This is a genomic window from Methanomassiliicoccales archaeon (genome assembly GCA_029907465.1).
GTDB lineage: Archaea > Thermoplasmatota > Thermoplasmata > Methanomassiliicoccales > JACIVX01 > JACIVX01.
Map to the genome: position 1 here is coordinate 1 of JARYLV010000004.1, position 55,459 is coordinate 55,459.

72 protein-coding genes and 1 tRNA gene (1 of these 73 cut by a window edge) are annotated in these 55,459 nt (G+C 46.8%); 54 read left to right on the plus strand and 19 right to left on the minus strand.

Annotated elements, in window-relative coordinates:
- The 10 genes from QHH00_02285 to QHH00_02330 form a co-directional block, all read left to right on the plus strand.
- Positions 1-238 (plus strand): proteasome subunit alpha (locus tag QHH00_02285; GenBank protein MDH7508212.1); only part of this gene is annotated, 238 nt, incomplete at its 5' end.
- 11 nt (positions 239-249) lie between these two features.
- Positions 250-945, plus strand: a complete 696-nt coding sequence (locus tag QHH00_02290) for a ribosome assembly factor SBDS (GenBank protein ID MDH7508213.1) — start codon at positions 250-252, stop codon at positions 943-945.
- A 52-nt stretch (positions 946-997) separates the two neighbouring features.
- On the plus strand, positions 998-1,732 hold the full coding sequence (gene rrp4, locus QHH00_02295; GenBank protein ID MDH7508214.1) for an exosome complex RNA-binding protein Rrp4: 735 nt from the start codon (positions 998-1,000) through the stop codon (positions 1,730-1,732).
- Between the two features lie 21 nt (positions 1,733-1,753).
- The gene (gene rrp41, locus QHH00_02300) at positions 1,754-2,518 is read left to right on the plus strand and encodes an exosome complex exonuclease Rrp41 (protein ID MDH7508215.1); all 765 of its coding nucleotides are present in this window, start codon (positions 1,754-1,756) and stop codon (positions 2,516-2,518) included.
- 2 nt (positions 2,519-2,520) lie between these two features.
- Positions 2,521-3,294, plus strand: a complete 774-nt coding sequence (gene rrp42, locus QHH00_02305) for an exosome complex protein Rrp42 (protein MDH7508216.1) — start codon at positions 2,521-2,523, stop codon at positions 3,292-3,294.
- Between the two features lie 5 nt (positions 3,295-3,299).
- Complete coding sequence (locus tag QHH00_02310; protein MDH7508217.1) at positions 3,300-3,575, plus strand: 50S ribosomal protein L37ae; 276 nt, start codon at positions 3,300-3,302, stop codon at positions 3,573-3,575.
- Position 3,576: 1 nt separating this feature from the next.
- The gene (locus QHH00_02315) at positions 3,577-3,711 is read left to right on the plus strand and encodes a DNA-directed RNA polymerase subunit P (protein ID MDH7508218.1); all 135 of its coding nucleotides are present in this window, start codon (positions 3,577-3,579) and stop codon (positions 3,709-3,711) included.
- A gap of 13 nt (positions 3,712-3,724) precedes the next feature.
- Positions 3,725-3,967, plus strand: a complete 243-nt coding sequence (locus tag QHH00_02320) for a KEOPS complex subunit Pcc1 (GenBank protein MDH7508219.1) — start codon at positions 3,725-3,727, stop codon at positions 3,965-3,967.
- Positions 3,960-4,322 (plus strand): prefoldin subunit beta, encoded by a 363-nt coding sequence (locus QHH00_02325; GenBank protein ID MDH7508220.1) that lies wholly within the window; start codon positions 3,960-3,962, stop codon positions 4,320-4,322. Before QHH00_02320 ends, QHH00_02325 begins: the two co-directional genes overlap by 8 nt.
- A 174-nt stretch (positions 4,323-4,496) precedes the next feature.
- On the plus strand, positions 4,497-5,462 hold the full coding sequence (locus QHH00_02330; GenBank protein ID MDH7508221.1) for a DHH family phosphoesterase: 966 nt from the start codon (positions 4,497-4,499) through the stop codon (positions 5,460-5,462).
- 9 nt (positions 5,463-5,471) lie between these two features.
- Here QHH00_02330 and QHH00_02335 read toward each other — a convergent pair whose 3' ends face one another.
- The 3 genes from QHH00_02335 to QHH00_02345 form a co-directional block, all read right to left on the minus strand.
- A complete protein-coding gene (locus QHH00_02335; protein MDH7508222.1) occupies positions 5,472-6,521 on the minus strand; it encodes a tyrosine--tRNA ligase in 1,050 nt (349 codons plus the stop codon).
- A gap of 231 nt (positions 6,522-6,752) precedes the next feature.
- Complete coding sequence (locus QHH00_02340) at positions 6,753-7,037, minus strand: MoaD family protein (GenBank protein MDH7508223.1); 285 nt, start codon at positions 7,035-7,037, stop codon at positions 6,753-6,755.
- A gap of 26 nt (positions 7,038-7,063) precedes the next feature.
- On the minus strand, positions 7,064-8,413 hold the full coding sequence (locus QHH00_02345) for an FAD-dependent oxidoreductase (protein MDH7508224.1): 1,350 nt from the start codon (positions 8,411-8,413) through the stop codon (positions 7,064-7,066).
- Positions 8,414-8,759: 346 nt separating this feature from the next.
- Here QHH00_02345 and QHH00_02350 point away from each other — a divergent pair, with 346 nt between their 5' ends.
- The 31 genes from QHH00_02350 (at position 8,760) to QHH00_02500 (ending at position 26,528) form a co-directional block, all read left to right on the plus strand.
- Positions 8,760-9,752, plus strand: a complete 993-nt coding sequence (locus QHH00_02350) for an archaeosine biosynthesis radical SAM protein RaSEA (GenBank protein ID MDH7508225.1) — start codon at positions 8,760-8,762, stop codon at positions 9,750-9,752.
- Between the two features lie 90 nt (positions 9,753-9,842).
- On the plus strand, positions 9,843-10,163 hold the full coding sequence (locus QHH00_02355; protein MDH7508226.1) for a DUF5611 family protein: 321 nt from the start codon (positions 9,843-9,845) through the stop codon (positions 10,161-10,163).
- A 340-nt stretch (positions 10,164-10,503) separates the two neighbouring features.
- Positions 10,504-10,647, plus strand: coding sequence for a hypothetical protein (locus QHH00_02360; protein MDH7508227.1), 144 nt, complete (start codon positions 10,504-10,506; stop codon positions 10,645-10,647).
- A 51-nt stretch (positions 10,648-10,698) separates the two neighbouring features.
- Positions 10,699-11,700 (plus strand): 50S ribosomal protein L3, encoded by a 1,002-nt coding sequence (locus QHH00_02365; protein ID MDH7508228.1) that lies wholly within the window; start codon positions 10,699-10,701, stop codon positions 11,698-11,700.
- 2 nt (positions 11,701-11,702) lie between these two features.
- Positions 11,703-12,485 carry a 50S ribosomal protein L4 gene (rpl4p, locus tag QHH00_02370; GenBank protein MDH7508229.1) on the plus strand — a complete coding sequence of 261 codons (783 nt, stop codon included), beginning with the start codon at positions 11,703-11,705 and terminating at the stop codon, positions 12,483-12,485.
- Entirely contained in the window at positions 12,478-12,756 is a 279-nt protein-coding gene (locus QHH00_02375; GenBank protein ID MDH7508230.1) for a 50S ribosomal protein L23, read from the plus strand. Before rpl4p ends, QHH00_02375 begins: the two co-directional genes overlap by 8 nt.
- Positions 12,757-12,767: 11 nt before the next feature.
- Positions 12,768-13,469 carry a 50S ribosomal protein L2 gene (locus QHH00_02380; protein MDH7508231.1) on the plus strand — a complete coding sequence of 234 codons (702 nt, stop codon included), beginning with the start codon at positions 12,768-12,770 and terminating at the stop codon, positions 13,467-13,469.
- Between the two features lie 6 nt (positions 13,470-13,475).
- Positions 13,476-13,937 (plus strand): 30S ribosomal protein S19, encoded by a 462-nt coding sequence (locus tag QHH00_02385; GenBank protein ID MDH7508232.1) that lies wholly within the window; start codon positions 13,476-13,478, stop codon positions 13,935-13,937.
- An 8-nt stretch (positions 13,938-13,945) separates the two neighbouring features.
- A complete protein-coding gene (locus tag QHH00_02390) occupies positions 13,946-14,392 on the plus strand; it encodes a 50S ribosomal protein L22 (GenBank protein MDH7508233.1) in 447 nt (148 codons plus the stop codon).
- Entirely contained in the window at positions 14,393-15,196 is an 804-nt protein-coding gene (locus QHH00_02395; protein ID MDH7508234.1) for a 30S ribosomal protein S3, read from the plus strand.
- A gap of 6 nt (positions 15,197-15,202) precedes the next feature.
- On the plus strand, positions 15,203-15,403 hold the full coding sequence (rpmC, locus tag QHH00_02400) for a 50S ribosomal protein L29 (GenBank protein ID MDH7508235.1): 201 nt from the start codon (positions 15,203-15,205) through the stop codon (positions 15,401-15,403).
- On the plus strand, positions 15,403-15,702 hold the full coding sequence (gene yciH / locus QHH00_02405; protein MDH7508236.1) for a stress response translation initiation inhibitor YciH: 300 nt from the start codon (positions 15,403-15,405) through the stop codon (positions 15,700-15,702). Before rpmC ends, yciH begins: the two co-directional genes overlap by 1 nt.
- Before the next feature lie 7 nt (positions 15,703-15,709).
- Entirely contained in the window at positions 15,710-15,973 is a 264-nt protein-coding gene (locus tag QHH00_02410) for a ribonuclease P protein subunit (GenBank protein ID MDH7508237.1), read from the plus strand.
- Positions 15,974-15,977: 4 nt separating this feature from the next.
- Entirely contained in the window at positions 15,978-16,307 is a 330-nt protein-coding gene (locus QHH00_02415; GenBank protein MDH7508238.1) for a 30S ribosomal protein S17, read from the plus strand.
- Positions 16,304-16,711, plus strand: a complete 408-nt coding sequence (locus tag QHH00_02420; protein ID MDH7508239.1) for a 50S ribosomal protein L14 — start codon at positions 16,304-16,306, stop codon at positions 16,709-16,711. The genes QHH00_02415 and QHH00_02420 overlap by 4 nt, the downstream gene beginning before the upstream one ends.
- Before the next feature lie 11 nt (positions 16,712-16,722).
- The gene (gene rplX / locus QHH00_02425; GenBank protein ID MDH7508240.1) at positions 16,723-17,100 is read left to right on the plus strand and encodes a 50S ribosomal protein L24; all 378 of its coding nucleotides are present in this window, start codon (positions 16,723-16,725) and stop codon (positions 17,098-17,100) included.
- Positions 17,097-17,807, plus strand: coding sequence for a 30S ribosomal protein S4e (locus QHH00_02430; GenBank protein MDH7508241.1), 711 nt, complete (start codon positions 17,097-17,099; stop codon positions 17,805-17,807). The genes rplX and QHH00_02430 overlap by 4 nt, the downstream gene beginning before the upstream one ends.
- The gene (locus QHH00_02435) at positions 17,804-18,316 is read left to right on the plus strand and encodes a 50S ribosomal protein L5 (protein ID MDH7508242.1); all 513 of its coding nucleotides are present in this window, start codon (positions 17,804-17,806) and stop codon (positions 18,314-18,316) included. The genes QHH00_02430 and QHH00_02435 overlap by 4 nt, the downstream gene beginning before the upstream one ends.
- Positions 18,313-18,459: a 30S ribosomal protein S14 gene (locus tag QHH00_02440; GenBank protein MDH7508243.1), complete on the plus strand. Its 147-nt coding sequence runs from the start codon at positions 18,313-18,315 to the stop codon at positions 18,457-18,459. The genes QHH00_02435 and QHH00_02440 overlap by 4 nt, the downstream gene beginning before the upstream one ends.
- 12 nt (positions 18,460-18,471) lie before the next feature.
- Positions 18,472-18,861, plus strand: coding sequence for a 30S ribosomal protein S8 (locus tag QHH00_02445; protein MDH7508244.1), 390 nt, complete (start codon positions 18,472-18,474; stop codon positions 18,859-18,861).
- Between the two features lie 10 nt (positions 18,862-18,871).
- Positions 18,872-19,423 carry a 50S ribosomal protein L6 gene (locus QHH00_02450; GenBank protein MDH7508245.1) on the plus strand — a complete coding sequence of 184 codons (552 nt, stop codon included), beginning with the start codon at positions 18,872-18,874 and terminating at the stop codon, positions 19,421-19,423.
- The gene (locus QHH00_02455) at positions 19,420-20,232 is read left to right on the plus strand and encodes a 50S ribosomal protein L32e (GenBank protein MDH7508246.1); all 813 of its coding nucleotides are present in this window, start codon (positions 19,420-19,422) and stop codon (positions 20,230-20,232) included. The genes QHH00_02450 and QHH00_02455 overlap by 4 nt, the downstream gene beginning before the upstream one ends.
- A 1-nt stretch (position 20,233) precedes the next feature.
- Positions 20,234-20,689 carry a 50S ribosomal protein L19e gene (locus QHH00_02460; GenBank protein MDH7508247.1) on the plus strand — a complete coding sequence of 152 codons (456 nt, stop codon included), beginning with the start codon at positions 20,234-20,236 and terminating at the stop codon, positions 20,687-20,689.
- A complete protein-coding gene (locus QHH00_02465) occupies positions 20,689-21,189 on the plus strand; it encodes a 50S ribosomal protein L18 (GenBank protein MDH7508248.1) in 501 nt (166 codons plus the stop codon). Before QHH00_02460 ends, QHH00_02465 begins: the two co-directional genes overlap by 1 nt.
- The gene (locus QHH00_02470) at positions 21,190-21,891 is read left to right on the plus strand and encodes a 30S ribosomal protein S5 (GenBank protein ID MDH7508249.1); all 702 of its coding nucleotides are present in this window, start codon (positions 21,190-21,192) and stop codon (positions 21,889-21,891) included.
- Positions 21,892-21,895: 4 nt separating this feature from the next.
- Entirely contained in the window at positions 21,896-22,360 is a 465-nt protein-coding gene (locus QHH00_02475) for a 50S ribosomal protein L30 (protein ID MDH7508250.1), read from the plus strand.
- A 10-nt stretch (positions 22,361-22,370) separates the two neighbouring features.
- Positions 22,371-22,796, plus strand: a complete 426-nt coding sequence (locus tag QHH00_02480; GenBank protein MDH7508251.1) for an uL15 family ribosomal protein — start codon at positions 22,371-22,373, stop codon at positions 22,794-22,796.
- A gap of 18 nt (positions 22,797-22,814) precedes the next feature.
- Entirely contained in the window at positions 22,815-24,395 is a 1,581-nt protein-coding gene (gene secY / locus QHH00_02485; GenBank protein ID MDH7508252.1) for a preprotein translocase subunit SecY, read from the plus strand.
- Positions 24,396-24,397: 2 nt separating this feature from the next.
- Positions 24,398-25,045 carry an EMC3/TMCO1 family protein gene (locus QHH00_02490; GenBank protein ID MDH7508253.1) on the plus strand — a complete coding sequence of 216 codons (648 nt, stop codon included), beginning with the start codon at positions 24,398-24,400 and terminating at the stop codon, positions 25,043-25,045.
- A complete protein-coding gene (locus QHH00_02495) occupies positions 25,042-25,590 on the plus strand; it encodes an AAA family ATPase (protein MDH7508254.1) in 549 nt (182 codons plus the stop codon). Before QHH00_02490 ends, QHH00_02495 begins: the two co-directional genes overlap by 4 nt.
- Positions 25,581-26,528, plus strand: a complete 948-nt coding sequence (locus QHH00_02500) for an RNA-guided pseudouridylation complex pseudouridine synthase subunit Cbf5 (GenBank protein MDH7508255.1) — start codon at positions 25,581-25,583, stop codon at positions 26,526-26,528. The genes QHH00_02495 and QHH00_02500 overlap by 10 nt, the downstream gene beginning before the upstream one ends.
- Here the strand turns inward: QHH00_02500 and QHH00_02505 are convergent, their stop codons facing one another.
- The gene (locus QHH00_02505) at positions 26,529-27,494 is read right to left on the minus strand and encodes an MBL fold metallo-hydrolase (protein MDH7508256.1); all 966 of its coding nucleotides are present in this window, start codon (positions 27,492-27,494) and stop codon (positions 26,529-26,531) included.
- Between the two features lie 326 nt (positions 27,495-27,820).
- Between QHH00_02505 and trpE the strand changes: the two genes are divergently transcribed.
- Genes trpE through trpA form a run of 6 tightly spaced genes read left to right on the plus strand, consistent with a single transcriptional unit; the run spans position 27,821 to position 34,274 of the window.
- Positions 27,821-29,176, plus strand: coding sequence for an anthranilate synthase component I (gene trpE, locus QHH00_02510; protein MDH7508257.1), 1,356 nt, complete (start codon positions 27,821-27,823; stop codon positions 29,174-29,176).
- Entirely contained in the window at positions 29,173-29,748 is a 576-nt protein-coding gene (locus tag QHH00_02515; GenBank protein ID MDH7508258.1) for an aminodeoxychorismate/anthranilate synthase component II, read from the plus strand. The genes trpE and QHH00_02515 overlap by 4 nt, the downstream gene beginning before the upstream one ends.
- The gene (gene trpD, locus QHH00_02520) at positions 29,745-31,718 is read left to right on the plus strand and encodes an anthranilate phosphoribosyltransferase (GenBank protein ID MDH7508259.1); all 1,974 of its coding nucleotides are present in this window, start codon (positions 29,745-29,747) and stop codon (positions 31,716-31,718) included. The genes QHH00_02515 and trpD overlap by 4 nt, the downstream gene beginning before the upstream one ends.
- Complete coding sequence (locus tag QHH00_02525; GenBank protein MDH7508260.1) at positions 31,715-32,302, plus strand: phosphoribosylanthranilate isomerase; 588 nt, start codon at positions 31,715-31,717, stop codon at positions 32,300-32,302. The genes trpD and QHH00_02525 overlap by 4 nt, the downstream gene beginning before the upstream one ends.
- Positions 32,299-33,477 (plus strand): tryptophan synthase subunit beta, encoded by a 1,179-nt coding sequence (gene trpB / locus QHH00_02530; GenBank protein MDH7508261.1) that lies wholly within the window; start codon positions 32,299-32,301, stop codon positions 33,475-33,477. The genes QHH00_02525 and trpB overlap by 4 nt, the downstream gene beginning before the upstream one ends.
- On the plus strand, positions 33,474-34,274 hold the full coding sequence (gene trpA / locus QHH00_02535) for a tryptophan synthase subunit alpha (GenBank protein ID MDH7508262.1): 801 nt from the start codon (positions 33,474-33,476) through the stop codon (positions 34,272-34,274). The genes trpB and trpA overlap by 4 nt, the downstream gene beginning before the upstream one ends.
- A 69-nt stretch (positions 34,275-34,343) precedes the next feature.
- Here the strand turns inward: trpA and QHH00_02540 are convergent, their stop codons facing one another.
- On the minus strand, positions 34,344-35,915 hold the full coding sequence (locus tag QHH00_02540; GenBank protein ID MDH7508263.1) for a tripartite tricarboxylate transporter permease: 1,572 nt from the start codon (positions 35,913-35,915) through the stop codon (positions 34,344-34,346).
- Between the two features lie 143 nt (positions 35,916-36,058).
- Here QHH00_02540 and QHH00_02545 point away from each other — a divergent pair, with 143 nt between their 5' ends.
- Both QHH00_02545 and QHH00_02550 read left to right on the plus strand, forming a co-directional pair.
- Positions 36,059-36,970, plus strand: coding sequence for an ATP-binding cassette domain-containing protein (locus tag QHH00_02545; protein ID MDH7508264.1), 912 nt, complete (start codon positions 36,059-36,061; stop codon positions 36,968-36,970).
- A 32-nt stretch (positions 36,971-37,002) separates the two neighbouring features.
- The gene (locus QHH00_02550; GenBank protein MDH7508265.1) at positions 37,003-37,752 is read left to right on the plus strand and encodes an ABC transporter permease; all 750 of its coding nucleotides are present in this window, start codon (positions 37,003-37,005) and stop codon (positions 37,750-37,752) included.
- Here QHH00_02550 and hpt read toward each other — a convergent pair.
- From hpt to ade, 3 genes are all read right to left on the minus strand, one after another.
- The gene (gene hpt, locus QHH00_02555; protein ID MDH7508266.1) at positions 37,745-38,302 is read right to left on the minus strand and encodes a hypoxanthine/guanine phosphoribosyltransferase; all 558 of its coding nucleotides are present in this window, start codon (positions 38,300-38,302) and stop codon (positions 37,745-37,747) included. The two genes, QHH00_02550 and hpt, sit on opposite strands and share 8 nt — an antisense overlap.
- Before the next feature lie 65 nt (positions 38,303-38,367).
- Positions 38,368-39,030 carry a phosphoribosyltransferase gene (locus tag QHH00_02560; GenBank protein ID MDH7508267.1) on the minus strand — a complete coding sequence of 221 codons (663 nt, stop codon included), beginning with the start codon at positions 39,028-39,030 and terminating at the stop codon, positions 38,368-38,370.
- 75 nt (positions 39,031-39,105) lie between these two features.
- On the minus strand, positions 39,106-40,740 hold the full coding sequence (gene ade, locus QHH00_02565) for an adenine deaminase (protein MDH7508268.1): 1,635 nt from the start codon (positions 40,738-40,740) through the stop codon (positions 39,106-39,108).
- Between the two features lie 61 nt (positions 40,741-40,801).
- Between ade and QHH00_02570 the strand changes: the two genes are divergently transcribed.
- Positions 40,802-41,059, plus strand: a complete 258-nt coding sequence (locus tag QHH00_02570) for an RNA repair domain-containing protein (protein ID MDH7508269.1) — start codon at positions 40,802-40,804, stop codon at positions 41,057-41,059.
- A gap of 18 nt (positions 41,060-41,077) precedes the next feature.
- On the opposite strand, the gene QHH00_02575 is transcribed toward QHH00_02570, so the two are convergent.
- Complete coding sequence (locus QHH00_02575) at positions 41,078-41,680, minus strand: hypothetical protein (GenBank protein ID MDH7508270.1); 603 nt, start codon at positions 41,678-41,680, stop codon at positions 41,078-41,080.
- A 276-nt stretch (positions 41,681-41,956) separates the two neighbouring features.
- Between QHH00_02575 and QHH00_02580 the strand changes: the two genes are divergently transcribed.
- Positions 41,957-42,748 carry a C15orf41 family protein gene (locus QHH00_02580; GenBank protein ID MDH7508271.1) on the plus strand — a complete coding sequence of 264 codons (792 nt, stop codon included), beginning with the start codon at positions 41,957-41,959 and terminating at the stop codon, positions 42,746-42,748.
- Positions 42,749-42,775: 27 nt separating this feature from the next.
- Positions 42,776-43,753 (plus strand): CRISPR-associated protein Cas4, encoded by a 978-nt coding sequence (cas4, locus tag QHH00_02585; protein MDH7508272.1) that lies wholly within the window; start codon positions 42,776-42,778, stop codon positions 43,751-43,753.
- Here cas4 and glmS read toward each other — a convergent pair whose 3' ends face one another.
- Both glmS and QHH00_02595 read right to left on the minus strand, forming a co-directional pair.
- Entirely contained in the window at positions 43,754-45,544 is a 1,791-nt protein-coding gene (gene glmS, locus QHH00_02590) for a glutamine--fructose-6-phosphate transaminase (isomerizing) (GenBank protein ID MDH7508273.1), read from the minus strand.
- Complete coding sequence (locus tag QHH00_02595) at positions 45,545-46,735, minus strand: sugar phosphate nucleotidyltransferase (GenBank protein ID MDH7508274.1); 1,191 nt, start codon at positions 46,733-46,735, stop codon at positions 45,545-45,547.
- A gap of 139 nt (positions 46,736-46,874) precedes the next feature.
- Here QHH00_02595 and gvpD point away from each other — a divergent pair, with 139 nt between their 5' ends.
- Together gvpD and QHH00_02605 are read left to right on the plus strand one after the other, a co-directional pair.
- Entirely contained in the window at positions 46,875-48,383 is a 1,509-nt protein-coding gene (gvpD, locus tag QHH00_02600) for a gas vesicle protein GvpD (GenBank protein MDH7508275.1), read from the plus strand.
- Positions 48,380-49,081, plus strand: coding sequence for an RAD55 family ATPase (locus tag QHH00_02605; protein MDH7508276.1), 702 nt, complete (start codon positions 48,380-48,382; stop codon positions 49,079-49,081). The genes gvpD and QHH00_02605 overlap by 4 nt, the downstream gene beginning before the upstream one ends.
- Positions 49,082-49,089: 8 nt before the next feature.
- Here the strand turns inward: QHH00_02605 and QHH00_02610 are convergent, their stop codons facing one another.
- From QHH00_02610 to rnhB, 8 genes are all read right to left on the minus strand, one after another.
- Entirely contained in the window at positions 49,090-49,305 is a 216-nt protein-coding gene (locus QHH00_02610) for a hypothetical protein (GenBank protein ID MDH7508277.1), read from the minus strand.
- Between the two features lie 47 nt (positions 49,306-49,352).
- A complete protein-coding gene (locus tag QHH00_02615; GenBank protein ID MDH7508278.1) occupies positions 49,353-50,405 on the minus strand; it encodes a (Fe-S)-binding protein in 1,053 nt (350 codons plus the stop codon).
- On the minus strand, positions 50,405-51,688 hold the full coding sequence (locus QHH00_02620; GenBank protein MDH7508279.1) for an FAD-dependent monooxygenase: 1,284 nt from the start codon (positions 51,686-51,688) through the stop codon (positions 50,405-50,407). The genes QHH00_02615 and QHH00_02620 overlap by 1 nt, the downstream gene beginning before the upstream one ends.
- Entirely contained in the window at positions 51,666-53,402 is a 1,737-nt protein-coding gene (gene glpA, locus QHH00_02625; GenBank protein MDH7508280.1) for an anaerobic glycerol-3-phosphate dehydrogenase subunit GlpA, read from the minus strand. The genes QHH00_02620 and glpA overlap by 23 nt, the downstream gene beginning before the upstream one ends.
- Entirely contained in the window at positions 53,291-54,790 is a 1,500-nt protein-coding gene (gene glpK / locus QHH00_02630) for a glycerol kinase GlpK (GenBank protein ID MDH7508281.1), read from the minus strand. Before glpK ends, glpA begins: the two co-directional genes overlap by 112 nt.
- A gap of 126 nt (positions 54,791-54,916) precedes the next feature.
- A tRNA-Met gene (locus tag QHH00_02635) sits at positions 54,917-54,991 on the minus strand.
- A gap of 60 nt (positions 54,992-55,051) precedes the next feature.
- Positions 55,052-55,384 (minus strand): SCP2 sterol-binding domain-containing protein, encoded by a 333-nt coding sequence (locus QHH00_02640; GenBank protein MDH7508282.1) that lies wholly within the window; start codon positions 55,382-55,384, stop codon positions 55,052-55,054.
- A protein-coding gene (rnhB, locus tag QHH00_02645; GenBank protein ID MDH7508283.1) for a ribonuclease HII crosses the window boundary here: on the minus strand, positions 55,359-55,459 show its 3' portion. It continues 586 nt past the right edge of the window; 101 of the gene's 687 nt are visible here — the last part of the coding sequence; its start codon lies off the right edge, out of view; its stop codon occupies positions 55,359-55,361. Before rnhB ends, QHH00_02640 begins: the two co-directional genes overlap by 26 nt.

Consider the following 55,459-nt stretch of genomic DNA (forward strand, 5'->3'; position numbering starts at 1 on the left):
GGGCAGTATTGGAGCGGGAAGAAATGTCGTCATGGAAATTTTCGAGGAGGAGTATCGAGAGGGGATGGACATGGAAGCCGCTATACTGCTCGGTCTCAAGGCCCTGAAGAAAGCGACTGAAGAGGAAAAACTCAATCCAAAAGCAGTGGAGATCGGGATCGTCAGGCGCGGAGAGAAGTTCAGGCGTATGGAGGAGTCAGAAGTCGAGGCATACGTTGAAAAGGCAAACGCATTGTAACCGGGGTGCAGATGGTCGACATTGAGGAAGCGATTATCGCTCGTCTCGAATCCCACGGCGAGACCTTCGAGATTCTCATCGATCCGAAAGTTGTCAACTTAATCAGGGAAGGGAAGGAGGTCGAACTAACCGACTACATGGTAATTGACGAGATCTTTCGCAATGCTAGAAAAGGTACGCATCCCTCGGAAGAGAAGATTAAGGAAGTCTTCGGAACGACCGATCCTGTTGAAGTTGCGAAGCAGATTATTCTCAAAGGCGAAGTGCAGCTTACGACTCAGCAACGCAGGGAAATGCAAGAAAGCAAGCGGAAGAGAATTATTGCGGAGATCGCGAGAAATGCGATAAACCCGCAGACAGGAGCACCCCATCCGCCTCAGAGAATCGAACTGGCAATGGAGGAGGCAAGAGTTCATATCGATCCGTTCAAGCCGGTTGAGGTGCAGGTGAAAGCAGTTCTTGATGCATTGCGGCCAATCATTCCAATTCGATTCGACAAAGTGAGGATTGCTGTCAGACTTTCTGGCGATGAATATGGTCGGTGTTATGAGGACATAACGCAGATGGGAAAGATTACAAGGGAGGAGTGGCAACCGAATGGCAGCTGGATCGGTATTGTCGAGCTCCCTGCCGGAATGAGAGATGAGTTTTTAAATCGCCTCAATGAAAAAACAAGGGGTAATGTTGAGACGAAGATCCTCAAGTGAATTGTTTAGGATTGAAAATTATCATGATAAAATGAAAGCGAGACACGAGAATATGAAAGAAAGTGAAAGAGATTTCAATAAAGAAAAGGAGAGCTTGGCGAAGCCCATCAGGGAAATTGTCGTTCCTGGCGATTTGCTTGATTCCGGGAGGCTCAAGCCGGGTGATGGAACATACGTATCAGACGGAAAAATCTATGCCTCTCAGCTCGGGATTAAGAGTATCAAATCAAATTTTGTCAACGTCATTCCTTTGGGAGGCCCCTACATCCCGTCGCCTGGAGACACTGTTATAGGTAAGATTGTTGATATAGGCCCGTCGAATTGGCTTGTCGATATCAATTCTCCCTATCCTGCTCCCTTACACGTCACCGAGGTACCATGGAAGGTGGAATTTGGAGACACTGCACGGTATCTCAATGTCGGTGATACCATCCTCGCGAAGGTTTTGCTCGTCGATGAGACCAAGAGGGTTCAGGTTACGATGAAAGAGCAAGGTTTGAGGAAATTGCAAGGTGGTCAAGTTATCGATATATCTCACAGCAAAGTGCCACGCGTTATCGGTAAGGGCGGCTCGATGATACAGATGATTAAGAGCCTTACAAATTGCAGGATTTTTGTAGGACAGAACGGGAGGATTTGGTTGGATGGGGATATTGAGAATATCGTTTATGCTATCCGAGCAATTAAGATGATTGAAGAAGGAGCTCAAACACTTCGTTTGACTGAAAGAGTAAAGGAGTATCTTGAGTCGATGGTACGCTCTGGCATGAACGGAAAGCAACAATGATGTGTCACTGATGGTGATTTTATGGAGGCAATAAGGTTGATTGATGAAAACGGCTTGAGGGTTGACGGTAGGAAGGTAGATGAACTCAGGCCTATCAGGATAGAGGCAGGTGTTCTGAAAAGGGCCGACGGCTCTGCCTACGTGGAATGGGGAAAAAACAAGGTGATTGCGGCTGTTTATGGTCCACGGGAGTGTCATCCCAGGCATCTGCAAGATCCGTCGAAAGCACTTGTTCAATGCAGGTATAACATGATCGCATTTTCTGTGATGGAACGAAAAAGGCCGGGACCAGACCGGAGATCTGTTGAGATCTCGAAGATTATTGCAGAAGCCCTTGAATACGTGATTTTCACAGAATACTTCCCGCGTACATCGATTGACATCTACATTGAGATTTTGCAGGCAAATGCTGGCACGCGGTGCGCGGGCCTTACAGCAGCCTCTGTGGCACTTGCTGACGCCGGCGTACCGATGAAGGACTTAGTTCCTGCTGTTGCCGTCGGGAAGGTTGACAATCAGGTCGTTCTCGATCTGAGTAAGGAGGAAGATAATCACGGTCAGGCAGATCTCCCGATGGCGATCATTCCGAGGACTGGTGAGGTCTTGCTCATGCAGATGGACGGTCACATGACTATCGAAGAATTTAATAAGGCAATTGACTTGGGCTATAAAGCCTGCGAGAAGATTTATCAACTGCAGAAGGACGCGTTGAGGCGAAGGTACGCAGTAGAAGAGATCGAGGCGTTTGAAGAAGGGCAGCACGCGCAAAGTACGATGGAGGAGTAAAAATGGCACGCTCAGTGATGTCAGAGATTAAAAAGGATCATATTCATAGGCTCCTTGCGCGAGGAAAGAGGGTTGACGGGCGAAACTGGGATGAATTCAGGGAGATCACGATTCAGACGAATTTCACCGAGACCGCGGAAGGTTCTGCCAGAGTCAGGTTAGGCAATACCGACGTGCTAGTCGGTGTAAAAATGGAAACGGGGATCCCCTTCCCCGATACACCAGACAAGGGGGTTCTTGCAACAAACGCGGAGCTCATTCCATTAGCTTCACCGACTTTCGAGCCAGGTCCCCCTGATGAGAATGCGATCGAACTTGCCCGTGTTGTTGATAGGGGCATACGCGAAAGCGAAATGATTGATCTCGACGCGCTATGCATTGTGCCGAACGAAGAGGTCTGGATTTGCTTTGTTGATATCTACGTATTGGATTACGATGGAAATCTTTTCGACGCTTCATTTCTGGGAGCGGTCGCTGCACTTAAGTCAACAGTTGTACCAGCTTCGCGATACGGGAAAGGGGAGGACTTCAAGCTGCCGATCAAGTGCCTTCCCATGTCCGTAACTGCCGTTCAAATAGAAAATTCTATATTGGTTGACCCGACTCTCGATGAAGAAAAGGTCGCTGCCGCGCGTCTCACCGTGACGACGGATGAAAATGGCGACATCAGAGCCATGCAAAAGGGCCTGAAGGGATCACTCACAATCGATCAGATAAAAAAGATTATCGAGACCTCTCAGCGTCTCGGAAAGGAATTGAGAAAATTAGTTGGGTGATGAGAATGTCCAGGGGTACTGAGAAGGTAGGAACAGCTGGAAGATTCGGTGCGAGGTACGGCGTGCGTGTCAGGAAGTTGATCAGAGATATCGAGAAACTTCAGAGGAATAAGTACGAATGCCCAAATTGCCATCATATCAGCGTAAGGAGATTGGCTTCAGGTATCTGGGTCTGTCGCCATTGTGAAATGAAATTTGCCGCCAGCGCTTATTCGCCGGTCACGAGAAAGATTGTATCTGAGGAAGCCATGCTTGAAGAGAGTACAAAAGGAGGTAGTTGAGATGTACAAATGTGGGAAATGTAACAAACCGATTCATTCTAACGTCAATACCGTGGGCATTCAGTGTGAGGCATGCGGTTCCAAGATCTTCTATAAAGAAAGGCCAAACGTGAAAAAAGTGATTAAGGCAAAATAGGATCGGAATCGAAATGCACAAAGCCACACTGAGACTTTTTTCCCCGAAGGCGGATGTTGTTTACGGTGCCATTTCTCCGGAGATAGGAAGAGAAATACCGAGGACGAGGGTTCAATCGCGTTTCAATCGGAACGAACTCGTCCTTGAAATTCAGGCTACCGATCTTTCTGCCTTAAGAGCGGCCATCAATTCCTATCTTAGATGGATGAAATTGGCAGAAGATGTTTCAACGACGATAGGTGAGTCATATGGATGAATTGAGTCCGAAACTTCAAAATCAAATCGCACAGTTCCAGCAGCTGCAGCAGCAGCTACAAGCGGTTCTCACTCAGAAATTTCAGATGGAGGCACAGTTGAGGGAAATTGAACGAACGCTAGAGGAACTTGGCAAAGTGACGGATGATGTCCCGATCTATAAGAGTGTTGGCTCATTGTTAATCAGGGCGAAAGATAAGGAAAGTGTTGTCAAGGAGATTCAGGAAGACAAGGAAACACTGGAGATCAGGGTCAAGACCCTCGATCGCCAAGAAAAAGCCCTTCGAGAACGTTATCAAACACTGCAGGACCAGATTTCCAGGGCCCTTGGTGCAAAACAAGAAACAGCTGGATGATCGATCGCTGGATCACTTAATTTTTTCTTTTTTATTCATCAGTCAAGTGTTCTGTTTGAATGCAACAATCATTTAGTCAAAGCGAACAGAGGTGGAGGCTCTTATCTCTGAGGCCTTATTAGATTGTCGACCTCGAAAGATGCATATATCCCATCGACACTCCTCGGATTTTGCATGCTAAACGCGATCGTGCAGAGACTCCAGATTGGAAAGAAATTGATTCTTCTCCATGGCAATGCAGATCCTGATGCTCTCGGCTGTGCTTTTGCGATCTGTCGGTGTTTTCCGGAGGCAACCATCATAGCACCAGGTGGGCTCGATCGGATATCAAAGATCATCGCGGAAAAATTGAATATCACGGTTTTCGAGACGATCGATCTATCTGATTACGATACATTCGTTGTTGTCGATACCTCTTCTCCTGACCAGCTAGACATCTCGCTACCATCCCCGGAAAAGTGCATTGTGATCGACCATCACGCGTTCTCAGACCGATGGTCAAATTGTCTTTATTACTGTGACGATTCTAAGAGAAGTTGCGCGGAAATCGTTTTCGAAATGCTCAAAACAGCGAGGATCGAAATCACTCGAGATGTCGGTCTAGCGCTTTTATCGGGAATGTTGACGGATAGCGGGCACTTCGCATTCGCCACTCCATCTTTGCTCAGGGACTTCGCTGATATCATGGAGAAAGCAAACATCAATATGGACGAGGTTACAAGTTTCATCGACATTGAGCCCGATATATCCGAGAGAATTTCACAGCTCAAGGGCGCTCAACGCTTGAGGTTCGAGAGAACGAACGGTTATATTGTTGCGATCTCCCACGGTAGCGCCTTTGAGAGTTCAGTGTGCAAATCGCTGATTATGCTCGGCGCTGATGTGGCATTCGTTGGATCGCAAAGAAACGAGTCTTTTAGGGTCAGTGCGAGGGCGAGGCCAGAAATTGTTAGGAAGGGACTGCACCTGGGAAAAATGCTTGAGGACATTGGGACGGAGACTTCGAATGACGGAGGAGGGCATGGGGGTGCTGCTGGACTGATGGGGGTCGGTGATATAGAGGCAATTCTGAATATTTGCATGCAACGTGCTCTTGACTTTTTGAGAAGGCTTGAGCAGCCTACGCTCGCTAAACGGTAAAAACTCAAATCAACGCATCTCGGCAATGATCTTGCGCATTGCTTCGAGCTTATCAGGTTTCCTCTCAAAATATTCTCTCACAGGTCGCAGGATCTCGATGAGAGCTTCGCCCGCCCCGTTCTTCAGGTCCATTGGATGGATTTGTGAGGAGGCGTAGGCCTTTTCAAGATCATCGTAACTTGAGAAGCTAATAGGGCCGCCATACTTACTTGGTCGGTCGATCGTGACGTCCTTTTTCTGGTTAAAGATCACATATTTATAAAGAAGGAGAATCGGATTCCCTTCAACTTCAGGTGGGCAAAATGCCTTTCCGATTTTTCTTTTGATGTCTTCAGGAGGATCATGGATAAGAATGCCGCTGTCAGGATCACTTTTTGACATCTTCGACGCGATCGGATCCATCCTATTTCCACCGCGGAGGCCCGGCAGTAGTGGCGTATGTAAGGCAATCGGCTTCTTCCACCCTAGTCTTTCAGCAGCCTCGCGTGCGAGCATGTGAGCCCGACGCTGATCCATACCCGCATAGGCAACGTCGACATTGAGTTCAAAAATATCAGCTGCCTGCATTAGGGGGTACATCACCTTTGATGAATCCAGGTCAGCCTCCTCCTCCTGCCTGCCCATTATCGTCATGGCCCTTTTGATTCTTGTAAGCGTCGAGACCTTGCCGATTCTGATGACCTTCTCCCAATACGAGATATTTGACATAATCTCCGACGCCAGACGGAATTTGACTTTGTTCTTTTCAATGCCGAGCGCTTCAAAGCAGTCTTCCATGTATCGGGCACATATCCTTATTTTCTCAACGTCCCCCGTTAATTTATCGTTGATGAAAGCATGCCAGTCTGCGAAAAAAATCGTAAATTTGAACCCTGCATTAATGAAATCAATGATCTTGTTTGCGCAGATCATCCATCCGATGTGCACAAGTCCAGATGGTTCGAATCCGATATATGCATGCGGGGATGTCTCTGTTTCAAGTAAATTCCTTAATTCTTCTTTCGTCACGACTTCCTCTGCATTCTTCGTCACGATTTCGTAGCGAGTTCCTGCGTCCATGTGGTTCAATGCGAGAAATCATTCATCCTAAAAAAACATTTGTGCTAATAAATTGTGATTAAGACCAGCTATTTTGATCGAAATAGGGTTGCAGGGGGTATTAAGAGGTTGGATTCATGCTGGCTTCTATTTAACAGATTTCATTGCACTTTCCGCAGAATATAAAATGTTTCAATCCTGGATACCCAAAAATTGAATTGTAAAATGAAATGGGGGATGTCGGGATGAGGATTATCCACCCGCGGTTACTGGGAAGACTGAAATCACATCCCCGTCCTTGATCTCGGTCTGGAGGCCATTTATGTGTCTGATGTTCCGTCCGTTGACAAGGATATAAATAAGATCGGAAATCTGGGAGCCCTTAGGGTAAAGGATTTTTGAAATTTTGTCGCCGTATTTATCGACCAGCGCTCCCAAAAAGTCTTGCACTGTTGTCCCATTGGTTTCAATCCTGGCCTCAGTTGTTCCAATTGAAGACGCGATGTGTCCGAAAGTCTTGAAGATGACCTTGACCATGTCTTCCCCTTTTTGTCCCCTATTGATTATAGCTTTTTCGCCGCATCTTCAGCAGCGAGGTTGACAACGTCCATGACCATCGACGTGGGCGGGCAATACGCGTTCTCGAAGGCCGCGACAAATTCCTCGACAGTCGTCCCCTTCACAATAGCAGCTGTCAGCCAGTTGACTCGTCCAGTAATCTCTTCTCCGCCAACCATCTGCGATCCAATTATCTTATGAGTATCCTTATCAACGAGGATCTTGACTGTGAGTTTCTTTCCACCAGGGTAGTATCGAGCTCTCGTGAGACCAGTTGCCTTGCCTTCGACAACGTTGAGGCCATAATATTCCGCAAGTCCTTTCGACAGTCCCGTTCCACCTGCTTCCAGTTCGCCGATCTTGCTGATGAACGCGCTTAGTACCCCGGGATAAAAGGCATATCCTCCAGCTGCATTGATACCGGCCACACGTCCTTGTCTCACCGCACTTGATCCTAACTGGCTCATCGTCGGCCCGGGTACAACAGCGCTTTCAACCATGATCACATCACCAGCAAGGTAAACATCCTTGACGAGCCTACCTTTCTTGTATGGTTGTAATGTTGGGCTGACCCTGACGGCGCCCAGTGGGCCGATATCGAGACCGAGCATGTTGGGGATCTCTAGATTGGCCCTAACGCCAGTCGCCATTATCACGAAGTCACATGGATACTCCTTATTCCCCGCGATAACCTTTTCGACCTTACCGTTACCTTTAATCCCGCCAATTGGCGTGTTGAGTACAAACTTGATGCCCTGTTGCTCGCAATAGTCCTGAACGAGCTTTGCCATATCTGCGTCGAAAATTCTTGGAATCACCTGGGGGAACATTTCGATGACAGTCACGTCAAGCCCAGCATGTTTCAGGGCGATTGCCATTTCCAGGCCAATGACACCTGCGCCCGCGACGACGACCGATTTCGCGTTTTTCATCGCATTTTGAATCGCTTTGCCATCCGCGATGTTTCTGACGGTGAAGACACCAGGCAAATTGATGCCCTCTACGGGTGGGATGAATACTGTTCCTCCTGTGGCGATAACTAGAGCATCAAAGGCGTGTTCCTTTCCGTCCGAAGTGGTGACTATTTTCTTCTCAAGATCGACGCCGGTCACCTTTGTCTTTGTGTGAACAATAATGTTTCTTTCCTTTTTGTAAAACTCCGGCGTATGCATCACAATCGACTCGAAGTCCTTGATTTTCCCTTCCAATACAAATGGAATCGCACAGGGAGAATAGGCGATGTATTCGTCCTCTGTAAAAACGCTAATTTCAGCATCCTTGTTGTTCTCCCTCGCGGTTGAAGCCGCGGTCATCCCCGCAGCGCCACTACCTATAACAATGATCCTCCTACCCATTGAAACCAACCCTCTTGCGGGGAGATTACACCAATTCTATTAATACATTTCCAAAATCGACGTTGTATTTTTTTCGAAAAACTCAGGAAATTTTGCAATCAGAGAAGCGTTGCAAAAAGTTACCTTGTGTAATACTTAGCTTCAATGTCTTATTTTTGTTTTTTCGAAAGAACTCTCACCTGCAGTGATCTTTTCTTCAATAAGCACTCTCATTCATAGCGTCTGTTCTCATTAGCGATATTTCATTACTAATTTGCATGTTCGAGTCTCTGTAGTTTGTTAAACAAACTGATGGTATGAAAAGGCTTATTTTATCAAGGTGATATGGACAAATTCGGCAGAAGAAATGACGAAAAATCGATCTACAGCACCCGTTTCAGTTTGGAAGGAATGGGATGTACTAGATGGAAATAAAGTTCGAGCAATGGTGGTCATTTTCAGAACATCGGGTTGCTGGTGGGCAAAAAAAGAAGGATGCCTCATGTGCGGATACAACGCTGAGAGTGATCCACATATCGGATCAGCAGAAATTCACGAGCAGCTCAATGATGTTAAAGAAGCCTACTCAGGTGAGGAATTAGTGAAAATATACACCTCGGGGAGCTTCCTAGATCCGCGGGAAATTCCGCGCGAGGCCAGAAGGGAAATTTTTGATGCGTTTCACAGGGCCAAAAGAATTCTAATTGAAACGAGACCCGAGTTCGTAATTGAGGATAATGTTTGTGACTTACCGCGGGAGAAATTGGAAATAGCGATGGGGCTCGAAAGTGCCTCAGATAGGACGTTAGCCAAATGCGTCAGAAAGGGGTTTTCCGTTAAAGACTATGAAAAGGCGGCGAAATTTCTAAACCACGCGGGAATCCCAATCCGCACTTACCTTCTCTTGAAACCTCCCTTTCTAACCGAGAAAGATGCGATTGAAGACTGTTTGAAGTCGATCTCATTCGCATCACGGTTTTCTGAGAGCATTTCGATCAACCCAGTCAACGTTCAAAAGGGGACTGTGGTTGAGTTCTTGTGGAAAAAGGGTGATTATAGACCCCCGTGGTTGTGGTCGTTGGTTGAAGTCCTTAAGAGGGCCAAGGTAGAAAAGGAAACACGGGTTTTCTCATCACCAACTGGCGGCGGCTCAATGCGTGGCGCCCACAATTGTTTTAGGTGTGATGGTGAGGTGCTTAGAGCTTTAGAGCGCTACACATTCTCTCAAGATGAAAAGGAATTTGATGGTTTGAATTGCTCTTGCATGAATCGGTGGAAAGCGATCCTTGAAATACAGGAGTTCATGGGCACAAGCGTTGATATCGACAGATATATGAATGCGGATTGGGAATCAGAATGAGGTTGTGCAACAGAGGAGAAACTGATCTCCATAGCGGATATCGGATTAACACAAAATCATCCCAACAAACACGCAAAGAGAGGTGAGTGGTTGGAGTACGAATTGAAAAGGGGGAAATACAAAGATCTCGAAGGCGAGGGACTTAAGAATATCATAGAGGAAGTGTTTGGCACAGTTACGAGAGAAGGCGACCTATATGTTACATCCTATGGCGCACTTAAAAGACTTGAAGCGAAACTCGTTGGAAAATCAGCTCTTCATGTTAGTACAGAAAGCGATACGAGTGTCCCAGAAGAAGTCGGTGTTGAAACGATCAAGAGATTCAATCAATTTCTTGAAAGAGCCACGGGATACACCGCAAAAGAAAGGAGAAACAGACTTCAGAAGAAAGCGCGTGATGGAAAGCTCTGATAACGCTGATTCCTAGGATCGATCATTGTTATCGTCATAACCAGCCAACGGGCATTTGACACTGAATATATGGTTACTGATGGGGGAAATTGCTGTTTGAGAACTTCTCAACAAACGATTGTAGATATTTTCTTATTTGTACTATCTCTTATTATTTGAACTAAGGTTTCCCGGCGGATACCATCTGCTGATTCCAACAATGTAATGCTTATTTGTCTCACGAAAATAATCTGGGAAGAAATCATAAGCTGGAATCGCAGAGATTCGCATGCGAGATATCGGTCATCGGAAGGGATTTGGCATTTGAGGAGAACCGCATAGCTTAAATATAGATATCCTTATGCAAGAAATCGCTGAATGCGATAAGGACGTTCGACCAGACACTTTGGGCAATGCAATGAGCATCCCTGATTCGCACCCTATGTCTATTCTGGGTGAAGAATATGGTGTCACGGTCGAAGGTGCGATAGTCGCGATCATGTAGAAAAGTGTAGCATAGAGAGTGGCTTCTCTCAATGCTGGAAGAGGGAGAATCATGCCAAACAAAAGACGTCCTATTCGAGGTTCGAAGGCATTTTCGCCGAGAAAGAGAGCGAAGCGTCCAGTTCCAAGACTTGACTCCTGGCCGGAAATTAGCGACGGCCCTAAAATCCAGGGATTTGCGGGATATAAGGCCGGTATGACACACGCGCTCCTAGTGGATTATAGGCCGTCAAGTAACACCTCGGGTCAGGAGGTGCAGGTTCCTATCACTGTTATTGAGGTTCCCCCGATGAAAGTTGCAGCCGTTAGGATGTATGAGAACACTGCTTACGGAATGCGAACAGTGGGTGAGGTTTGGGCTTCAAATCTTGACCCCGACTTGAATCGGAGACTTCCAATTCCGAAAGACTATGATTCAAACAAGGCCTGGGAAAAGTACAATGCGGTCACGGTCGATGATGTGCGGATCTTGGCCTATACGCAGCCACGCCTCGTCAGCGGTGTTCCTAAGAAAGTTTGCGACCTAATGGAGATTCGCGTCGGTGGCGGAACAATCCAGGAAAGACTTGAGTATGCAAAGTCCGTTTTAGGGAAGGAGATCAAGATCACTGATTTTGTAAAAGAGGGCGGAATGGTCGACGTTTCCGCGATTACGAAGGGCAAGGGGTTCCAGGGCGCTGTCAAACGATGGGGGATCAAACTTCTATCGCACAAAAACAGTAAGCATCGGAGACTTGTTGGGACTTTAGGACCCAAGAGACCAGGGTACGTGAGGCCCACCGTCCCTCAGGCCGGACAGGTCGGCTACCACCAGAGGACGGAATTCAATAAGAGAGTTCTCAAAATCGGGGACAATGGAACTGATATCACGCCCAAGGGTGGATTTCTACATTACGGAAAAGTTGCTAACACTTATATTCTTCTTCACGGCACGGTTCCTGGACCAGCAAAACGACTTATCAGATTAAGGGACCCGATTCGGCCAACCGGTATTGAACTAAAAGAGCCTCCAACGCTCACTTACATATCGTTGGAATCAAAGCAGGGGGTGTGACGATGGTCAGTAATGAGAGGGTCAATGTTTATTCGTTGAAAGGAGAAATTGTAAAGACGATTGATCTTCCTCCGATTTTCAACACTGAGTTCAGGCCGGATCTCATCAGGCGTGCCGTGTCGGCAATGGAGGCAAATAAGCGGCAGCCGTATGGTGCATCACCTGAAGCAGGAATGCGTCATGCAGTATCAACTTGGGGGAAGGGACGGGGTGTTGCCAGAGTTCAGAGATTGAGCCAGGGCGCAAGAGGCGCTCAATCGCCAGGCACCGTAGGTGGTCGGAGGGCTCACCCCCCATATGCGGAGCGGGATTGGTCGAAAAAGATCAACAGACGGGAAAAGTTATTGGCAAAATTATCGGCGCTCGCCGCTGTTGCCGATCCAGTCAAAGTTAGAAGACGTGGGCACAGGTTCGCTGATGGCGTGACTTTACCCATCGTGGTTGAAGATGACATTGAGAAAATATCAAAGACTGCAGAGGTTCTCGAGGTTCTCGAAAGCATCGGCGTGGTTGAAGATGTCAGGCGGGCGATCAAGGGCACCAATATTAGGGCAGGTCGTGGCAAAATGCGAAATAGGAGGTATCGCATTCCACGCAGTTTGCTGATTGTCGTGTCTGATAAAGATGCGCCGTTGGTGCGAAGCGTTGAGAATCTTCCTGGCGTTGAAATCTCTGATGTTAGTAATCTCAACGTAAAAGTACTTGCCCCAGGGGGCGATCCCGGTCGCCTCACCTTATTCTCAGAATCAGCGCTCATCAAATTGGGGGAGTGGTCGAATGGCTAGGGATGTTCTTCTTTATCCATATGTTACTGAAAAATCGATGAATCATATGACTGGTACGCCGACTCAGGATTTCAAAGACGGGAATAAGATCGAATTCATCGTGCTGAGAAATGCAACAAAGAAGGAGATCAAAGAGGCATTTGAGAAGCGATTTGAAGTCAAGGTCGAAAAAGTTTGGACGAGAATAAGCAAAGAAGGTAAGCACGCGGTTATTAAGCTTGCTGAAGGCTATTCTGCCGAAGATATTGGCATGAGAATTGGAGTGTTCTGAGGAGGGTATAAATGGGAAAGAATCTTAGACAGCAACGACGAGGTCGTGGCGGGTCACAGTATCGGTCGCCTAGTCATCGGCATCGCGGTGATATTAAATTGCCTCCAATCAGCGAAGGGGTTGGCAGGATTATTGACCTCATTCATGCACCTGGCAGAACGGGGCCACTCGCTGAGGTCGATGTCGAAGGGGAGGTCTTCAAAATGATCGCCTCAGAGGGTATGCAGATCGGCCAGGAGATTTATATTGGAAATTCGGGTGCGATCGTACCCGGCAATATATTGCCATTGGCTAGCATTCCCGAAGGGACTCTTATATACAATATTGAGTCGAGGCCTGGGGATGGTGGAAAGTTTGTGAGGAGTGCTGGAAATGCCGCGATGGTTGTGAGCAGGGGTGCCAAAGTCGTCGTCCAATTACCATCTGGCGCGATGAAGACCTTTGATCCCAGGTGTCGTGCGACAATTGGGGTCGTTGCTGGCGGTGGCCACAAGGAAAAGCCATTTGGAAAGGCCGGCACGAAGTTCCATGCCTATAGGTCCAAAAGTAAAGCGTATTTCAAGGTTCGCGGCGTCGCTATGAACCCTGTTGATCACCCTCACGGCGGAGGTTCTCACCAACATGTTGGGAAGCCAAGTACCGTGGGTCGTAACGCTCCACCTGGTAGGAAGGTTGGTCGATTGTCGCCGAAGAGGAAAAAGGAGAGGAAGTGAGCGAATATGGTTGAAGAGAAGTTGACGGGAACGAAAGCCTCTCGGAGGAAGGCAAGAAAGAAAAAGGGCGCAATCCAAGCGAGGCGCAAGCGTGAGTTCACTTATCGTGGATATACACTTGAAGAACTCCTTAAGATGTCCTTTGATGAGATTGTTTCAATCATGCCTGCGAGAGTCAGACGTACGCTTATAAGAGGATTTAACGAGGAGCAGAGGACGTTTATTGAAAAATTGAAATCAGGCAAATATCCGGTGGTAAGGACGCACCGAAGAGATATTCCAATTCTGCCCGAATTTGTCGGCCGAAAAGTTGCGGTGCATAACGGAAAAGAATTCAAAGAAATAGAAATCAAGCCTGAGATGATCGGTCATTATCTGGGAGAGTTTGCGATGACCCGGAAGCCGGTAAAACACTCCGGACCTGGTGTGGGTGCGACGAGATCGTCAAAGTTCTTGCCACTTAAGTAGGTGATGAGATGGTCGGGTACACTGCTGAAGCGGATCCAGATATTACATCGAGGGCGATCGGAAAGGAACTTCCTATCTCACCAAAGCACGCTAGGGAAATCTGCAATATCCTCAGAGGAAAAACAACAGAGGAGGCCTCACAAATCTTGCAGGAGATCATTGACCTGAGGCGACCCGTTCCAATGAAGCGTTTCAAGAAGGGGGTTTCGCATAAACGAGGGGTAGGTCCTGGTCGTTACCCACGAAAAGCAGCAAAGGAGATCTTGAAGGTCCTTGAAGGGGCGAAGCATAATGCGGAGTACAAGGGGCTCGATCCTGAGAACATGCGAATTAAGGTAATCACCGCAAATCTCGGAAGAACCATCAAGGGATATATACCAAGGGCGTACGGAAGGGCAACTCAATGGAATCAGCAGACAACAAATATTGAGATCATACTGGAGGAGATGAAGTAAATGGCGAGCGAGAGGAAATTTGTGACTGAGAATATCCGTAGAGTTCTCCTAAAAGAATTCCTGATGAAAGAGGTTGACAGAGCGGGATTCGGCGGTGTCGAGGTGCAGAGAACCCCGATGGGAACCAGGGTGACACTAATAACTGAGCGGCCGGGTATGGTCATTGGTCGAAGGGGCGTAGCGATCAAGAATTTGACGAAGGCGATTGAGGAACGATTCAAGTTCGACAATCCGCAAATTGAGGTCCAGGAAGCAGAGAATCCGAATTTGAACGCTCAAATTATGGCAGAAAAACTTGCATTCGCTCTCGAACGTGGTTGGCATTTCCGGAGGGCAGGTCACTCGACTGTGAGGCGTATTATGGACGCAGGAGCGAGGGGATGCCAGGTCGTTATTTCTGGCAAATTGACAGGCCAGAGACACAGAACGGAGAAGTTTAAGGAAGGCTACATCAAGTTTTGCGGTGAGCCGCGGTTGAAGTTTATGAAGACTGGCTTTGCTGTTGCTAAGCTCAAGCCAGGTGTCATTGGTGTTCGTGTGGAAATAATGGACCCTCAGGCAAAGTTGCCGGATGAGGTTGAGATCCTCCCGCCGGAAAAGGCCGTTGAGACCTTGCCAGAACTTGCTGACGTTCTTATTGCTCACGAGGAACAGAAAGAAGATGAAACGACCGTTGAAACTGATGAGTCCTTAGACAATGCTGGAACCGATGAAATCGAAGATGATAAGGATGATCAAAATGAGGACATTTCATTGTCAAATGATGAGATTGATGAAGATGATGAAAAATTGGAGGAGGTGTAGAACCGGATGGCACTTCTGAGAACTTCGGAAATACGCCAGATGAGCAAAGAAGAACGGCTTACAAAGCTCAAAGAATTGCAAGATGAGCTCATGCACGAAAGAGGTACGGCTGCGATGGGCGGAGCACCGGCAAATCCCGGTCGGATCCGAGCTCTCAGGAAGAACATTGCCCGGATTCTTACCGTCCAAAGGGAGGAAGAAACGTAATGGCCGAGATATGCCCGGTTTGTGGACTACCAAAAGAATTGTGCATGTGTGAAGAAATCGCGAGAGAACAACAGACTGTCAAGATCAGCACTGATAGTAGAAGGTATGGGAAGACTGTGACAGTCATTGAAGGTATCGATGCGAACGATATCGATCTTGAGGATCTGGCCCGAAAATTGAAGACAAAATGTGCGGCTGGTGGCACTACAAAAGATGGAAAAATTGAGTTGCAAGGAGATCACAAGAAGAAAGTGAAAGAGGTCCTGGAAGAAATGGGGTTTAAGACAGAGGTTAGATGATTCGGACATGAAAAAGAGGGATTTCATGAGAGGTGAATTCATCGGTCTAGAAGTTGAAGTCATTTCATCTAATCATCCAGGATATATTGGTTTGAAGGGGAAAATTGTTGATGAAACAAAGAACACGATCAGAATTGAGAAGAACGGCGTTGAGAAAATAATCCCAAAGGCTGGGAATGAGTTCATGTTCACTTTCAATAATGAAAGAATTAGGGTTCGTGGCGATGAAATCCAATTCAGACCAGAAGATCGGATAAAGAAGATCAGGTGAGCGTATGGAAAACAAGGTAAGGGATATCGGAGTCGATGTGAAGGTTCCAGAAATGAAATGCGATGATGTGCATTGCCCTTTCCATGGGAAGCTTTCCGTCAGAGGACAGATACTTGATGGTGTCGTAGTTTCAACAAAGATGGACAAGACCGCAGTGGTCGAAAGAAATTATTTGCGCTATATCAAGAAGTATGAAAGATACGAGAAGAGAACAAGTCGGATCTCTGCTCATTGTCCTCCGTGTTTGGGTGTGAAAGTTGGTGATAAAGTCAGAATCATGGAATGCAGGCCACTGAGCAAGACGGTTTCATTTGTGATTATTGAAAAGAGGTGAAAGACTTGAAGGGCATTGCAGGCAGACAGACAAGGGGTATCCAGACAGGAAGCGAGTTGGATGTCATTGATAACACCGGTGCTAAAGTTGTGTCAGTGATAGCTGTCCCAGGATACCACGGTGTCAGCCGGAGATATCCGAGGGCGGGCATTGGCGATATTGTTATTGTATCTGTCAAGAAGGGAACACCAGAGATGAGACGACAAGTACTCCATGCTGTCGTCGTAAGACAGAGGCGTCCCTATAGGAGACCCGATGGGACAATGGTATCGTTTGAAGATAATGCGGCTGTCATCACCACTGAGACAGGTGAGACAAAAGGAACGGATATTAAAGGGCCAGTGGCGAGAGAAGCGGCAGAGAGATGGCCGAGGATCGCTGCTGTGGCTTCGATGATCGTTTGAGGTGATATGGGATGATCAAGAGCAGCAAGGCCAGGAAGCAGAGAAAGGCGATTTACAACGCACACAATGTCAAGAGGAGAAAGATGATTTCATCGCATCTCAGTGAATCATTGATGAAGGAATACAAGCGTAGATCACTCCCAGTGATCAAGGGAGACACCGTTCTCATAGTCCGTGGAGATGAGGAGATCGTGGGAACGGAGGGAAAAGTTGTGCGCGTCGATACCAAAACAGGGAGGGTCATCATCGAGGGCGTCACGATAAATAAAGCCGATGGGTCGCAAGCGCCTCGGCCCATTCACGCATCAAATGTGGTTATCACCAAACTTGATCTCAGTGATCCGTGGCGAAAGAACAAACTCATTGGCGTTCAGGAGGGCTCCTCATGAGCAGGGACATGAAACGACTGACAGCACCACGAAGCTGGCCGGTGCCGAGGAAGATTTGGCACTGGATCACAAAGCCTTCGCCGGGTCCTCATCCAAAAGAAATGAGCATTCCGCTTCTGGTCATCGTTAGAGATATGTTGGGTCTTTCCGATACAGCGCATGAAGCGAGACTCATATTGGCAAATGGTGAAATTCTAGTGGATGGAAGGCCCGTTAGGAACCGAAAGTTCCCTGTTGGCCTCATGGATGTGATATCAATTCCACGTATCAGCCAACACTACAGGATGCTTCTGAACTCGAAGGGAAAATTCGAGCTAGTCAAAATTCGCGAGGGCAAGGAAAAATGGAAACTCTGTAGGATTGAGAACAAGGTGACCGCCAGAGGGGGAAAAACGCAACTTTGCCTCCATGACGGTCGCAACATTCTGGTTGAGAAAGATGACTACAAGACTGGTGATGTTTTGAAAGTCGAGGTTCCATCCCAAAAAATCCTCGATGTTTATAGGTTAGATAGAGGAAACCTCGCGTACATCATTGGTGGAAATCACGTGGGCGAAGTTGCAGTCATTGAGGATTATATAGAAACTCGTAGCCCGTCCCCGAATATCGTTAAGTTCAAGGACGGGACCTCAACGGTAAAAGATAACGTCTTCGTCATCGGCACGAAAGTTCCTGAAATAGACCTTCCGGAGGCGAGTGTGCTATGAGTGAAGTCATGAGGAAGCCTAGAATTGAGAAGGTCGTCGTCAACATCGGAGTCGGAGAGGCTGGAGAGCGGCTTGTGAAGGCTCAAAAAGTTCTTGAGATGCTGACTGGTCAAAAGCCAAAAGTCACGACTGCAAAGGTGACAAACAGGGATTTGGGCGTGAGAAAAGGTATGCCAATTGGGTGCAAGGTGACATTGAGAGGCGAAAAAGCTGAAGACTTCCTTAAGAGGGCGCTGTGGATCAGGGAAAACAAAATTGCCATTTATTCTTTTGATCCTGAGGGTAATTTCTCGTTTGGCATTTCCGACTACACTGACTTTGAAGGAATGAAATATGATCCCGAAATTGGAATTTTTGGGATGGACATTTGCGTCTCAGTCAAACGGCCAGGATACAGAGTATCAACGAGGCGTGTGATGCCCAGGAGGCTCCCTAAATCACATCGTTTGACAAGAGAAGAGGCATTGGAGCTATTGAAGGAGCGTTTCGGGGTGGAGGTGGTCTATTGAAACCAAAGAAGGAATTTGGCAGGAAGAAGGGATGCCTGCGATGTGGCAGGAAGCGTGGGATCATCCGCCGTTACGGTATGCATCTTTGCCGTCAATGTTTCCGCGAAATAGCGCCTCACATTGGATTTAAGAAATACTCATGAGGTGGTGAAGTTATGCAGAATGATCCGCTTAATGATGCAATGGCAACGATAAAGAATGCAGCACTCGTGGGCAAGCGGGAATGTGTGATTAGACCGTCCTCCAAGCTCATAGGCAGAGTGCTTAAGGTCATGCAAGAGTCAGGTTACATCAATCAATTTGAATTCATCGAAGATGGAAAGGCCGGAATATTCAGAGTGAAGTTGCACGGTAGAATCAATAATTGTGGCGTAATTAAGCCGAGATACTCGGTGAAAAAGAATGATCTGGAGAAATTCGAAGCGAGGTATCTACCTGCCCAAGACTTTGGCGTTCTCATTCTAACGACCACAAAGGGCGTTGTTAGTCATGTGAAAGCGAAAGAGTTGGGCATTGGAGGAAAACTCCTCGCTTTTGTCTACTGAGGATGAGGATATGGTAGTCACTGGTATAATCGAAGAAGTCGTCAGCATTCCTGGCGGGGTTACTGTTGAGCTCTCTGATGGAAATGTGACGGTCTCAGGTCCAAAAGGAAAGCTCAGTAGGAGATTAGCTCATCCGCGAGTTCAGATCATCAAATTAAACAGTGAGATCGTCGTACGTTGCGAGCTCCCGCGCAAAAAGGAGCGAGCTCTCGTCGGAACTTTTGCGGCACATATCAAGAACATGATTGAAGGCGTGATGCATGGATTTGAATACAGGATGAAGATCGTGTATTCGCACTTTCCAATTAAGGCATATGTAAAAGGCGATAAGTTCGTCATTGAGAATTTCCTCGGCGAGAGGACGCCCCGCAAAGCGAATATTCTTGGTGATACTAAGGTCGCGGTTAAAGGCAATGAAGTCATATTGACAGGAATCGATATCGAAGCAGTTTCCCAGACAGCTGCAAATATCGAACGGGCTACGATCATCAAAGGATATGATTCAAGGGTCTTTCAAGATGGCATTTACATAGTTGAAAAAGCAAGGAGGATAAGTCAATGAGCAAGCACGGAGGAGAAATCAGGGAAATTTCAGAATTGCCATATTACAAAGATGAATACAAGGAAGAACTTGAAGCGATGGGAATCAATACCCTCTCGGACCTCCTTGATGCATTATATGACGAGGCACGAAAGAAGGAGATCATTGACCGCCTAAAAGGCGTCGGTCCTAAGATCGCCGAGCATTGGATCGAGATCATTGAAGAACGAGGGATTATTGAGGAGTCAGTGCCTGAACCAAAGGAAGAGGAAGGGGTGCCAGAAAAAGCGTCCGTCGAGGAGGCAGGAGAAATAGGGGTCGAGAAGGATAAGGGTGCCCCGCAAGAGAGTGAGGCAGAAGAGGTCATCATAGAAGAAGAGGAAATTTCGGCTGGAGAAGCGGCGATTGTCGAAAAGGGTGGTTATCTTGTCAAGGCAAAACCCGTCCTCGACCCAACAATCGCAAAATTGCTCGCACTAAGGCGCAAGATCTCGGAGAGGAGGCCTACGTTCCTTAGGCAGGAATGGTTCAGGTATAAGAGACTCGGTGAGAAATGGAGAAAGCCCCGCGGACTTCATAGTAAAATGCGACGGCATTATAAATATAGGTCTCCTGTCGTGTCAATTGGGTACCGCGGCCCGAAAAAAGTACGCGGATTACATCCATCTGGCTTTGAAGAAGTTATGGTTTACAACCCCTCACAGCTTGAGGGAATCGACCCAAAGCGACAGGCGGTAAGGATCGGTAGCACGGTTGGGTATAAGAAGCGAATGGAAATCGAAAGCAAGGCAGATCAGCTTGGAATCAGGATTCTCAATAGGACGGGATAATATGAACCTTAGAAATCAGAGACGGATTGCGGCAGAGATCCTCGGATGTGGTATCAACAGGGTCTGGATTGATCCGAATCGGATTGAGGATATCGCTGACGCGATCACCCGCGCCGATATCCGAACTGCAATTGATTCTGGAGCAATCGTGGCTCTTCCGAAGAGAGGAATTTCACGAGCAAGAGCTAGGTATCGAGCTGCCCAAAAAGAAAAAGGAAGACGAAGAGGTCCAGGCAGTAGAAAGGGTGCCGCAGGTGCGAGAACGCCTGAAAAAAAGCATTGGATTCAGATCATCAGATCGATAAGGAGAACCCTCAGGGAGTTGAGGGATGAAGGCAAGATCAGCAAAGCTGTTTACAGGGAGTTCTATATGAAGGCCAAAGGCGGAATGTTTAAGAGCAAGACTCATTTGATCACTCACCTCAAAATGGAAGGACATCTTAAGGAGGGCAACTGATGGCTCACGGACCCCGATACAAGGTACCATTCCGACGAAGGCGCGAAGGTAGAACAGACTATCGACAAAGGGCAAAATTGCTGAGAGCAGGCGTTCCGAGGGCCGTCGTCAGGATTTCGTTGAGGAATGCAAGCGTGCAGTTCATTGAATTCGATCCAGTTGGCGATCGAGTGACCGCGCAAGCCCACTCGAAGGAACTGATTAAGCTTGGCTGGAATCTCTCAACCGGAAATACGCCTGCAGCTTATTTGACAGGATACCTCGCTGCTTTGAGAGCAAAAAAGAAAGGCATTGATCGGGCGGTTCTAGATATCGGTTTGCGGGATCCGGCGAGGGGTGCCTCATGTTTTGCTGCGTTAAAAGGAATTCTCGATGCAGGTATTGAAGTTCCACATGGTGAAGAGGTTCTTCCTTCGGAGGAGAGAATCAAAGGTCAGCACATCGGAGAGGACGTCGAGAAACTCGTCGAAGATATAAAAAGGAAAATGGAGGTGGAGTAAATGGAATGGACTCCGAAGACAAAACTAGGCAAGATGGTCAGGAACGGTGAGATTACATCGATGAGTGATGCGCTAGCGACGAAGCTCCCACTTCGTGAACCTGAGATTGTTGACGTCCTCCTTCCAGACCTTAAAGATGAGGTCATCGACGTCAATATGGTTCAGCGTATGACCGACTCGGGCAGAAGGGTGAAATTCGCGATTACCGTCGCAGTCGGTAACGGTGATGGTTTCGTGGGTGTTGGCAGGGCAAAGGGAAAAGAAGTCGGTCCTGCGATTCGTAAAGCAATTGACAATGCAAAACTGAATATTATCGAGATAAAGAGAGGATGCGGATCTTGGGAGTGCGGTTGTGGCACGCCTCATTCCTTACCCTTCATGGTTGTCGGTAAGGCAGGGTCTGTCGAGGTAACTTTCAAGCCCGCCCCGAGGGGCGTTTCGCTGGCGGTAGGAGATGTCGCAAAAATCATTCTGCAACTTGCCGGTATCAAGGACGCATGGGGATTTGCGCGTGGCCATACCAAGACGACTGTCAATTATGCCCTAGCGACATTCGATGCCTTAATGAAAACGTCCGTCCTGAGGATTACTGAGGAGCAAGAGAAACGCTTAAAGATCATGAGCGGCCGCGTTATGGTTCATTTTCCAGAGCATGATGCAAACGTGGATCAACAAAAAGAAATAACAGAGCAGGAGGGATGATGTGGTGGCCTACGCTGTGATCAGAGTACGTGGACACGCCGGTGTGAAAAAGGAAATTGAGGATACAATGCGGATGCTAAATCTTACTCGCCCTAATCACTGCGTTGTCGTGCCAGAGACAGATAGCATTAAGGGAATGCTGCAGAAAGCGAAGGACTACATCACATGGGGTGAAGTGAGTAGTGAAACTCTTGCGAGGATGATAAAATTCAGGGGACGTCTCAAAGGGGACAAACCGATCGACGATCTCTATATCCAGAATCATTCGAAATTTACATCGATCATCTCTTTTGCGAAAAGTGTGGCTAAAGACGAGGTGAAATATTCAGACCTTATTGATGTAAAACCTGTCTTTAGGCTCAATCCCCCGCGAAAAGGATACGGTGGCAATAAGAGGTCATTCGCGAACGGGGGTGCTCTTGGATACCGCGGAGAGAAGATCAACGAATTGATTGAGAGAATGCTCTAGGTGATGTTCAATGCCAAGCAGAACAAAGAAATTCAGGGGAAGCCGCACGCACGGACGCGGCAAGAAGGCGGGGCGTGGTGCAGGCCTTCAGGGCGGTCGAGGCAATGCAGGCCTTCACAAACATAAAGTCATGTATATGTTGAAATACGACCCAGATCACTTCGGCCGGCATGGCTTCAAGAGGCCTCAGAGCGTTGTGGCAGCGAAAATTGCGATGAATGTCGGCGAGATCCAAGAGAATATAAACAGGTTGATCGCGGATGGATTTGCTGAGAGAAAAGATGGGAGGGTCACGGTCAACTTGGCAAAAATGGGCGTTGATAAGCTCCTTGGTTCAGGGAAAATCATCGAGCCAATTGATGTTATCGTTGCCGATTGTTCTGAACTTGCACGGGAGAAGATTGAAGCCGCAGGCGGCTCTATAGTTCAACCGTAGCGATGCTCTGGGATGAACATGGCTGAAGGGGAAAAGAGCAGGCTGTATAAGTTGAAACCCCTCACCGATAGATTGCCTGCTGTTGCTCGACCCGAAGGCCATGTCCATTTCAGAACGAAGATGATGTGGGTCATCATCATCCTTGTTTTTTACTTCATCATGACAAATGTCTATATCTATGGCCTAGATCAAGCTCAAACAATTGACCTGTTTGCCCAGTACAGAGCAATACTCGCTGGTGCGCAAGGTTCACTGATGCACCTTGGTATCGGACCAATTGTGACTGGCTCGATTATCATGCAGCTTTTTGTCGGAGCGAAGATCATTAAACTCGATCTCAAAAACGACGAGGACAAGGCGGTCTATCAAAGCACGCAGAAATTCCTCGTTTTGATCATGATCGTTGTTGAGGCAGTACCGCAGGTTTTCGGGTATCTTGTCCCTTCGGAGACATTTGTCCATAATCTGGAGGGGGTCTTTGGAAGTGATGGAGTACTGAGTGGTCTCAATTTCGCGAGGTTCGTCATCGTCCTTCAGCTTTTCATCGGATCTTATCTTGTCTTCCTTATGGATGAAGTCGTCTCGAAATGGGGAATTGGTAGTGGGGTCTCTCTTTTCATCGCTGCGGGCGTTGCGGAAGCGATCTTCACCGGTACAGTCAACTGGCAACCGGTAGACCCAAATCTGCCGATAAGTATCGATAATCCGCCTGCGGGCACGATCCCAAAGACGATCTATATTCTCCAGAATACCTCAGCCGCGGGGCTCGCAGGCGGTGGATACGAAAGAATCCTCTTGCAGAATCCTAATCCTATGGTTGCCCTGATCGGCACAATCGCGATATTCCTTTTTGTGGCTTATGTTGAATCGACGCGTATTGAACTTCCTCTTGCTCACGGAGCTGCACGAGGTGCGAGGGGCCGTTATCCGATCAAGCTTATCTACGCATCAAACATTCCAGTGATCCTTATGGCAGCCCTCCTTGCAAACGTCAGCATGTTTTCAATGCTCCTGTGGAACAACCCAACATTCAGAGATCTTCCTCTTATCGGAGGGCAGTGGTGGATAGGGTATTATGAACCTGGAAGTACGCATCCAGCGGGAGGACTTGCGTGGTATCTTTCGACGCCAAGGGGGCTTGGAGACTGGTTGCTGCCGATCTTGAGTCCTGATAGGTATGGACATTTGGCTGCAGGGCACGATAGCTTGCAAATAGCTCTGCACGTTGTCGTTTATCTTGGCGTAATGGTCATAGGCTCGATTATCTTCGCGAAGTTCTGGATCGAGACAACGAACATGGGGCCCGAGGCCGTTGCGAGACAAATTGAGTCATCTGGCCTGCAGATTCCAGGATTCAGAAGGGATCCAAGAGTGCTCCGGCGCGTGCTTGAAAGATATATTCCAGTGGTCACGATTATCAGCGGTGCGCTTGTCGGGGCACTGGCTGCAATCGCGGATCTCATTGGAACAGTTGGCAACGCAAGTGGTACCGGTGTCCTCCTCGCAGTAGGAATCTTGATACAGTTCTACGAAGCTATCGGCAGAGAGCAGATGATGGAGATGCACCCCGTATTGAGGCAGTTCTTCGGAGGTGAATAAGGTTGCCAAATCCCCCCCGAGCTCAGAGTAGTATGCCGAGGATCACTACAATACTTGTCTTTGTATTAGCCCTCTTTATTCTATTCGATCCAAATCTAAGAAACGGTCTTGGACAGATTATTGGCTACGGGCTTGAGCCCGTTATCGGGTTTGGTGGTAGATATCCTGTTGTTACGCTCTTTCTTGCTGGCATAATTATGACTGGTCTTACAATTATCATAAGGCATTTCATGGTCGATTACGTCGAGCAGGTGAAGAGCCAGAAGATCGTCGCGGCTTTTAACAAGGAATTCAGACAAGCGCGTATGGAGAACAATACATATAAGATCAAAAAACTCACAGAACAGCAGCCAAAAATACTTCAGAAATCAATGGAAGTCTCATCGTCCCAAATAAAACTCCTTCCAATTACGATGGCCGTTGTCGTTCCAATTTTTTCATGGTTGTCCGTCTTTATGGGCAATATTAACAGCGCCCATTTCGCAGTCCCGTGGTCTTCCAATGCAGACATGAATGCCGTTTATGTCTTGCCAGGCTGGATACTTTTGTATTCGCTCGTTAGCTTGCCATTCGGTCAGGTGCTTGCAAGAATACTCAGGTATTTCTCTTTCAGTAAGCGCCTGAAACAGATGAAGGCCGATGCAAAATGAGAATCACGATCAGCGGCCCCCCAGGATCAGGTAAAACAACGGTATGCAAGCTCCTTTCAGAGAAGCTCGGAATGAAATACGTCGTTTCTGGTGCTCTCTTTAGAAATATGGCTGAAGAACAGGGTTTGACTCTTGAGGAATTTGGTAAACTGGCGGAAAAAGACCCCAAATTTGATCGAATGCTCGATGAACAAATGCTGCGGATCGCGCGGGAAAATGATAGTATTATTCTTGAGGGGCGACTGACCGGGTATCTTCTTAATAAAAATGGAATTGACGCTTTCAAAATTTACCTTGATGCAGAACTCGCTGAAAGATCGAAAAGGGCATCGGTGCGAGATGGAATTGACATCGATACTGCGAGAGAAAAAATCGTCGAAAGGGAACGATGCGAGGCGATGAGGTATGAGAGGTATTACGGGTTTGATCCCGCAGATAGGAGCTTCTATGACCTTGTTATTGACACGACACGTCTCTCACCCGAAGAAGTGGTTTTGAAGATTGTTAAGGCGCTGGAGGCGAGAGGTTGGGCAGAATGCTCGTAAGAGAAGAATCATTCGTTAGCAAGAAATGGGGAAAGCCTCCATCGACCCGATCTGTGCAGGAACTCTTGGAAGCTGGTGTAATCAACCTTGATAAGCCGGCAGGGCCAACGTCTCATCAGGTCACTGCCTGGGTCAGAGATATTTTAGGGATTAAAAAGGTCGCTCATGGTGGTACCCTTGATCCCAATGTCAGTGGGGTACTCCCGATCGCTACGGGGAAGGCAATCCGAGCGATCGATCTGACACTGAAATCCGATAAGGAATACATTTGTTTGATGAGGTTGCATAGGGATAAACAGGAAGAAGATATTCGAAAGATTCTTTTAGGTTTTGTAGGCGAGATCTTCCAGACCCCTCCGGTGCGATCTGCAGTAAAGAGGCAAATGCGGGTCAGAAGAATTCATGATATCAAAATCATAGAGATCAGAGGGAGAGAGGTCCTTTTTAGAGTTTCATGCGACGCTGGGACCTACATTAGGACGCTTTGTTACGACGTCGGCGAAGCCCTTGGAACAGGAGCGCATATGGAAGAGCTGAGACGCGTACGCTCGGGGAATATGAGGGAAGAAGACTCTTATAAACTTCAAGACGTCAAGGACGCCATCGTATTCTGGAAGGAGGAAAATGATGATTCACTACTAAAGAAAATTCTCATGCCATTTGAGAAGCTCCTTGAACCTCTTCCGAAGATTATTATCAAGGATAGCGCAGTCGATGCGATCTGTCACGGTGCAGACCTTGCAGTCGTTGGCATTGCGCGTCTCGATGCCGATATTGTGAAGGGAAGTACAGTCGCAATTATGACGGAAAAAGGTGAAGGTGTTGCTCTCGGGACTGCTGAGATGAGTGCAGAAAGGGCCGTCATCGCGAAAGAGGGCATTGCCGCTAAGACCACGCGAGTATTTATGAAACCTGGCACATACCCAAAAATGTGGTAATCACAAGAAATCATTCACAGTTGTCTGATTTCTGATTAATGGTCTCGAATCAATATCGAGAATCCTCTTGATCGCTTTTGAAAATCTTCTCGATCTCCCGTGATGCGTTAAAACAATACAAGGGTTGCACCTGTTGATAAAATCGATTAGTTCTTCGAAGTCTGCATGATCTGATAGCGGGAACGCCTCATCGACCTTGATGCTTTTCCTGAACGCCTTGTCTACCGCCATTCCAGTAACAACTGCTGTCTTTAATTGATCAACCTGTCGATGTCCCATAAAGGTCGAATCGAAATACCTCATAGGATAAATCTGGATTGATGGTCTTGAAGGTGGAACGTTTGATAGTCTTGAATAATGGACTGGTGTATCAAGTACAAAATGCGTCAAATCGCTAATTGTATTGTGGACATATATCTGTTGATCTGAAAGTATCGATATCAACTCTTGCGCCTTTCCAAGTGGTTGCGCAAAGAAGATGACTGAAAACCCGCGTCTGATCGAATCTTCAGTCCAATCTCTTATCTCGCCCACGACCTCTTCTGTTTTTGGAAAAATGAATCGCGGATCGCCGTATGTTGACTCCACGACCATCGCGTCTGTCTGAACCGGAGTAGCCCCATTGAGACCGAATCTCGTTCGAGTGTTGAAATCGCCTGTGTAGAGGATCCTATGTTTGTTCTCAAGGAGGAACATCGAGGCACCAGGCACGTGACCTGAGTTGAGAATCCTGATTTGAGGGCAGGTAACTGGCATGATTTCCCTCCCCAACCTCTTCTTCGCTATGTTAGCAGTTAAATGTGTGCATATTGCAGTTGGGCAGCGGATTTCTTTAGGCAAATGGTCGACGTGTGCATGTGAAATGCAATAAATCCCAGATGGTCCTAGTCTCGTGGGATCAAAGTAATACTGCCCATCAGAATAGATTTCGATGCCATTCTTTATTTTGATATTAATCTCATTCACTTGATCATCTAGGTGGCAATTATTCTTCGCATCTTGTATTTCTTTTTGTTCCAAATTTCGGAACACCACGGGAGATTGTCCGAATCATAGGAAACTAGGGTCTTGTTTATCACTGCTTGATCATGCTGAGTAATCAGTTCAATTCTCTTTAGATCCATTGCGTCTGTTCTTTAGGGTTCATATCATAGTATCTTTATGTACAATAAAGTTATAAATATTACATTGATGTTCATCATCATCCATGAAGCAAAAGAGGGATTTTCTTTGGAAACAGAAGAAGGAAATCTAAGGAGCTTTCACAATTCCGGTCGAAAAAACCGTTGAAAGTGAGCATAGCGTTGCGCGAGGGGCCGATTGCAGACCCCGTATCGATTTTCTCATCTATGCGAGAAAAATTTCCGGGCGAATGTTTTTTACTTGAATCCGTTGAGGGAACGAATAGAACCGCTCGGTATTCCTTCATCGGTGCTGATCCGTTGTCCGTCTTTAAGTCAAGAAGCCGTACGGTAGAGGTTGATGGCGAGATTCTTGATGTCGAGAACCCCTTCCTCGAATTAAGGGAATACTTCTATTCATTTGACTGCGGGGCTTCTGAACTCGCACCCTTCTCTGGCGGCATCGTGGGTTATCTTGGATATGAGATGGTGAGATTTCTAGAGACTGTCAATAACTTGGACAAAAAAATCGATAATTTACCAGAGAGCTACTTTGTACTACCGAATCATCTCGTATGCATCGATCATCTCAACAATCGGACTTTTCTCATCACTCATGGAAATTTGCGCGATCTTCAGAAATCTCTCCAAGGAACCGATCATAAAAATAAGCCATCTATCCGCATCGGGGATCCTTCCATGAATATTGATAGGGATCATTACGAGCGTATCGTAGAACAGGCGAAGGAGTTCATTCTGGACGGCGACATATTTCAAGCTGTTCTCTCACGGAGATATGAGTTTTCTGTGGAGGGTGACCCTCTTGCGATGTATATCGCGTTGCGCCAGATCAATCCGTCACCATATCTGTTCTTTCTTGATTTTAATGATGTCAAGCTTCTCGGCTCCTCGCCCGAAATGCTCGTGAGGTTGGAGGGAAGGAGACTTGTGACAAGGCCACTGGCAGGCACGAGAAGAAGGGATAAAGATAAGGAGGAGGACGAGAAATTAAAAATCGAGATGCTCCTCGATGAGAAGGAGAGAGCAGAGCATCTCATGCTCGTGGATCTTTCAAGGAATGATCTTGGAAGGGTTTCAAAGTTTGGTACAGTGAAAGTCACCGAGCTAATGGCCGTTGAGAAATATTCGCACGTGCAACACATCGTTTCGAATGTTGAAGGGGAATTGCGCGATGATTGCGACGCCTTTGATGCGTTGCGCAGTTGTTTCCCCGCGGGTACGGTTTCTGGAGCACCAAAAATACGTGCTATGGAAATCATTTCGGAGCTAGAAAAGGATCCAAGGGGACCCTATGCGGGTGCTGTTGGCTATTTTGATTTTACAGGAAATATGGATTTTGCCATAACGATCAGATCGATTACAGTTGCTGCTGGGAAAGCGAGGATTCAGGCGGGAGCAGGAATTGTTGCGGATTCCGTGCCAATGAATGAATTCAATGAAACGGAGCATAAAATGAGGGCGATGCTCGAAGCCATTAAATCTATTTCTAAGGAGGGTTCCTGTTGACTGAGATTCTCATTATCGATAATTATGATTCTTTTGTATATAACATAGCGCAGTATCTTGGTGAGCTCGGTGCAACCGTCCATGTGCTCAGAAACGACTCACCAGATCTTCAGCAGTTCTCCCGTAAGTGTGACGGATTCGTTATTTCTCCGGGTCCTGGACATCCCAAGGATGCAAAGGGAAGTCTGGACATCGCAGCTAACAATGGATTTGGTATGCCGATTCTTGGAGTCTGTTTAGGTCATCAGGTTATTGCCTATGTCCGCGGTGGAAATATTGTAAGAGCAGAGCGTACGGTACATGGAAAGATTGAGCGCGTTCTACACTTCTCTGATCCTATTTTTGATGGCGTGCCATCAGAATTCCTAGCCGTTCGATACCATTCGCTAATAGTTGAACGCGTTAGCCTCCCGCCTTCTTTGAAAATCCTTGCAGAAAGCGAGAAAAAGGAAATCATGGCCATTGGAGTCGAGAATCAGCCAGTCTATGGATTGCAGTTTCATCCAGAGTCTGTCTTGACTGCCCATGGAAAAAAGATCCTTTCAAACTTTCTGAGGATGTGTAGGAAATGATTCGCGAAGCGATAAGACATGTTGTTGAGGGATATGATCTCACTTACACAGCGGCCCGAACGGTGATGCGTGAAATGATGCTCGGTGAAGCCACACCAAGCCAAATCGCTGCATTCCTAACAGCGATGAAGATGAAGGGAGTAAGAGAGCATGAACTGCTCGGTTTTATCACAGAAATGCTCGATAAAGCCGTCCGTATTCCATCTCCGCCTGGCGCCATTGATATCTGCGGAACGGGAGGTGACAATTCTGGTACATTCAACGTGAGTACAGTTGCTTCCTTTGTTGTATCTGCAGCTGGCACGCCGGTCGCCAAGCACGGGAATCGCTCAGTATCTAGTAAATGTGGATCGGCAGACCTGCTTCGTGCAATGGGCATTCCTTTCGATCTCGATCCCCCTTACGTCGAAAAGTGTCTTACTGAGACTAATTTGGGGTTTCTCTTTGCCCCTACCTTTCACATGTTGATGAAAGATGTCAACGCTACACGGAAAGAAATCGGAATTCCAACACTCTTTAATGTCCTTGGACCTCTGGCCAATCCTGCAAATCCGCCATATCGACTCATAGGAGTTTACAGGTCATCAATAGCGCAGACGGTGGCAAACATCCTCCTATCACTCGGGCTGCAGCATGCACTTGTTGTCCATGGAAATGGTCTAGACGAAATTACAAATACAGGCGAAACAACAGTGGTCGAGCTGAAAGAGAATAAGATTTACAGTTACAATATTTCACCAGTTGAGTTTGGAATCGACCTAGCTGAGCCTGACGAAATTAGGGGTGGAGATCCATTCGATAATGCTAGGATCGCGTTATCTGTTTTGCGCGGAAAGCCCGGTCCTAAATTGGATATAGTCCTGATCAATGCTGGCGCCGCTCTTTATGTAGCCAACATGGCCGAAAATATCGAGGAGGGTATCAAAATCGCTCGTGAAGCGATAAAAAGTGGCAAGGCATATTCGAAGCTCAAGGGTTTTCATTCAATCGTAAATAGGCTTGAAGCTGAACGCCAACGAACGATGAATACTACTGCACTCAGAAAAACTCTCTTGTGCCCCGAGTCACTCGTGCAGAGGTGCAAGGATCTGACTACGGAATTGACAAAAGAGATCATGATGTCGGAACAGGGTGCTAGGTTGCTAGGTGGACTCGACGACAATCTTTTTAGATCGCCAGGTGCGCTGACTGTCATTATTCTGACAAAAATACTCCGCCTATTGTCCGAAGGAAAATTGAATGTGCATACACAGTCCCGCTTCCATCGACATGCATGCAAAAAATTGTCTGACGCAATTCTCAGTGCGGAAGGTCTCGCAATTCTAGGGGAGTATAAAAATCGCATCCCTTCGTCCAAGGATTTATACATCCCGCCAGAACCGTCCCTAATCGCTGAACTGTATGGGAGGTATGGACTTGAAGGTATGTCTGTCATCGTCGAAGAAGATTTCTTTCTCGGCAGTGCAAACCTTTTCTCATTTTTCCGAAATAAGATAGATATTCCGATGCTCTTTAAGGATTTCATCGTATCAGAGCAACAAATCAGGCTCGCAGCGGAACTCGGGGCTGATTCCATACTTATTATTTCGAAAGCCCTCAAATGTGACAGGATTGAAGCACTTGTTCAAGAATGCATCCGATTCGGTCTTGAACCAATAGTTGAAGTCCACGACGTAGGGGATGTTGAGAAAATCCTCTCATGTTCGAATTATGACAACATTGACCTCATTGGCATTAATTCTAGAAATCTCCAGTCGTTGAAAACCGACTTATCTATATTGCCACAAGTGAAAAAGATGATCACTGGCGACAAGCTTCTAATTGCTGAAAGTGGGATAGCAAAGGCGGAGGATCTCGAGGCGTTGAAAGGATTCGATGCTGCATTAATTGGTTCATCTTTTTTGACAGCTGAAAAACCTGCGGATAGTATCTCTGAGATCGTTGCCGCGGCAAGGAGGACGAAGAAATGAAGGTCAAGATCTGCGGCATCACGAATGCTGAAGACGCCTGGATGTGCGAATCATTCGATCCGGATGCCCTTGGTTTCGTTCATTATCCTTCGAAGGTGCGGAGTCTGCCCCTTAAAAAAATCCGTGACATCACATCTACGATCGGACCTTTTACAAAAACAGTTCTTGTCTGCTCCCCCACGAGTGTTGATATGGCTGTGAAGATGGTGGAAGAGGCAGGCGTCGATGTCATTCAATTATATACTTTCAATAGATCCGAAATAGAGAGAATAAAAGCATGCGGGATTCCCGTAATTAGGGCAGTGAAACCACTGCAAAATGAGATCCAAGAGTTCTCCGACATCGCCGATGCGTTATTATTTGATGGACCTGTCCCTGGATCTGGACTATCTCATGATTACGGACGCATTCCTGTCGACAGTTGTCGCAGGGCAATCATAGCTGGCGGACTGAATCTTGACAATTTGCAACTCGTGAAATCTTTGAAACCGTATGGTGTCGATGTATCATCTGGCGTAGAGAGGAGTATCGGCAAGAAGGATCCACAATTAGTTTCAGAATTCATCAGGAGGTGTAGATCTTGATCAATCACCGATACTTCGGGCGATTTGGCGGTATGTATGTACCAGAAATACTCGTGGGGGCACTAATGGACCTAGAAAGGGAATACAACAGATTAAAAAATGACAATACATTTAGAGAGGAACTTAACGATCTTCTTCACAATTATGCTGGAAGGCCTACTCCGCTGTACTTCGCAGAACGGCTTTCGAAGCGATGCGGAGACGCCAGGATATTTTTGAAACGTGAAGATCTCGCCCATACGGGGTCACATAAGATTAATAACGCGCTTGGCCAAGCACTTCTTGCGAAATGGATGGGTAAGGACAGGATTATTGCAGAGACAGGAGCAGGCCAGCATGGAGTAGCAACGGCTACGGCATGTGCGCTTTTGGGCATTAAATGTGAGATATATATGGGAGAGGCTGATGTCGAGAGGCAGAGGCTCAATTGCTTCAGAATGTCGCTACTTGGTGCTAAGGTCAATGTTGTGAAGTCAGGGTCGAGAACACTGAAAGATGCCATCAACGAGGCCATGAGGGATTTCGCTGCGACAAGTGATCATACACATTATCTGATAGGAAGCGTCGTTGGTCCACACCCATATCCAACGATCGTTCGTGATTTTCAAAGTGTAATAGGGGAGGAAGCAAAGGAGCAGATTCTTGATCTAGAAGGGGAAATGCCAGATGCGCTGGTCGCATGCGTTGGGGGTGGGAGTAATGCGCTCGGACTCTTTCATCCTTTTCTCCCATATAGTGAGGTTAGAATGTATGGGGTCGAAGCCGCCGGTCAAGGCATCGAAACGGGCAGGCATGCCGCAAGTTTGGTGGCTGGTAGAGAGGGCGTCCTGCATGGTGCTCGAACGATGATTTTGCAGAACGAAGAGGGGCAGATCTCTGAGACGCATTCCATTGCAGCGGGGTTGGATTATCCTGGCGTCGGGCCTGAGCATGCCTATCTCAAATCGATTGGTAGGGTGAATTACGTCGCGGTCCGCGATCAAGATGCTCTCACAGCATTCCGGATTTTATCTGAAGCAGAGGGAATCATTCCTGCTCTAGAAAGCGCTCATGCAATCGCATTTGTGCTGCGTTCGACGAAGGAGCTTTTTAACGACGGAATCATTATTGTGAATCTTTCGGGCAGAGGAGATAAGGATGTAGCACAAGTTGCTGAGATGGAGGGGAAGTTGTGAGCAGAATCTCGGATACCTTCGCATTTCTCAGGCGCAAGGGATTCGCTGCATACATTCCATATATATGTGCTGGCGACCCTTCGATCGACTTCTCAAGAAAATTGATTTACAATCTTGTTGAGGCCGGAGCAGATATTTTGGAAATTGGCATTCCCTTTTCTGACCCGATCGCCGATGGACCCCTCATACAGGGTGCAATGATGCGCTCTTTGTCAAATGGGTTTCAAATAAGGCATCTGTTCGAGTTGATTTCCGAAGTGAGGGCATACGAGAACGATAAGCCGATCATCATTATGAGTTATCTTAATCCGATCATCCAATTCGGGACCGAGCATTTCTGTGAACTTGCCTCGGAGGCGGGCGCTGACGGTCTACTCTTTGTTGACCTCCCTTTAGAGGAATCTAAAGAAATTGACGAAGTCGCCAGATCAAACGGTCTCGACATCATCAGGATTATTGCCCCGACATCCGACGACGAGCGTATCAACCGATTACTTCGGAACAGCTCGGGATTTGTTTATGTCGTTTCGGTAGCCGGTGTCACTGGTCCAAGGGAGAAATTGCCTGAGACTGTTTTCCCCTTCCTAAAGATGGTTAAAGACAGAAGCCATGTTCCAGTGGTCCTTGGATTTGGGATATCGGGACCCCATCAGGCGGCTCTTGCGGTCATGGCTGGAGCTGATGGCGTTGTCGAAGGATCAAATCTCATCAGGTTATACAATTCTGCGGGAGGGAATGACGCAAGCTTACCAATCATTGCGAATCATGTTCGTGAAATGAAAGTAGCGATCTCTTGAAGAAATGTACAAGGACTCTAGTTCTCGCTTTCAATTGAGGTCTGTGTGACATCATGGGAGGTCTCTGAATCATAACCCTGCAAAGAAGAGGGCAATAGGGAGAAGCAAGCAGCCAGTGAGTTGCACCCTTTTGACGCCGACCAATGGTGGTATGAGTCCTAAACAAGTGGCAGTGACGAGTACAACGAGTCCGATGGGTCCTGTCATAAGGCAAATAAGCAATATCAACAAAAGGAGCACGGCAAGATTGATCTTTTCGATATTGACATTCTCGAGTTTCTTGCTGATCCCTTTTCCGAGGACGAATGTCAATGTAAACCCAACTATCGAAGCGATAAAAATTGAGAATAGCAGGAGTGAAAAGACTGGGGAGATTTGGTTTAACGACGCATTGATCTCCTGAGGTCCTATAATTTCTCTCACTGCGAGCATTGCTCCACTCCTGCCCTTACCTATCGTTGTGAGGGCAACTAAATTGAAAACAGTTGCCGACGTTCCGAGAGCAGAAACCATTGTGATAAAATCCTTTGAAGAATCGATTGGATTGACTTTCTTTTTTGGTGTAAAAAAACTTGCAATGACCGCACCTGTTGTCGGAGTTACGCCTGGACACCATCCTACGATAGCGCCGACAATCGTACCTTTCAACACATTGCCGAGTTTAATGTTCACATGCGCACCCGATTCTTGTGGCGGGATTCTTGATCTGTTCAATGAAAGAATCAGGGATGGCACCCCGAAAAGACCCGATAGTAATGGAAACAGTAGGTTATCAAAAGTGCCAACGAAAAATGGATTCGAAGGCATATTTCCGTGCAGTACGATGAAACCAAGTATGCCAGAACCAAGAAAGACAGCGAGCGCAATCATTTTCCTATGAAACCTTCTCCTCTTGAACCTCCAGATCCCATTGATTGTGGCGTAACCTTCAGGAACGCTCCCTTTGATGCGAAGTTTCCAACGACCATAAGCCGTCATTACAACATATGATTTCGGAAATCTTCGTTGAATTTGTCCAGAGATTCGCACTTTTTCACCTTCTGCTGGGAATGGTGGCAATAAAATTACTATTGGGGATGAAAATTCAATGCTACCTTCGCGCGCATCGATGATTGCAGTAATACGATTATCTTCCTCTTCAGAAGCTATCAAGAGAATCATAATCGCTATTAGAATAAATGGAATGAAGGGCGCGAGGATGTCATAGAGTTTCAAAGGAGCTCCCATTAATAACTGTAACGGAAAAGCGAGCACAATCGCGATAAGTGCGCCAATGAAACTTCCCTTCGCGGCGCACTCAACAGCTTCCATGCCCTTTCCGCTCAGCAGCAGTCTATGCCCAGGGAGGACAGAAAGAACTTCGGAATCTTCTGGAGCACCAAGGAAGACGGAAGGAATGAAATCGAGGAATGAATGAACGGTTGCTGCTGATATGATCATTGATGAGAAAAGGATTGATATTGTGATGGGGTCAAAATTATTCGTTGATTCGATCAGGGACGGAGTTATCGATGGGTACAGAGTGATAAGGATGGCGCATAGCGTATTTATATGAACTCCTGGTGTGAGGCCGCTGATGCACCCTAGGCATGAGCCAGCAAGAGTAAAACAAAGGATCAGAAGAAGAATCTCTAGCTCCACATAGCAAATGATTTTTCGTCGATTGTAATGGTGCTTGCATTACTCTTATATTATATTCTGGACGATCCCCTCGTTGACTCCACAACAGTTATTGGCTGCACTAACACAGATTAATTAACATGGTCTATCAATTACCCCGCAGCATGAAAATCGTCGTCAAAGCTGAAAATTTGACAAAAAGATATGATTCATTCACCGCCGTGAATAGTATCAACTTCGAGATCAGAGAAGGTGAATGTTTTGGCTTTCTAGGCCCTAACGGAGCTGGCAAGACGACAGTAATGAAGATGATCTACTGTGCGTCTCCGATAACTTCTGGAAAACTGTTTGTATTGGGGTTGGATGTCGAGAAGAATCCAAGGGAAATAAAGGGTCTCATCGGGGTCGCCCCCCAAGAAAATAATCTTGACCCTGATTTTACAGTATTGAAAAATCTAACGGTCTACGCTCGCTATTTCGGGATCGAAAAAAGAATTGCTGAGAGAAAGGCGATGGAACTTCTGGAATTCATGCAATTGAAAGAAAAGGCTGACGTGGAGATACCTGAGCTTTCTGGGGGGATGAAAAGGCGGCTCATCATTGCGAGAGCTCTCATAAACGACCCTAAAATTCTCATTTTGGATGAACCAACAACGGGTCTTGATCCGCAGGCAAGGCACCTCATCTGGGATAAGATCAGGGAACTGAGGAAATCTGGTGTTACTGTTATCATGACGACGCACTATATGGATGAAGCCGAACGTTTATGCGACAGGCTTGTCATCATGGATCGGGGAAAGATCCTCGTGGAGGGCAACCCCCAGGAACTCATTGAGCAACACTCTGGTCAAAGCGTTCTTGAGATTGTCGATCCTGCGCCAGAAGTTGAGAGTTATCTCAGAGTTAGAGATCTTTTCACTGAAAAAGGCTCAGATCGAATCTATGTTTATACTGAGAATCCACAACAGCTTCTTAATGAAATCAACGGGAGGTTCTCATTGCAGCATGCAGCAATTAGGAGGTCAACTCTAGAGGATGTTTTTTTGAAACTCACGGGCAGGGGGCTGAGAGATTGAGTGTTCTGTCTAACATCAGTCGTCGGTCTCTAATGGTCTGGAGAAGAAACAAGGATGTCTTTTTCACAACGTGGAAGACAAATTTTCTGCCCCCCTTCTTTGAACCAATTCTCTATCTCGTAGCGATGGGATTAGGCTTTGGGATCCTCATCGGAAAGGTCGAATACGAAGGATTTTTTGTTGAGTATGCGATGTTCCTTGCACCCGGTCTCGTTGCAATTTCCTCGATGTATTCTGCGTTTTTTGAATGCACATACGGCTCTTATGTACGCATGCATTACCAGAAGACTTTCGATGCGATCATCGCTACGCCATTGAGTATCGAAGATGTAATTGCTGGAGAAATGCTCTGGGGCGCGACAAAAAGTCTTTTGAACTCCACGATTGTGCTTGGGGTTGTTGCGGTCGCTGGACTTGCATGGTTTCCTGGTATGCTATTTGTCCCATTCATTGGTTTCTTATCTGGTCTTATGTTTGCATCGATCGCAATGATCTTCACTGCGCTCGTTCCGAATATCGATTCGTTCAATTACCCTTTCTTTCTGCTAATCACGCCTATGTTCCTTTTTAGTGGCACTTTTTTCCCGCTTAAAGTGCTGCCAGAATGGGGCCAATGGATGGCCGAAATGCTCCCGCTGACACATTCAACGAGATTGATCCGGGATCTCAGCTACAATTTTTTCAGCTTGGCAGATGTGATAAGTTTGCTATATATAGTGTTATTAACGGCGATCACCTTTTTCGCAGCAATATTGCTGATGAGGAAGCGTTTAATCAAGTGAGGACAACGACGTGACCATTCCGAATTTCGACTCTCACGAGGGTCTTGATCTTGATTCCCAACTCATTTTCAATCTTTGATTTTACGTTCCCTTTTTCAACCACGATAATAACGTCCTTGATGATCGCTCCGAGATCTTTGAGGGCCCTCAATATCGCTGAAAGGGTTCCACCAGTGCTTATTACATCGTCGACGAGGACGACCCTGTCTCCTCTTTTGACGCCGTTAATGTAGAGTTCCCTTTTGGAGTATCCCGTGCACTGAATTACGCTTACCTCATCCGGTAGTCCGTACTTCTTCTTCCTAATCACGTTGTACGGAATTCCAAGTCTCTGGGAAAGACCGACTGCAATTGGTATTCCCATCGCCTCTGGTGTGGTGATAAGATCGCAGTCGAACTCGCCGATCTGGACAATTGCATCGATCACTTCGTCCAGAACTACTGGATCCATGCTAGGGATGCCGTCGGTAATTGGACTGATGAAATAATCATAATCGCCCATGCGTACGACCGGAGAAGATTCTAGACTTCTTCGAAGTCGATCAAGCATCACAGTATCCATATCCATGCCCACAAAGATATAGATAATTGCACATGAATCCGCTATACGATTTTTCAGCCTATCTTGACCCAAATTCTTCCTTTTCTCTTGACCTTCCCCTCTGCTTCAAGGTCTTTAAGAGTCTCACGGACAAGATCTTCAGAGACTTGAATCTCGAATTGATCAAGAAAAGCAGCCTGTATCTCATCTTCAGTCTTTCCATCCCCGAGAGTCTTTGGAAGCAGGGTCCGTAAGTCCTCGTGAAGGTTCCATGGAAATATGAACCAAGTCCATTGATCCTCAGGAACCTTTACTGAGTAAAAATTTGGCTCAATTTTGGAACGCGTTATGTGTAAAAGGGTTGCGGTTTGGATCTCCTTCGGGTTCAGCTCCTCTACATGTCCGATCGCAAGTTTCAAACTTTCCCCTGTATCAGTGATATCGTCAACAATGAGAACATTCTCATTATCGATGTTTGCATTGAGTTCTTGAGTGAGGAGGGCTTTTCCATTCTGGTTAGCTGTGATCCCCCAATGCTCTGTCTTAACAGCGTAGAGCTTCTTGACGTGGAGGTGATCGCAGAGGAGCCTTGCCGGGATCCAGCCACCTCTTGTTAAGCCAACAATGACAGTCGGCTTCCAGTTGCAATCCCTAATCTGTCTCGATACGTCAAGAGTCCATTTTGAAATTTCTTCCCATGTTACGATCTTACTCCTGAAGCGCTCAATTTCCGGCATCTTTTCACCGAATTACGGCTGGAAGGCAAGCGCATTAGGAACAAAAAAGCTTTTTGTCGGAATCATTTCTCAATGTCACTCGATAATCGGATCAACGAATTTAAACTGGGTGGAATCGAAGAGACCCCTATCACAGATCTTGAGTTCTGGGACGACGAGAAGGCTTTGGAAAGAAAGCGTCATGAATGGTGCCTCCAAATCGCACCCCATTGTTCTAACAAACCCTATAATTTCTGCCTCTTTCTTACAGACTGTGTCGCAGTCTTCAGCGCTCATGAGACCAGCAATAGGCAGCTCCAAAGTTACGGTTCTGGTACCATTCGTCGCACAGTAGCCCCCCACCTTTGATACATATTCGACGGCAGTAGCAATCGAATTCGCATCGACACCAACAGCAATGATGTTGTGGGCATCATGGGCAACGCTAGAGGCGATCGCACCCCTTTTGAGTTTGAACCCCCTGATGAAACCTAGGGCTGGTTTCTTTCGTTCATAACGGCACACGACAGAAACGTACAGGACGTCTTGCTCCAAATCCACCTGGACAACACCATTAGACACCTCGAGTTCTGCGACTTCGGAATAACTGATGTCTTGGTCAGGCACGACGCGAATCACCCTAGCCAAAACTTTCCGCTTGTCCCTATCAACACGGATTTCAAAATCAGCATGAGAAATATGCTGTTCAACCATGTGATAATCGAGGTTCTCTGGTTCGACTTTGAACAGGGCTCTCCCTTTTTCTGCAACGAGCTTGCCGCCGATGTATACTTGTAACACATTGAAATCCCTGAGATTATCAACGATTACAATATCCGCTAATTCGCCAACCGCTATTGATCCGAGTGGCAGCCCATAGTGTTTCGCGGGCCACAGAGTTACAGAGCGAACCGCGGTGATTGGGTCGATTCCAATGCGAACCGCTTTTCTTAATAAATCATCTATGTGCCCCTTCTTTAAATCCAATGCGTGCAAATCATCCGAGACAAAGAAAAACTCATGCTCTTTTGCAAATTCTGCCAGTGGTTCTAGGTCTTTCGAGGTAGAGCCTTCCCGCACCATAATCCTCATTCCTTTGCGGTGCTTTTCCAGCGCTTCCTCCGAAGAAACACACTCATGATCCGTGGATATTCCTGCAAAAATATAACGGTCGAGGTCGTAGCCTGATAGACCAGGCGCGTGTCCATCAATAGGCTTTCCAAGCAGTTTCGCCGTTTCGATTTTCTTCATCATATCTTCGCTTTCTGTGAGCACGGCTTGAACGTTCATTACCTCGCCTAACGCCACGAACTCCGGGAGCATTAGCAATTCCCTTACTTCTTTCCAGGTCAAAATGGCGCCTGAGGTCTCCATTTCAGTGGCCGGGACGCATGAGGGGACAGTGAAGTACATCCGCATTGGTGTTTTTTTCGAATCTTTCAGCATGAACTCAATCCCTCTCATGCCAAGAACGTTCGCTATTTCATGGGGGTCTGTGATGACACAAGTTGTGCCGTGGGGCACGGCAGCTTCCGAAAACCTAGATGGGCAAAGGAGTGACGATTCAATGTGAATATGAGAGTCGATGAAGCCTGGAAGAATGTATACATCAGGTGCGTGTGATCGTCTTTCTATGCCAGCGATTCTATCATCCTGGATTACCACCCTCCCAGGAATTATAACTCCGCCAGCAACATCGACAATTTGCCCCTCGATATTTTTGATTTTCATGTTTATCCAATTTTACATCAGTCCCCAAAATATTTTTCCATTGATCCTACTTGCGATCAATATGGCGTTCCCGCGAGAGATTCTCAACGAACTCAAATGGCGAAAAGACAGGAATCTGGCTGAAGCTGAGATTCATTATTTACATAGGGGAGCACCGAATAATATCAAGATTATTTCTGGATCTGAAATCAAAGAGCTCGGCCGATACTTCTTTTCTGTCGGTGATAGTGAGGTCCCATATCATCGGATTAGAAAAATCATTTACCGGGGCGAAATCCTCTTTGATTCTAGTAGTCTTGGCAAGAAAGAAAAGAAATAGTGAGTTACGGGTAATCGATCAGCGCGATTCTCCACAGTTTGGACAGGTTCGCATAAACGCGGGGTATTGGACGCCGCATTTCTTACATCTGACCATTTCTGGTTGTCTTGGTTTTTCTGGTGCGGCCGCCGGCGGCGGTGTTGCTTGCTCTGGTGGCGATGGGCGAGACGGAACTGTTGAAGGTTCTGAGGGTTGTGTTGTTTGAATTTGACTAGGGGGATACGGCTGATATTGAGGCTGGAACACCTCCTGCAACCGCACAAAGGCAATGATCAGAAAGATACCGGGGATAATACCAAAGATGATTCCCAGAACACCGTAAATTAGCATGTGATCGCTTGCCTCGCTGAATCGCCCTTGGTCAATGTGATCGAAGACCGTTGGTTTCATGATGTATAGGATGATGAAGCTCACAAGTGCAGTGACGAGAAGGTAAATCGTACCCCCTCCACCTGCATGATCTAAGACCAGCATGAATAATGAAACAATCCCAAAAATCGCTGATACAATCATAACGACGAAGAAAAAGACCTGACCCCAGTATGCCAGTCTCCTAGCGTCAACCGCAGCTGCAGGAAGCCAAGGGGGACCTTTGCTACTCGCCAAAAATGAACTGTCCATTCACACTGCCTCCTTTTCCCATATACGGGAATTTTGAATCATCTCAAATGAATCATCTTCTTCTGTATTTAATCATATTGCATCCGGAAGTCATGTTTTTGATCAACTCAGCATTAGTCCCTAAAGGAAATAATTGTCTCGGGAAATCTTTGTTTTTTCTTGCGACTATGACAGCTCTATAACTTCCATTCCATTTAGCCAGCGATCCAGGAATGCTGGTACCGCGATAGTTTTAAATACGATCTACCTTACTACGACGATAAAAGCGTGAAAATAATGAGATTAAGTGATTACAGGGAAATTTACCGGTCGTTGAATTTTCCTGAAGATATCAAGATCGTTGCTGCGGAAAAAGGATTGGATGAAGAGCTCTTGACGGTCATTTTTACCCAAAAAACGGTTAGGGAAACGACAAAGCGATTCTACCTAGTTAAGCGCAACGCTGATAAACTGCTCAGAAGTTGGAAAGAGGGCAGGAGCATTTTATCGATCGCGAGAAAATGGCATTTTTCACCCATCTTAACAGGTTTAATCATTTTTCAGGCGAACGGCTTTTCGAAAAAACAGTACTGGAACCTGGTCAAGAATCCTGAATTGATCAATGATCGCAGAACGATGAAGGAAATAATGGATGTAGTTCGCTCGGACATTGTCTACTCCCCGTGGGCGACTGAGGTGCAGTACAAACGAGGAGAATGGGGTGAAAATCGTCTGAGGAGCTGGCTTGATTCCCAGGGAGTCAGTTACAAGACAGAAAAGGATCTCAGGGGGGAATTTCCAAAGACACCGGATTGTCTTTTGGAAAAACCAATTCAAGTCAATGGGTGGAAGATCAATTGGATAGAATCGAAGGCGACATTCGGTGATACGCTTGAGGTTAAGAAGAACATCCGCAGGCAATTGAGTGCCTATACCGATCTTTTCGGAGAAGGACTCGTTGTTTATTGGTTTGGGTACATTGATGGGATCGAGTGTCCAGATGGAATCGCAATCGCAGACTCATCTCTTCTTTCGTGCAATTGCGATAAATCGTCCGGGATTATTCCAAGAAATAGGGCAAGCATTTAGATTCCCGTCCACGATATCTTCATCGAAATGGCCTTTATTTCTGCAGGCGAAATAGAGAAGTACGCTTACTGCCCGCTGAGTTGGTGGCTTAGCAGGAATTATGATGTGACAACACCTGCTCTCAAGGAAGGCCAAAAGGAGCACGAGTCTCTTTCCAAGAATCTCAGTGAAATCGTCGATCATGAATTGAAGGCTAATATCTGGGAACGGGCGATCACATGGTTTGCTATTACAGCAACGGTGCTCGCTATCATTGGGGTCGTATTGAAGCCTGTGGAAAATCCAGAAGAATGGAGGAAAATACTCAGCGTGCTGTCGATACCCTGGATCATTGCTGGACTCATTGCACTCTACAGTTCTGCTTCTGCCGGAGAAGAGAGGAACCGTGCCAAATACGAGCAGATAACAATTCTCACAGCGATCATTGCAATGATCACCGTGCTTAATGCTGTTACAATCCTTGGAATCGAACCACGCACTGCGTTGATCTATGAATTCTTGGCACTCCTCTGGTTGATCGCTGCTAATATCGCCCTTTACCTTTCATTGCGGGCAAGTCATATCGCCGCGAGCAAGAGAAAGGAGCAGCTGATCAGAGGCAAGATTGTTTATATTGGTGGCAAAGGTTCGAAATTATTCAAGTCCGAAAAATACGGTATTGTTGGGAAACCGGACTATGTGATAGAAGTCAATGGTGAGGCAGTCCCGGTAGAAGTCAAAACCGGACGAAAGCCTAGAGGCCCACTCTTTTCACATATACTGAGAGTGGGAGCCTATTGTTTGCTTTTGGAAGAAGACGGGGAAAAAGTATCCCACGGCATCCTGAAATACGATGACGTTGAGTATGAGATTGAGTATGATGAAGAACTAAAGAAAATAATTCTTGCCAAGACTGAAGAAATGCGCAATCTCCTAAAGACAGGAGGCGTACACCGTAATCATCACAGGGTTGGCAAGTGCATATCATGTTCAAGAAGAGCCATATGTCCCGAGAAACTAGCCTGATCATTCTACAGTCACACTTTTCGCGAGATTTCGTGGTTTGTCGATTGGACAACCTCTTTTTCTTGCTGTGTAGTAGGCCAAGAGCTGAAGAACAACCGTCAATGGAACCGGTGAAAACAGGGGGTCGACTTTAGGGATTCCTATGAAGCGATCAGCAATTGCCATTAATTCACGATCGTCCTCATATCCAATTGCGAGTATTGGGCTGTCTCTTGCGGCAACCTCAGAAATATTCGATATCATTTTCTCATATGTGTGATCCTTAATGCATGAAGCGACTACGGGCGTATCCCTATCAAGAAGCGCGAGAGGCCCGTGTTTGAGTTCACCAGCGGCATATCCCTCGGCATGAATGTATGAGATCTCCTTAAGCTTCAGTGCCCCCTCAAGCATTGTCGGATAGTTTATATTGCGACCGATGAAGAATACGTTTCTTGCGTTAACGAGAAGATCCGACGCCCCCTCAATAATTTCTTTATTATCCAGAACGGCACTGACCTGTCGGGGCATTAATCTCAATTGGTCTTTCATCGACCTTAGGAGTTCGTGTGAAATTGTCCTATGAACAAACCCTATCCTCATACCTACGAGGTACAGGGCAATGAGTTGTGTGATGTAAGACTTGGTCGCTGCCACACCAATCTCGGGACCTGCCTTTGTGTAAAAGACTTCATCGACCTCTCGTGTGATAGTGCTACCTACGACGTTTGTGATCGCAAATGTACGGCATCCCCTTTTTTTTGCTTCTCTTGCCGCAGCGAGCGTGTCAGCTGTCTCACCGCTCTGAGTGATAAGAATGACCAGTGGAGTTTCTCGTGTGCCGTGAGAATACCTGTATTCGGATGCGAGTTCGAGCGTAACGGGAATGTGGGCCAGGGACTCGATGATGTATTTTCCTACCATTGCGGCGTGATAGGATGAACCGCAGCCAACGATCTTCACAGAATCGAAATTCGCATCCCGAAGGAATTCCCCCTCTTCGATGCCATCGAGCATTCCGAGGAGGGAATTGTGAATCGAGGCCGGTTGCTCAAAGATTTCTTTGAGCATATAATGTTCAAACCCTCCACGTTGGGCATCTTCAACTGTCCAGGTGATGAGACTGGGTGCTCTAGAGATCTCATTACCTGAGCAATCATACAGTCTCACACCGGCTGGTGAGATGACTACGTATTCTCCATCCATTACGTGAATTACTTTATTGGTGTAGTTCAGAAGTGCTGTCACATCAGAGGCGATGAAATTCTCGCCAACACCGAGGCCAACGACCAATGGATTTTCTTTTCTCGCCGCTATGATCTCTTTTGATCCTTTCCCAATTACAGCAACGGCATAAGTTCCCTTGACCCTCTTCAGCGCCTCTCTCACAGCTTTTTCCATGTTCCCATCGTAATACTTCTCTATTAAATGAACGAGGACTTCCGTGTCGGTCTCCGATGTGAAAACATGCCCTTCCGCTTCGAGCTCGCGTCTCAATTCGCGATGATTTTCTATGATCCCGTTGTGCACAACAGCAAAATTACCCGAGCAATCGAGGAAAGGATGTGCGTTTTCCTTCGATGGTTTACCGCACGTTGCCCATCTCGTGTGGCCAATTCCCAGAGTCCCGCGAAGTTTACTCACACTCCTTTCTAACTGTGAAATATCCCCCTTGTCTTTCACGATCTGGATATCATTTTCTAGGATTGCCAATCCTGCAGAATCATAACCCCTATACTCGAGTCTTTTCAATGCATCGAACAGAATTTCGATAGCTTCTCTCGGGCCGGTATATCCAACAATACCGCACATTCAAACCACGACGCATCTGTTTTCCAGATTTCCCGAAACTCTTACACCGTCAGAAATCCGACAGCCAGCACCTACGATCGTTCCAGGAACGATCGTGACGTGTGAGCCGATAGTCGTATCCTCCCCAATCAATGCCCCGATATTCTCCAATTTAAAGAATTCATCGTCAATCTTTGCAAATGCGTGACCGCATACGCAGCTCAGACTCGAGGCAATCCTCACACCCTCGTCGATTGCGGTGTGTGAAAGATGCGAATGTGACCCAATACACACGTTATTCATGATCACCGAGTTTGAAACGTAAGTGTATGCGTCAATATGGACGTTATTCCCTATACTGGTCGTTGGAAAAATACTCACATTTGGCCCTATGTCGCAACCCTCCCCGATGAGAACGGGCCCGTTGATATATGTACCAGATCTGACTCTCGTTCCCGCTCCGATCACGACTGGACCTCTGATCATTACATTGTCCTCAATAATGCCTGAAATCGCCTGCCCTTCGAACGAAAGTGCCACCGCATTGACCCTGATAATGTCCCACGGGTACACCACATCGATCCATTTCCCACGCGTCTTTACCGCGTATATATCAAGTCTTCCGAGCATTTTTTGCATAGCGTTCGTAATGCCGAGCGCGCCAGAACTCACTTCTGTTTCAATTACTTCAAGAATCTCATCATTGAATAGGTACACCCCAGTACTGATGATATTACCGACAGTGCTTTCGGGTTTCTCGACGATGGACACGATCTTATTCCCTTCCAATTGCACGACGCCGTATTTTGAAGGAATATCGCTCTCGGTTACGAGGATAGAAGGTATCCTACCGTTACGCAAGAGGTCAGAAACAGTCTCTGCGTCGATCAGATTATCTCCTGCAAGAACGATGAAACTCTCATCTAGCAAGTGTCTAGCAGATAAAAGGGCGTGTGCTGTTCCTATCTGCTTCTCTTGGAATGCATATGAAATTTTCGCATTAAATCTCGCCCCGTCCTGAAAATAGGACATGATCTTTTCCTTCTTATAACCGACAACCATGATGATGTCCTTGATATCATTTGATACCAGGGCATCGACGACATATTCAAGAATCGGCTTATTGCCGATCTGCAGCATAGGCTTTGGGCGTGAATAGGTGAACGGCCGGAGCCTCATCCCCTCCCCTGCTGCCAAAATAACTGCTTTCAAGCGTGTATCCTCCTCTGCTTGCATTTCAGTTTTGCATCTTTATAATTTTTGTATAAGAAATGATTTTTGAAAATATGATAGTATCATTTGCGAGAATCTATCGAAAAGATTTATGCATTCTTTTTCAAATTAATCACCGATGGCATGCCGCACTGGAGAATTTACGGGAATTGAGAAGACGGAAAATCCAGGAGCGAGACTCCCGCCTGAAATACTTTCTTTCTTTATGAAAGAAGGCGGTCATTCACTGATTCTCAGAGGGAATGCTGGTACAGGAAAGACAACATTTGCTCTTCAGACAATAGAGGAACTGAGTGCCGTTGAGAAGAGTTATTACCTCTCAACGCGCGTCTCCGACAATTCCCTTTTTACGCAATTCCCTTGGTTAAAGGAGAAATTTCAAAGGGGAGAAACCTCCCGGCTCACAATTGCATCAAATGCAACGATAGAAGAAAAGGATCAAAAGGACAGACAATCTGGATTAGTTGAATTGAAAGGAATTAAGGGTCTCAGTGGAAAGGAAACAAAAATCTCATTAACAATTGGCAAGGACCTCAGCGAACTTGAAGCGATCTACAGGGTCGTTGAGTCTGATGAGAATTCAAAGCATCTGATCGTCATCGACAGCATCGACGCATTGGCACAGAAATATGGCGAAACATGCGCGCGCATCATGTTGACAATCCAGGGTGATCTCGTCGAGGGATATGGCACGAACGTCCTGTTTGTCCTGGAAAGTGCTGACCCACAACTCGATTACCTTGGTGATGGTGTTGTCTTACTAAGATCCCTAGAATACCAAAATAGACGGCTAAGAGAAATCGAAATAATGAAGTTAAGAGGATGTGAGATCCAGCAGATGCGATATCTTTTCACTCTCAGCGGCGGAAGGATTCAGAGCTTCGGCAGAACTGAGGACATTGATGTCTCTCTATGGAAAGGCTGGTCGCCAATTCCAGATGCTGGGGAGCGAGTATCATGTGGCATAGGTGATATTGATCGCATGCTAGGTGGAGGACTAGAAAGAGGTTCGATCGTTCTTTTGGAACTCGGGCGCGCGATTCCGACAAGCGTCAGTACCGCGATTGAAAACTCGATGGTCGCAAACTTCGTCGCACAGGGAAGAGGAGTCATCTGGGTTCCCATGAGAAAGGCGAGCGCTGAGAGTCTGAGGAATCGCATGGTCGGTATCGTTGGTGAAGGGGATTTTGAAAAGAACGTAAGGATTCCAGAAAAGGCGACTCAGATCGGAACGGCAGCAAAGTATGTCCTGCCCGTTGAAGGCTCAACAGCCTACGATGATTTCAGCTGGCAGAATCTAGCCTTCGCGCTACAGGCTTCATCCCCGCCGTACCTTACATTAATGGGATTCGATACGATGGAATCCATCTACGGAACCAAAGTAATGGATCAGCTTGCTGATTTTCTCGCCTCGGTCAGAAGGAGTAAAGGGATTTTTGTTGGCATTGCCCCCCCTTCCGCAGAGTCCACGCAGCGAATCGCCGATCTCGCAACTATTCACCTCAAGATCGATAGGGTTGGGGGGACAGTCATTCTGTATGGAGAAAAACCGTTTACAGGGTGCAACGCTTTTACCTTTGTTGAGAAAGAAATTGGCGGTCATATCTCATTGATTCCGATTCTATGAGTGAGGTGGTTATGTTAAAAATCGCGCTCCCAGAAAGGTCCTCCATTCTCGTCATCGGAAGCCCAGGAATTGGACTTCTTGAGTTCAATATCGGGCTTGCTAAGAGCTACATTGAAAGAGGCGATACTGTCGTTTTCGTGACAATTGATGTTCTCCCAGCTGATGTTGTCGCTCTCTTGGAAGCCTTCGACGTTCCCGTTGACGACCTTCTGGGGAATAAGATCTTCATCATTGATTATCATTCAAGTCTCTTGGGGTCATATGATGAGGATTCATCTTCCACAAGAAATTACGTGCGGAAGGTCTCGGACATCGAAGGGATCATGTTCAATCTGACAGCGATAGCGAATGAATACGGTCGGCCAATGAGAATCTTCCTACACTCACTTTCAACTCTCTTTCTATACAACCAGACAAATGTCGTGTTGAAATTCTTTCAGATCTCCTCATCCAAGATTCGATCCGAGCTCGGCATGGCCATATCTACTGTGCATGACGGGGTGCACGAAGATAGGACGATTAATCATCTCATGGCAATGGCCGACGGCGTAATCGAACTTAAGTTCGATGAGAATCTTAATCGAAGATTGAGGATTAGACATATGAGGGGGTCTCCAAGCCCGACTGAATGGATCCCATTCGAAATCAAGCAGGCCCGACGAGAATCGAAGATGACTTTGCTTGAGTTCTTAGATTAAATCTCTACTCATTCCTCTTCAAACTCATCATCGAGGAGGACACCGTATATTTGACTATGAAGTGCGCTTCGCGCCTCCTCTGTCGACCTGACGTAGAATTCGCATTCGGATTTTGGCCTTAATATCTTGTCTTTCTTGATGCAGTAAACGAGTTCATTATTGACACCTAGTTCCGGTCTCTCTTCAATGTAAAGGCACGAAAAGCAAAGGGCATCCTTGTTCATGTTCTTGCCTCAATTGAATGGTATACTAGTTATTTTCTACTTTGCGGTTATGCCCCCCGCTCAGTATACATATTTATGAACGTTATGAACTCTTCAACTCTTCCGATATTCGCTCTTCGCAGATTCAGTACGCAAAACGGGCATGGTGCTAGCAGCAGATCGGCGCTAGAACGGATCGCATCTCTCATTTTATTCGTGGCCAATTTCAGCGCGAGATCGGGAAAGCCAGCCACAACTCCTCCGCCACCGCCACAGCACCTATCCTGATCTTCGAGCTCGACGATCTTGATCCCAGGAACTGATTGGAGCAGATCGTAGGCCTGATCGATGATCTGGGGGCCAATTGTCCGCTTGATGTGGCAGGGGTGATGGAGTGCCACTCTTATGTTATTCTCCGGCGCTTTAAACTTAAGACGATGCTTTCTTGCCGCCTCCCAAAGTACTTCGATTGTGTGAAGAGGGTCTTTGTCATAATACCGAAGGAATTGTGTTGTACAGCCAGGACACGACGTAATGATCTCTTCAAAGACACCGAATCTTGCCAGATTCGCTTCTCTTAGCCTTTCTAATCGATTTGAATCCCCGATTTTTTCAAGCGGAGCCCCGCAGCAGACCCAGTCGCCAGGAATTCTGAAATTCACACTGGTTTTTTCGAGGATTTCCACGCTTGCATCAAGGATTGATGTCACTCGCATCTCGCTGATGCAGCCCGGAAAATAGAGGGTCTTTGCCTCCCTCCTCATATTCATTCTTTTTTTTCTTGATATGGGTTGGATAGATCTGCCAAAGCTGTCGATGTTTTCTATGATTCTCCGATGTCCCTCAATAAGGTCTCTCTCATCAAACATGATTTCGCGCAGTTTGAGGATAGAATCGGGGAGCGGTAGAGACGAGGGACAAACCTCCTCGCATTTCCAACAGGTTGTGCATTTGAAAATCTCTTGCGGGGAACTTATTTTCCCGGCGAAGAACCTGGGAAGGTCAACGGCGAAATTCCTTGGTCCGGCAAATCTAGATATGCCCTCGATTGAAACAACTGGACAAACCATGTTGCAAGCGCTACATTTAATGCAATCGCCTGTTCTTACTGTGACACTCATTAGTTCAGCACCTCCATTGCACTCTTAGCCGAAAGCCAAGCGGTGAGAAGGATACCTCCCAAGCCAAGACCTGCAGGAAAAGAACATCCTTCGAGCACTGAACCAGCTCCTAATACATTTTCAAGACGACCCCCATTTTTTAAATAAAGATGCATCAATGAATCAGTTTTCAAACCGTACTGAGCAATCGTTTGAACTAAGGATTGAGACGCGCGTCCGGTGTTAATTCGATATGAGTTCGGCATTTTTTCAACTTGAAAAATACCGAAAGGATCGGCGATCGCCTTTCCTTTCGCGATTAGTCCTCCTCCGAGCAATCCCCCAGTGCAGACCATAATGCAGTTGAACCTGACTTTGGTTTCTATGAATCTGCTTTTCAGGATCGCTGATTCTGCCCTCCGACCTGCTATATGTAAGTTTGAGACCTTCAATCCTTCGGATATTAGGCATCCTTCCTTACGAGCAATAACTCTAAGTGCTTCGTGAAGACGTGATCCTGGTATCGATAGCGGTGTTACGACCTCGAAAATCTCTCTCCCCGTCTCTTTCTCGAGTTGCATCATTCTCAATTGATATCCAGGGAGGGGAAAAATTGGCGGAATCCCAATCATGTCGCAATCGATATTTTTTATCGCCTCTGCAAGTTGTTCTCCAAAAGTATTATCACATGCAAGGTGTGCGACCTCAGAAGCATGGATTTCATATTGGTTTTGGAATGTCGAAATGTCGGTCCAGTATGCGGATACATTGCTCACATCCATTGTTTTGGACATGACAATCGCTGCCAAATCAGGATCAAAGTCCTTATATCCGAGAAGGCCGAGAAGCGCTACATCTCTTTCTGACATTCTTTCAAGGTTCCCCTTTGAGGCAAAGAGTTGCGCAAATGTACATGAATAAGGAAAGCCAGCGTTCGTCAACAGAACTTGTTTCTTACCGATCGATCCATCAAAAGCTAGTCCGCAAGAATTCAATCGCGGAAGAAGAAAAGAGGTCATCTCAAGCATCTCAGCGTTTATTGAGTCGACATCCAGGTGATCATTGGCTACATGTGACAACAGCTCCTCTGAGATCGTTGTCTCCGTGAACCTGTGTTCACCGATGTTTCCGTCGAGGTCCCTCAGAAAAATAATGTTTCCAGTTGAAAGTGAGGTTGATGTCGCGCCCTCTCCCACGATCATCACACGCTTTCCAAGCGAGGAGAGAATAGCGCCTGAGAAAAGTCCAGCAGCACCGTGGCCGACAATCAGGACATCTGTTTCAGCTTCCAAAGTCTTCCTCATGATCTTCCCCCGAATATGCGTTGAGGTGGTACACCCCGTTGAATAGATGGTCCTTGAAGAACTCTTCCTTGAGTTGGCCTCTGAACAAGACGGGCTCGATGCCCTTTTCCCTTTCCTTGATAAAACGAGCTACCAGTTCTATCGGATCCCTATTGGGCTCATCAATCATAGAGGACAACAATCCAAAAATGCAGAGCCCCCCCTGGCAATAGCCCATACCAGCCCTCGTGCGCCTCATCAAATCCGAGAGCTCCTTCACGTCTTGGTGATGGGACCAATAGACCAATTCTCCGCGTAGTACCTGTTCGCAGGAGCAAACGACCTCCATACCTCTTAACTCCCCGGTGCACCTCCGAATGATTTCATTGGAGAGTAATTGTGTTTTTCTCCCGATTAGACTGGAAAACGAGGGTGCGATCGTTGGATCATTCTTTCTCTCAACTGTGGGGGAAAGTGGATCGATCGCTGTTCTACATGATCCTGATATTCCAAGCTTTGCGGCGACTATATCAGATACTTTTTCTGCCATGAGCCTGTATGTGGTCAGTTTCCCCCCGATCACACTAATGAAGTTTTCAATCCCTTGTTCGGAATGATCGATAACTTGAAAGTTTCTGCTGATCTCCCTTCCGCTTGACTGATCACCCCCGCACAACGGTCTGATCCCCGCGTACGCCCTCACGGCCCTAGACTTCAGGATGTCGGGGACCATCCTCGCTGCCTCGCAGATCAGAAAATCAACTTCCTCCTCAGTCGCCTTATTCTCAAAAGGGGAGTCAACATGAACGGAGGTAGTGCCAATAATCGACGAAGAACAACTCGGCACAACGATATCTCCGTTCGAAGGTCTTCTCAATCTGTTGATCAAACCGTTGGTCAATCTCCCGTTGATGACGACCATCGAACCTTTGTCAAGTGTCATGCGGATACTGAGATTCGCGAGCGAAGCGATCTCATTTGCCCAGGCACCAGACGCGTTGACGACGATCTCAGGTTTGTATGTCTCAATACTCTTATTCCTGAGGTTTTCCACAATCACTTTGTCTATGGACTCGCCCGCGATCTCGAATCTTTTGACACAATGGTAGTTAAGTGCGATGCCATTGGCCTTTCTTGCAGATTCAATATTTCCGAGGGTTAGCAGAAATGGGTCCACCGATGCATCAGGAACTTCGAACGCACTTAGGATTTCCTTGGAAAGCATCGGCTCCCTATTCAAGGCTTCTCGGATCGTTATCTCCTTTGCCGCCACACCAGTTTTTTTGCATGACGATAGGAATTGATCTGCATAATCTGTATCATCATTTTTCAGACCAACAAACAATCCGCCAGTATCTTCAATACAGAAGCCAGCAATTCTCTTCAAAATAGCATTCTCTGCGGCACACTCAGCGGCAGATCTGGGATCATTCACCGCGTATCTCGCTCCACTGTGAAGCATGCCATGGCAGCGACCTGTTGCACCATTTGAGAAATCAGAGCTTTCGACGAGAACAACTTCTGCACCACGGCACGCCAGATCTCTCGCGATCCCAGCACCCGTAATTCCTCCGCCAATGATAAGAACTTCTGTCCGCTGCAATAGAACACCCCAGTGGTCCCTTATCTTCCGGCCCAATTCATTGCCCTCTGGACAGCCCTCTTCCAATTTGCGTATCCTTCCTCTCTCTTTTCTTTGTTCATCATCGGGACGAATGTTCTGTCTATTATCCAATTGTTCCTCAATTCCTCGAGATCTTTCCAAAAACCAATCGCAAGACCTGCCGCATAAGCAGCTCCGAGAGCCGTCGTTTCCTGCACCGTAGGCCTGAGGACCTGGACGCCAAGAATGTCCGCTTGGAGCTGACATAAGAAATTGTTTTTCACAGCGCCCCCATCTACCCTCAGTGTCTTCAGGGGGATGCCGGACTCTGCGTTCATGGTCTCAAGCACATCTCTCGTCTGATAGCATATTGATTCCAGTGTTGCACGAACGATGTGTTCCCGTCTTGTACCTCCCGTAATCCCTATGATCATACCCCTCGCATATGGGTCCCAATACGGTGCGCCAAGACCAACAAACGCTGGTACGAAATACACGCCTCCAGAGTCTTGGACACATTGTGCCATTCTCTCAGTATCCGAAGCTCTCTCGATGATCTTTAGACCATCTCTTAACCATTGGATCGCAGCGCCAGTTATGAAGATTGAACCTTCTAGTGCGTATTGAACAGGTTTATCTGCCAACTTGAAAGCGATCGTTGTTAGTAGTCCGCTCTTCGATTGCGTTATCTTTGCACCGATATTCATCAGCATGAAACAACCAGTACCGTAAGTGTTCTTCGTCTCACCAGCATCAAAGCAAGTTTGGCCGAATAGTGCGGCCTGTTGGTCTCCGAGATCTCCGCAAACTGGGATACTCGCGCCCATGAATTCCGATGGTGACGTCATTCCGTAGATTTGACGATCACTTGATGGCCTTACCTCTGGAAGAATGGATTCGGGGATACCCAATAATTCAAGAATCTCGGTGTCCCACCGGCACTTCGATATATTAAAAAGCATCGTCCGAGACGCATTAGAATAATCTGTTATATGCTTACCAGTCAGCTTCCATATGAGCCAAGTATCGATGTTTCCGAAAAGAATCTCGCCCCTTTTTGCCTTTTCCGCAACTCCATTCACATTATCCATTAACCACTTGATTTTTGTCCCAGAAAAATATGAATCGACGACTAGCCCAGTCTTCTCACGGATCATCTCTGAGTATCCGTCCTTTGTGAGCCGATCGCACATCTCTGCTGTCCTGCGGCATTGCCAGACAATTGCATTATAAACTGGTTGACCTGTCTTGCGATCCCAAAGGATAGTCGTTTCCCTCTGATTGGTGACACCAATTGCTGCCACATCCCTTGCATCAATCTTATTCCTCTCAAATACATCTTTGATTACCTTCTTTGTTTTCTGCCATATTTCTATGGGGTTGTGCTCGACCCATCCTGGTCTCGGGAAAATTTGTGTATGCTCTTCATACGCGGAGGCGACGAGATTGCCCGAATGATCGAATAATGCGAATCGGGTTCCCGTTGTTCCTTGATCAATAGCTCCGACAAACTTGGACATGAAATCATCCTTTGTTTGTCGTATCACTGTGATAACATATTTTCGTTTTGTTCATCGTCAATGTATCTTCTTAGAATGTGACTGGCTGTTGTAAACGAACGGTGCGCGTGCGAGAGCAATAAGAAGTAGCGGGGGGTCGATTTGAACGACCGATCTCCGGGTTATGAGCCCGACGGGATGTCCTGGCTACCCCACCCCGCTTTAGGTAGGACTCTTAAACACCGGACACTTAGATAAAAGTTTTGGGTGCGAGTTTCGTGATCAAAAGAGTTTTCGAAGGTGCATCAGATCTTCGAGCGATCCCTTGATGCGGATTTTCCGTAGGGCATATGCCTTCATCGGTTTGATTCTTCCGCTGAGAATACCACTGAATGTCTCTGGGTCGGAAAAAACCGTTATATCGGGATCTGCGATCTCGCCGTCATTTACTGATGAAATCCTGTTTTCTTCAAGCGAAAAATTGTATTTTTCCGAACCGAGATCGATCAGAACTTTCTTCCTGATCCCGATTAATTCTTTTTGCAATTGCGCGTCACTGCTGACCTTCTTGTTGAATTTGTTGATCGAGTCATTCAACAGTTCCTTCAATGTCATCTTCATCCATCCATTCATCGATCTTTGAATTCTTGACCACAGCAAAGGCTCTTTTTGCTGTAGCCCATGAACGTC

Bases quoted from the DNA above. Each gene is read 5' to 3' on its own strand.
- QHH00_02365 (MDH7508228.1), top strand. From the start codon at position 10,699: ATGCCAAACAAAAGACGTCCTATTCGAGGTTCGAAGGCATTTTCGCCG.
- yciH (MDH7508236.1), top strand. From the start codon at position 15,403: ATGGCCGAGATATGCCCGGTTTGTGGACTACCAAAAGAATTGTGCATG.
- QHH00_02350 (MDH7508225.1), top strand. From the start codon at position 8,760: ATGACGAAAAATCGATCTACAGCACCCGTTTCAGTTTGGAAGGAATGG.
- QHH00_02445 (MDH7508244.1), top strand. From the start codon at position 18,472: ATGCAGAATGATCCGCTTAATGATGCAATGGCAACGATAAAGAATGCA.
- gvpD (MDH7508275.1), top strand. From the start codon at position 46,875: ATGGCATGCCGCACTGGAGAATTTACGGGAATTGAGAAGACGGAAAAT.
- QHH00_02570 (MDH7508269.1), top strand. From the start codon at position 40,802: ATGGCGTTCCCGCGAGAGATTCTCAACGAACTCAAATGGCGAAAAGAC.
- QHH00_02560 (MDH7508267.1), bottom strand. From the start codon at position 39,030: ATGCCGGAAATTGAGCGCTTCAGGAGTAAGATCGTAACATGGGAAGAA.
- QHH00_02455 (MDH7508246.1), top strand. From the start codon at position 19,420: ATGAGCAAGCACGGAGGAGAAATCAGGGAAATTTCAGAATTGCCATAT.
- QHH00_02380 (MDH7508231.1), top strand. From the start codon at position 12,768: ATGGGAAAGAATCTTAGACAGCAACGACGAGGTCGTGGCGGGTCACAG.
- QHH00_02615 (MDH7508278.1), bottom strand. From the start codon at position 50,405: ATGAGTGTCACAGTAAGAACAGGCGATTGCATTAAATGTAGCGCTTGC.
- cas4 (MDH7508272.1), top strand. From the start codon at position 42,776: ATGGCCTTTATTTCTGCAGGCGAAATAGAGAAGTACGCTTACTGCCCG.
- rrp4 (MDH7508214.1), top strand. From the start codon at position 998: ATGAAAGAAAGTGAAAGAGATTTCAATAAAGAAAAGGAGAGCTTGGCG.
- QHH00_02335 (MDH7508222.1), bottom strand. From the start codon at position 6,521: ATGGACGCAGGAACTCGCTACGAAATCGTGACGAAGAATGCAGAGGAA.
- QHH00_02325 (MDH7508220.1), top strand. From the start codon at position 3,960: ATGGATGAATTGAGTCCGAAACTTCAAAATCAAATCGCACAGTTCCAG.
- QHH00_02550 (MDH7508265.1), top strand. From the start codon at position 37,003: ATGGTCTGGAGAAGAAACAAGGATGTCTTTTTCACAACGTGGAAGACA.
- QHH00_02315 (MDH7508218.1), top strand. From the start codon at position 3,577: ATGTACAAATGTGGGAAATGTAACAAACCGATTCATTCTAACGTCAAT.
- QHH00_02525 (MDH7508260.1), top strand. From the start codon at position 31,715: ATGAAGGTCAAGATCTGCGGCATCACGAATGCTGAAGACGCCTGGATG.
- QHH00_02620 (MDH7508279.1), bottom strand. From the start codon at position 51,688: ATGAGGAAGACTTTGGAAGCTGAAACAGATGTCCTGATTGTCGGCCAC.
- hpt (MDH7508266.1), bottom strand. From the start codon at position 38,302: ATGCTTGATCGACTTCGAAGAAGTCTAGAATCTTCTCCGGTCGTACGC.
- QHH00_02470 (MDH7508249.1), top strand. From the start codon at position 21,190: ATGGAATGGACTCCGAAGACAAAACTAGGCAAGATGGTCAGGAACGGT.
- QHH00_02500 (MDH7508255.1), top strand. From the start codon at position 25,581: ATGCTCGTAAGAGAAGAATCATTCGTTAGCAAGAAATGGGGAAAGCCT.
- QHH00_02390 (MDH7508233.1), top strand. From the start codon at position 13,946: ATGGTCGGGTACACTGCTGAAGCGGATCCAGATATTACATCGAGGGCG.
- rpl4p (MDH7508229.1), top strand. From the start codon at position 11,703: ATGGTCAGTAATGAGAGGGTCAATGTTTATTCGTTGAAAGGAGAAATT.
- QHH00_02345 (MDH7508224.1), bottom strand. From the start codon at position 8,413: ATGGGTAGGAGGATCATTGTTATAGGTAGTGGCGCTGCGGGGATGACC.
- QHH00_02330 (MDH7508221.1), top strand. From the start codon at position 4,497: ATGCTAAACGCGATCGTGCAGAGACTCCAGATTGGAAAGAAATTGATT.
- glpK (MDH7508281.1), bottom strand. From the start codon at position 54,790: ATGTCCAAGTTTGTCGGAGCTATTGATCAAGGAACAACGGGAACCCGA.
- rplX (MDH7508240.1), top strand. From the start codon at position 16,723: ATGATCAAGAGCAGCAAGGCCAGGAAGCAGAGAAAGGCGATTTACAAC.
- QHH00_02575 (MDH7508270.1), bottom strand. From the start codon at position 41,680: ATGGACAGTTCATTTTTGGCGAGTAGCAAAGGTCCCCCTTGGCTTCCT.
- QHH00_02480 (MDH7508251.1), top strand. From the start codon at position 22,371: ATGCCAAGCAGAACAAAGAAATTCAGGGGAAGCCGCACGCACGGACGC.
- trpD (MDH7508259.1), top strand. From the start codon at position 29,745: ATGATTCGCGAAGCGATAAGACATGTTGTTGAGGGATATGATCTCACT.
- QHH00_02290 (MDH7508213.1), top strand. From the start codon at position 250: ATGGTCGACATTGAGGAAGCGATTATCGCTCGTCTCGAATCCCACGGC.
- QHH00_02460 (MDH7508247.1), top strand. From the start codon at position 20,234: ATGAACCTTAGAAATCAGAGACGGATTGCGGCAGAGATCCTCGGATGT.
- QHH00_02450 (MDH7508245.1), top strand. From the start codon at position 18,872: ATGGTAGTCACTGGTATAATCGAAGAAGTCGTCAGCATTCCTGGCGGG.
- secY (MDH7508252.1), top strand. From the start codon at position 22,815: ATGGCTGAAGGGGAAAAGAGCAGGCTGTATAAGTTGAAACCCCTCACC.
- QHH00_02310 (MDH7508217.1), top strand. From the start codon at position 3,300: ATGTCCAGGGGTACTGAGAAGGTAGGAACAGCTGGAAGATTCGGTGCG.
- QHH00_02360 (MDH7508227.1), top strand. From the start codon at position 10,504: ATGCAAGAAATCGCTGAATGCGATAAGGACGTTCGACCAGACACTTTG.
- QHH00_02610 (MDH7508277.1), bottom strand. From the start codon at position 49,305: ATGAACAAGGATGCCCTTTGCTTTTCGTGCCTTTACATTGAAGAGAGA.
- QHH00_02385 (MDH7508232.1), top strand. From the start codon at position 13,476: ATGGTTGAAGAGAAGTTGACGGGAACGAAAGCCTCTCGGAGGAAGGCA.
- QHH00_02395 (MDH7508234.1), top strand. From the start codon at position 14,393: ATGGCGAGCGAGAGGAAATTTGTGACTGAGAATATCCGTAGAGTTCTC.
- QHH00_02430 (MDH7508241.1), top strand. From the start codon at position 17,097: ATGAGCAGGGACATGAAACGACTGACAGCACCACGAAGCTGGCCGGTG.
- QHH00_02410 (MDH7508237.1), top strand. From the start codon at position 15,710: ATGAAAAAGAGGGATTTCATGAGAGGTGAATTCATCGGTCTAGAAGTT.
- QHH00_02320 (MDH7508219.1), top strand. From the start codon at position 3,725: ATGCACAAAGCCACACTGAGACTTTTTTCCCCGAAGGCGGATGTTGTT.
- QHH00_02465 (MDH7508248.1), top strand. From the start codon at position 20,689: ATGGCTCACGGACCCCGATACAAGGTACCATTCCGACGAAGGCGCGAA.
- QHH00_02605 (MDH7508276.1), top strand. From the start codon at position 48,380: ATGAGTGAGGTGGTTATGTTAAAAATCGCGCTCCCAGAAAGGTCCTCC.
- rpmC (MDH7508235.1), top strand. From the start codon at position 15,203: ATGGCACTTCTGAGAACTTCGGAAATACGCCAGATGAGCAAAGAAGAA.
- QHH00_02580 (MDH7508271.1), top strand. From the start codon at position 41,957: ATGAGATTAAGTGATTACAGGGAAATTTACCGGTCGTTGAATTTTCCT.
- QHH00_02415 (MDH7508238.1), top strand. From the start codon at position 15,978: ATGGAAAACAAGGTAAGGGATATCGGAGTCGATGTGAAGGTTCCAGAA.
- QHH00_02375 (MDH7508230.1), top strand. From the start codon at position 12,478: ATGGCTAGGGATGTTCTTCTTTATCCATATGTTACTGAAAAATCGATG.
- QHH00_02545 (MDH7508264.1), top strand. From the start codon at position 36,059: ATGAAAATCGTCGTCAAAGCTGAAAATTTGACAAAAAGATATGATTCA.
- ade (MDH7508268.1), bottom strand. From the start codon at position 40,740: ATGAAAATCAAAAATATCGAGGGGCAAATTGTCGATGTTGCTGGCGGA.
- QHH00_02435 (MDH7508242.1), top strand. From the start codon at position 17,804: ATGAGTGAAGTCATGAGGAAGCCTAGAATTGAGAAGGTCGTCGTCAAC.
- rrp41 (MDH7508215.1), top strand. From the start codon at position 1,754: ATGGAGGCAATAAGGTTGATTGATGAAAACGGCTTGAGGGTTGACGGT.
- QHH00_02640 (MDH7508282.1), bottom strand. From the start codon at position 55,384: ATGACATTGAAGGAACTGTTGAATGACTCGATCAACAAATTCAACAAG.
- glmS (MDH7508273.1), bottom strand. From the start codon at position 45,544: ATGTGCGGTATTGTTGGATATACCGGCCCGAGAGAAGCTATCGAAATT.
- rrp42 (MDH7508216.1), top strand. From the start codon at position 2,521: ATGGCACGCTCAGTGATGTCAGAGATTAAAAAGGATCATATTCATAGG.
- QHH00_02340 (MDH7508223.1), bottom strand. From the start codon at position 7,037: ATGGTCAAGGTCATCTTCAAGACTTTCGGACACATCGCGTCTTCAATT.
- QHH00_02495 (MDH7508254.1), top strand. From the start codon at position 25,042: ATGAGAATCACGATCAGCGGCCCCCCAGGATCAGGTAAAACAACGGTA.